The sequence below is a fragment of the Streptomyces sp. NPDC030143 genome, from assembly GCF_055573695.1.
Genome location: NZ_JBVIAY010000030.1, coordinates 1 through 51,750 on the forward strand (window position 1 = coordinate 1; position 51,750 = coordinate 51,750).

Sequence of the window (51,750 nt, forward strand, 5' to 3'; positions counted from 1 at the left end):
GCTCGATGAGCGACCAGAGTTCGTCCGAGACGATCCACGGCCGCGACTCCCTCTTCCCCACGGCAAGACCAACGAGCAACCACGCGGACAGTCACATGATCAACAACTTCTGTTAGGAGCTCTTAGGGGTCCTCAGTCCTCCGGCAGCTCCACCGGGGCGATCTCGTCGTACAGGTCGCCCGGGCCCGGGTTGGACGCGTCCGTCGAACCGCCGAAGTGGCGCATGACGCCCCAGACCGCGTTCAGCGCGGTCTGCACTGCGCCCTCGGCCCAGCCGGCCGTCCAGGAGATGTCGTCACCGGCGAGGAAGATGCCCCGCTTGTCCTCGGGCAGGCGGTCCTGCATGAAGTGCGTGAACAGCCGCCGCTGGTAACGGTAGTGGCCGGGCAGGTTGGCCTTGAACGCGCCCATGAAATAGGGCTCGTTCTCCCAGGAGACGGTCACCGGGTTGCCGATGATGTGCTTCCGGATGTCGACGTCGGGGTAGATCTCGCCGAGCGACTTCAGCATGACCTCCATCCGCTCGTTCGCGGACAGCGGCAGCCACTTCAGGCTGTCGTCGCACCAGGTGTAGGAGAGGCAGATGACGGCGGGCCTGTCCGGGCCGTCGTCGAGGAGGTAGGTCCCGCGGGTCATGCGGTCGGTGAGCGTCATCGACATGACGTCCCGGCCCGTCGGGTTCCCCTTGTCGTCGACGGCCTTGTCCAGCCAGAACGGCCGGTCGACCGGCACGAACAGCTTGGAGCTCTCCATGTAGTGGGTGCGCTCGATCGCGGTCCAGTGGTCGATCGGGAAGAGCGAGTCGTCGCAGGCGATCTTCGACAGCAGCATCCAGGACTGGGCGGTGAAGATCGCCGCCCGGTAGGTGCGGATGTCGCCGTGCGCGTCGGTCACCGTGATGCGGTTGCCGGCGGTGCGGTGCAGCCGGGTCACGGCCGGGCGGGGCTCGCCGCCTTCGTGCAGGCTCGCCAGCGAGGTGCCGTACGGCCAGTGCACGATCTTCTCGGGCTCGCGCTCCCACAGGCGCAGCGGCAGTTGCTGGGAGCCGCCGACGATACCGCGGTGGTGGTCGTCGGCCTCGGTGTAGACGACGCGCAGGATCTCCAGGATGGAGTTGGGGAAGTCGGTGTCCCAGCCGCCGGTGCCGAAGCCGACCTGGCCGAAGATCTCGCGGTGCCGGAAGGACTTGAAGGCCTCGGAGTCGCAGAGGAAGCCGTAGAAGGTCTGGTTGTCGAGCTTCTCGACGAGCCGCGCCCAGATCTCCCGGATGCGCGGCACGTCGCGCTCGCGCATCGCCCGGTTCATGTCGGAGAAGTCGGCGCCCTCCTCCAGACAGCGGTTCCAGGCCTGGGCGACGTCGCGGTAGACCTGCGGCAGGTCGTCGATCGTCTCCGCGTAGTGGCTCTCCCCCTTGAGGTCGACGACGGTCGACGGGGTCGCCTCCGCGAGGGGGTTGGGGAACGGACGCGTCCGCAGACCCACCAGGTCGATGTAGTGCTGGAGGGCCGTGGAGGACGGCGGGAACCGCATGGCGCCCATCTCGGCCGTGAGGTCGGGGTCGCAGCCGTCGAAGCCGACGGTCCGCAGGCGCCCGCCGATCCGGTCGGCCTCGTAGACGACCGGCTTGAGGCCCATCTTCATCAGCTCGTAGGCGGCCACGATCCCGGAGAGCCCGCCGCCGATGACGGCGACCTCGGTGCCGTGCTCGGTCGCGGGTATCTGACCGAGCCCCGCCGGGTGGGCGAGGAAGTCGTCGTACGCGTAGGGGAAGTCCGGGCCGAACATGGTGATCGGCGGCTGCTGCTCGTCGGCGTGCTCGACGGCGTTGGGCACCGTGGACGTCATGGGGTACGGACTCCTTGCGCGAAAACTCGGGGCGTGGGGCGGGGGGGGGAGGTCAGACGAGGGACCCGTACAGACCGGGGCGGCGGTCCTTCAGGTACGGGTTCGCCTCGCGGGAGGCGGCGAGGGTGACGGGGTCGGCGTCGGCGAACACCAGCTCCTCGGCGCGGCCGGCCCGGGCGCGGGCGACTCCGTCGGGGCCGGCGAGGGTGGAGAGCCCGACGAACTCGAACTCCCCCTCCCGGCCGACCCGGTTGACGTACGCGACGTACATCTGGTTCTCGAAGGCGCGCACCGGGATCATCGACTCGGCGACGAACTGGAAGGGGTGCATCTGCGCCGTCGGGACGACCAGGAGGTCGGTGCCGGCCAGGGCGTGGGCGCGGACGTTCTCCGGGAACTCGACGTCGTAGCAGATCAGCAGGCCGACGGTGAGACCGCCCAGCTCGGCCTGGACGACGGGCTGGTCGCCGGGTGTGAAGTGGTCCCGCTCGAAGCAGCCGAAGAGGTGGGTCTTGCGGTGGTTCGCCAGACGGGTGCCGTCGGCGGAGATCAGCTGGGCGGAGTTGTACACGGTGGCGCCGTCCCGCTCGGGATACCCGTACACGACGGCGACCCCGTGGCGCCCGGCGATCTCGGCGACCGCGTCCGCGGACTCGCCGTCGGCGGGCTCGGCGAGCCGGCCGATGTCGTCGCCGATCGCGTACCCGGTGAGGAACAGCTCCGGCACGACCACCAGCCCGGCCCCCGCCTCGGCGGCCCGCCCCGCCGCCGCCTCGAGGACCTTCAGGTTCTCGGCGATCGATCCGGGGCGACCGGAGCTCTGGAGCAGGGCGGTACGCATGCGTGTTCCTCATCGGGCGGAGGGGGGTTCGGGGGGTCACGTAGACGGTACGGTCGCCCGCCCGCGCCGAACAAGGAGAAGCCGTTGCGCGCTGGTGAGCGGTTCGTTGCGTGCGCGCCACCGTCCGCGGCGATTCGTTGCGCGGGGCGAGCGGGCGGCGAGGAGGCGGTCGGCTCGCGGCAGGCACGACCCCGTGACCCACGCCGGGGAGCCGCCAGGACCGGCGATCAGGCGATCAGGCGATCAGGCGATCAGGCGATCAGGCACAGCACACCCGACCCCGTGAGGCGCCGCACCGTGGAGCCGCCAGGACCGGTGAAGAGGCACCGCGCCAGGGAGCCGCGACGGCCGGCGAAGGGCCGTCGGCTCGCGGCAGGCACCACCCCGTGACCCACGCCGGGGAGCCGCCAGGACCAGCGAGCAGGCGATCAGGCACAGCACGCCCGGCCCCGTGAGGCACCGCGCCGGAGTGCCGCCCCGGCCCGCCGCAGCGCGCCGAAGCCCTCGTCCGCGCTGAGCGGCCGGGCCCGTTCAGCGGGCCCGAGCCCTCCCGTCAGCCACCGCGACGTGCCGCGCGCACCCGGCCGCCGCCCACCAGGGCCGCCCCGACGACCGCGTAGGGCACCGCGAACAGCGCGAACACCGGGCCGTGCGGGGTCGATGACGCCAGGACGCCGTACGCGGCGTACACGGCGATGGTCGCCAGCTCCGTGCCCAGTCCCGCGACCGAGGTGAGCGTGGCCCGAGCCGTGTCCGCGATGTGGTGCTGGAGGCGGGCGTCGGCGAGGACGGTCGCCAGTTGGAAGCCGCCGAAGGCGAGCGCGACGCCCGCGAGGGCGAGCGGGGTGCCCGCCGCCGCGCCGGCGGCCAGCGCGAGGGCCGAACCCCCCAGGAGCACGGCGAGTCCCCGTCCCTGAAGCCGCTCAGCCCGCCCGGCCAGCAGGCTGCCGACCGTGGGTCCGGCCCAGATCAGCAGCAGCCACCAGGGGACGGTCGGGTCGGCGACGCCCGTGTCGCGCACGAGCAGGGGGGTGTACTCGTCCAGCGCGCCCCAGACGGCCGTGACGGCGGGCACCAACAGCAGGGCGCCGCGCACCGAGCGGTCACGGCGGGCTTCGGCGAGGCCGGCGCGGAGCGTCACCGTCCAGCCCGGTCCGTCGGGGTCCCCGCCCGGGGCGCGGTGTTCCGGGAAGGCCGCGGCGACCGCGGCGGTCAGCACACCGGCCAGCACGCTGGCCAGCCCCACCGCCGGGTAGCCGCCGAAGTCGAGCACCGGTCCCGCCAGCGCCATCGCCGTCACGACGCCGAGGAGCCCGGCCGCGTGGGCCCGGCCCATGATGCGGGCGTAGGAGTCACCGGCGCCGAGCCGGTCGAGTTCCTCGTACACCAGCGCCTCCAGGGCGCCGGAGCCGAGGGCGCCCCGCACCCCCCACAGCACGAAGCCGAGGGCGAACGCCGGGTAGGAGGGCACCAGCACCCACAGCGCGAAGCCGGCGGAGCCGAGCAGCGGGCCCAGCCACAGCAGGGTCCGCCGGGACACCGCGTCGGCCCAGGCGCCGGACGGGACCTCGACGAGGACACCGGTGAGCGACCAGAGCACGAACAGCGAGGAGATCTGCCAGACCGACAGGCCGGTGTCGCTGAACAGCAGCGCGTACACCGGGTAGAGCAGGACGAGGTCGTCCAGGAACGAGTAGCCGTACAGCGTGGCCGTGATCCGCCGCACACCGAGGGCGGGGACACGCGCAGGTGAGAGAGTCATGAGGCCTTCCCGCAGGGACAGTTCGGACACCGTGGGTACGGCGTCCGAGGCGGCCCTCGGGAGGCACGGCCGGTGGATCAATGTCGCCAGGTCATGACACCGAGCGTAGCCCCGCGCGGCGGCGGCTCACCAGCGCTTCGGGGAACCGCACAAAAGGGGAGGCCGATCAGCTCGCGGCGTCCGGTGCGTGCGATCGCCAGGCGCCGGAAGCCTCCCGTAGCGGAGCTATCAGGGGCTCGGCAACGCGGCGAGCGTGCGTGCCGGGCGTCGCGAGCCGGGCTTCCCTGCTGTTCGGAGCTCTCAGGGGTCCTTGCACTGTGAGCGCCTGATCAGGCCGCGTGGTCCGGTGCCGTGCATCGCAAGGCGCCGGAGAGTCCTCGTAGCGGAGCCACCAGGGCTTTCCGGCGACGCGACGGGGTGCGGTGCCAGGCCGCGCGGACCAGGCGGGCACGGTGCACGGACCCCTTACGCGGGCGAGCCGGAGGAGAACCGCCGCAGCAGTGGCGACAGCACGAGCACCGACTTGGTCCGCTCGACGAACGGCTCCCCCGCGATCCGCTCCAGCACCCGCTCGAAGTGGCGCATGTCGGCGGCGAAGACCTGGGCGACCGCGTCCGCCTCCCCGGTGACGGTGGAGGCGGCGACGACCTCCTGGTAGCGCTCCAGGCCCCGCTGGATGGTCTCCGGGGAGGTGTTGCGCCGGCAGTAGATCTCGACGAACCCCTCGGTCTCCCAGCCGAGGGCCGCCGGGTCGACGCGGACGGTGAAGCCGGTGATGGCTCCGGTGGCCCGCAGCCGGTCCACGCGCCGTTTCACGGCGGGCGCGGACAGGCCGACCATCTGCCCGATGTCGGCGTAGGAGCGGCGGGCGTCCTCGGCGAGGGCGTGCACGATGCGTTCGTCGAGATCGTTCAGCACGGCGGTCGGTTCACTTCACTTCTGATGCTGCGGGCGGTGCGAGTCGGGAGCGGCGGTGGCCGTAGAGGAAGTAGAACACGAGCCCGACGGCCATCCAGACACCGAAGACCACCCAGGTGACGGCGGACAGGCTGCCCATCATCCAGAGGCAGAAGCCGAGGCCGAGGGCGGGCAGCACCGGCGAGAGCGGGACACGGAACGTCCGCGGCATCTCCGGACGGGTCCGGCGGAGCACCACGACGGCCACGTTGACCAGCGCGAAGGCGAACAGCGTGCCGATGCTGGTGGCGTCGGCGAGCTGACCGAGCGGGATCGCGGCGGCCAGCACACCGCAGAACAGGGACACGATCAGCGTGTTGGCGCGGGGCGCGCCGGTCTCGGGGTGGACGCGGGCGAACACCTTGGGCACGAGCCCGTCCCGGGACATCGCGAAGAGGATGCGGGTCTGGCCGTAGAGCACGGTGAGCACGACGCTGGCGATGGCGATGACCGCGCAGAAGGCCAGCAGCGTGCCCCAGAACGTCTGCCCGGTGACCTCCCGCATGATCTGGGCGAGCGCGGCCTCGGAGTCGGTGAAGTTCTGCCACGGCTTGGCGCCCACGGCGACGGCCGCGACGAGGACGTACAGCGCCGTCACGACGACCAGGGACAGCATGATCGCGCGGGGCAGGTCGCGCTGCGCGTTCCGGGCCTCCTCACCGGCGGTGGAGGCGGCGTCGAACCCGATGTACGAGAAGAACAGGGTCGCCCCGGCGGCGCTGACGCCGGCCATGCCGAGCGGCATGAAGTTCTGGTAGTTGCCGGAGCGGAAGCCCTGGACGCCGATGGCGCAGAACAGCACCAGCGCGGCGATCTTCACGACCACCATGATCGTGTTGGCGCGGGCGGACTCGCGGGCCCCGCCGAGCAGGAACGCCATCGCCAGCAGGACGACGATCAGGGCGGGCAGGTTGAAGACGCCGCCGTCGCCGGGCGGAGCGGACAGCGCGGCCGGGATGGTGACGCCGACCGTCCCGTCGAGCAGCTCGTTGAGGTACTCGCCCCAGCCGACGGCCACGGCGGCCACCGACACGCCGTACTCCAGGACCAGGCACCAGCCGCAGATCCAGGCGATCAGCTCACCCATCGTTGCGTATGCGTACGAGTAGGAGGACCCGGCGACGGGGATGGTGCCGGCCAGTTCCGCGTACGACAGGGCAGAGAAGAGCGCCGTGAGTCCGGCGATCACGAAGGAGAGCGTGACGGCGGGGCCGGCCTTGGGAACGGCCTCGCCGAGGACGACGAAGATGCCCGTGCCGAGCGTCGCGCCGATGCTGATCATGGTGAGCTGCCACAGTCCGAGAGAGCGCCGCAGGGACCCTCCCTCGCCCTGGCCACCTTCGGCGACCAGGCGTTCCACGGGCTTGCGCCGCATGAGGCGGGCGAGCGGCCCCGGGGAGGCGGGGGCGGTTGGACCGCCCTGTTGCGGGGGTGCGCCTTGGTCGAGCACGCGCTGACTCCTTCGTCGCTGCCGGTCCGGCCGGCGGGGACCTCTGGCACCCCCGCGCGAGCAGGGACCCACCGAGCGGGGTCCCCGCCACGCCACGTACAGCGCATGACCCTACGAGCCAGGGCGTCGCGGTCGTAATGCAGCAACCTTGCGCGCACACGCAAGATCATTGCGTTGATGGAGCCGGGGTGCACTTTCGTTGCAGGCGGACCGAACGCCTTCCGTCGGGGACGCGGGAACCACGCGACGGGCCGGCGGCACCGCACCGAGCGACCGGCGGACCGCACCGCGCCCGAGCGACCGGGCCACCGCACCGCAGCGACCGAGCAGCGCGTCACACCCGAGCGACCGGCCTGCGCGACGCACCCGAGCGGGGCCAGTCGGCCACAACGCACCCGAGTGACCGTGCCGGCCGTGACGCACCCGTGCGACCCAGGTACCGCACCGCCTCCGCAGCCTTCGGTCCGCCTCAGGGCGGCCGGTGGCGGCGACGGGCCGGCCCTGGCTCTCCCGTGCGGCTACCAGCTGGCGTGCAGCGGCTTGCCCTCGGCGTAGCCGGCCGCGCTCTGGACGCCGACGATGGCCTTCTCGGCGAACTCCTCCAGGGAGGCGGCGCCGGCGTAGGTGCAGGAGGAGCGGAGGCCCGCGATGATCGAGTCGATCAGGTCCTCGACGCCCGGGCGGGCCGGGTCGAGGAACATCCGGGAGGTGGAGATGCCCTCCTCGAACAGCGCCTTGCGGGCGCGGTCGTACGCCGACTCCTCCGCCGTGCGGTTGCGCACCGCCCGCGCGGACGCCATGCCGAACGACTCCTTGTAGAGGCGCCCGCTCGCGTCCTGCTGGAGGTCGCCCGGGGACTCGTAGGTGCCGGCGAGCCAGGAGCCGATCATGACGTTGGACGCGCCGGCCGCCAGCGCCATGGCGACGTCGCGCGGGTGGCGGACGCCGCCGTCGGCCCACACGTGCTTGCCGTACTTCTTCGCCTCGGCCGCGCACTCCAGGACCGCCGAGAACTGCGGGCGGCCCACGCCGGTCATCATGCGGGTGGTGCACATCGCGCCGGGGCCGACGCCGACCTTGATGATGTCGGCACCCGCCTCGATCAGGTCCTTCACGCCCTCGGCCGAGACGATGTTGCCCGCGACGATCGGGACCCGCGGGTCGAGGTCGCGGACCAGCCGGATCGCGTTGATCATCGACTCCTGGTGGCCGTGCGCCGTGTCGATGACGAGCGTGTCGACGCCCGCGTCCAGCAGCAGCTTGGCCTTCTCCGCGAAGTCGCCGTTGATGCCGACCGCGGCGGCGATGCGCAGCCGGCCGTGGGCGTCGGTGGCCGGCGTGTACAGGGTGGCGCGCAGGGCGCCCCGGCGGGTGAGGATGCCGGCCAGCCTGCCGTCCGCGCCGACCGCGGGGGCGTAGCGCCGGTTCGCGGCGTCCAGGGTGTTGAAGGCCTCACGCGGGTCGATGTCCGCGTCGAGCAGCAGCAGGTCCTTGGACATGACCTCGCTGAGCTGCGTGAACCGGTCGACGCCGGTCAGGTCCTCGTCGGTGACGACACCGACGGGCCGGTGGTCCTCGTCGACGACGACGCCCGCGTTGTGCGCCCGCTTGGGCAGCAGGGCCAGCGCGTCGGCGACGGTCTGGTGCGGGGCGAGCACGATCGGGGTGTCGAGCACCAGGTGGCGGCTCTTCACCCAGGAGATGACGTCGGTGACGACATCGATCGGGATGTCCTGCGGGATCACCACGAGTCCGCCGCGGCGGGCCACGGTCTCGGCCATGCGCCGGCCGGCGACGGCGGTCATGTTGGCGACGACCAGCGGGATGGTCGTGCCCGTGCCGTCCGGGGAGGTGAGGTCCACGCCCTGACGCGACCCGACCGCGCTGCGGCTCGGCACCATGAAGACGTCGTCGTAGGTCAGGTCGTAGGCGGGCTGGATGTCGTTGAGGAAACGCACGTGCTGCACATCCCAGTCGATCAGAGGTGGCCCCCGGGCAGGTCAGCCGGGGGAAGAGCACGTACTTCAGTGTCCCATGCCGCCCGGAATGCGATGCCCGGTCACATCCTCCAGGCTGTCCCCGCCGGCCCTAGGAGGAACCTCCGAGAGCGAGCACCATGGAGAGCGCCGGCGCCTGGTCGACGGCCGCGGAGAAGACCTCCTGCGCGATCTCCCACTCCTCCGGCCGCTCCTTCGCGTAGGGCCGCCAGTTCCGTACGACGACGAGCAGCCCGCCGACCTCGGGCAGGGCCGGGAGGTGGGTGAGGCTGTCGGCGAGCGCGTCCCAGTTGCGGCCGAACCGGTCGGTCAGCTCCAGGTCCCGGACGCAGCGGTCCATCAGACTCGCCTTGTCCTTGACCCCGTCGAGGTCCAGCGTGAGTACCTGGTCCGTCATTCTCGGCACCGCCTGTACGAGTCGTGGTTCGTGCTCGGAGGGGGGCGGCCGGGTGGGCCGCCCCGCTCTGACCGTTCGTCAGTTACCGTCCGGGTCCGACCGGTTGAGCGCCGGCTTCGGCGTCGGCCCCGCCGTCATCAGGTAGTCCGCGGCCGAGGTGTCCGTCACCAGGCTGGTGACGAGCCCGGACCGCAGCACCGCGTCGATCGCGGCCGCCTTGCGCTGCCCGCCCGCGATCGCGACGACCTCGGGGATACGGCGGAGCTGGTCGGCCTTGACCGTGATGCACCGCTCGCCGAGGTCGCGCCCGACCCGGCGGCCGTCGGCGTCGAAGAGGTGCGCCGACATCTCGGCGGCGACGCCGAGCGAGGCGTAGTGCCCGCGCTCCTCGTCGCTGAGCATGTCGTGCACCGTCGAGATGCCCGGCTCCCAGGAGCCGATGGAGACACAGGCGACCGTGACCTTGTCGAAGTACTCGAAGGCCCGGGCGATCCCGGTCTGGTGGCGCAGCGCCGCCGCGGTGGCCGCGTCCGGCAGCAGCATCGGCGCGTAGATGGGGTGCGCGTCGCCCCCGGACACCTGGGCGGCACGGCGGACGGCCTCCACCGAGCCGCGCTCGGCGGTCCCCGCGTCGTACACGCCCGTCAGCTGCACCACCGTGCACGGCGGCAGCCGGTCCAGCGCCGCCGCCATGTGGATCGTGGAGCGGCCCCAGGCCAGCCCCAGGACGTCCCCCTCGGTGAGCAGCTCGGCGAGCAGGTCGGCGGCCACTTCACCCAGGTTCTCGGGGTCGGGCGACTCCTCGACGTCGGCCGGGGACTCGACCACGACGGCGTGCCTGAGGCCGTAGCGGGCACGGAGCGCGTCGGAGCGCTCCGCGTCCAGCTCGGCCGGCACGCGGATCTCGATGCGCACCAGATCCCGTTCGAGGGCGGTCTCCAGGACCCGGGCCACCTTGAAGCGGCTGACGCCGAACTCCTCCGCGATCTGGATCTTGGACTTGCCCTCGAGGTAGAAGCGGCGGGCCATGGCCGCCGCCTGCACCAGCTCAGCGGGTCCCATCCGCATGGCTGACCGGCCCGCCGACATACCCGACACGGCGATCTCCTCACTGCTGTTCACACTCTGGACTCGCCGTTCATCCTCGCAGATCCGGCGTACTCGATCAGCCCTGATGGGCGCCGTTCACGTTGTCTTGGCTCAGTGGTCGCACGCCCAGGACGCCTTGGCGGTCGCCGCCTCCGCCTGAGCGCGCAGCGAGCGGACCGCTTCGGCCGGGTCCGCGGCCCCGTACACCGCCGAACCGGCGACGAAGACGTCCGCGCCGGCGTCGGCGCACCGCTCGATCGTGGAGGCCGACACGCCGCCGTCGACCTGGAGCCACAGCTGAAGGCCGTGCTTGCTGATCAACTCGCGGGTCCGGCGGATCTTCGGGAGCATGATGTCGAGGAAGGCCTGGCCTCCGAAACCCGGCTCGACGGTCATGACCAGCAGCATGTCGAGCTCGGGGAGCAGGTCCTCGAACGGCTCGATCGGCGTCGCGGGCTTGAGCGCCATTGCGGCCCGGGCGCCCTTCGCCCGGATCTCCCGGGCGAGCCGTACGGGTGCGGCGGCGGCCTCGACGTGGAAGGTGACGGACGAGGCGCCCGCCTCGACGTACTGCGGGGCCCAGCGATCGGGGGTCTCGATCATCAGATGGCAGTCCAGCGGGGTGTCCGTCGCACGGGCCAGGGACTCTACGACCGGCACACCGAGCGTGAGGTTCGGGACGAAATGGTTGTCCATGACGTCGACGTGGAGCCAGTCGGCTCCCGCGACCGCCTTGGCCTCGTCCGCGAGGCGGGCGAAGTCGGCGGACAGGATGCTGGGGTTGATCTGCGCGGCCATGACCCAAGCCTGCCATGCCCCGCGGGGGTTGCGGACATCGGTGTCGGGTGGCGACGGTGGTACGTCGGCCGCGGGCCGGCTGCGGCCGATCGCGCGGTCCCGCGTGCCCCGGTGAGGCGGAGGTCGGTATGACGGGTGGTCGCGGCATCGGACATCTGGTGTGCGGGCGGCGGGCGAAGTGGCTCGTGCTGGCGCTGTGGCTCGTGCTGCTGTTCCTGACGGCGCCGTTCGCGCAGAAGCTCACCGACGCCCAGGACAACGACGCTGCCTCCTGGCTGCCGGGCTCCGCGGAGTCCACGCAGGTCCTGGAGATCTCGCAGGACTTCCGGCCGGAGCAGATCCCGGCGGTCGTCGTCTACGCCCGCGACGACGGGCTGACGGCCCGGGACCGGGCGCAGATCGCCGAGGACGCCGCCGGGCTGGGGCAGCTGACCGACCACGGCATCCGGGGCGCGGAGACCCGCGGCCCGGTGTACGACCGGCCGGCCGACCCCCGGGCCGCGCAGATCTACGTGCCGATCACGATGGACGAGAAGGGCTGGGAGCGGATCGGGCCGGCGGTCGACTCGATGCGTGAGGTCGTCGGCGAGGGCGGTTCCGGCCTGGCCGTGCACATCACCGGCCCCGGCGGCACCTCCGCGGACTTCGCCGAGGCCTTCGAGGGCATCGACTCGACCCTGCTGCTGTCGGCGATGGCGGTCGTCGTCGTTATGCTGCTGATCACCTACCGCAGCCCGACCCTGCTGGTGGTGCCGCTGCTGGCCGTGATCGCCGCGCTGTTCACCTCGCAGGCGGTGGTCTACTTCCTGGCGGAACACGCGGGTCTGACGGTCAACGGGCAGAGCGCCGGCATCCTCACCGTGCTGGTCTTCGGCGCGGGCACGGACTACGCGCTGCTCCTGGTCGCCCGTTACCGCGAGGAGCTGCGCCGCCACGAGGACCGGCACGAGGCGATGGCCCTGGCCCTGCACCGGGCGGGCCCGGCGGTGCTGGCCTCCGGAGCGACCGTCGTGCTGAGCATGCTGGTGCTGATGGCCGCGGAGATGAACTCCACCAGGGGCCTGGGCCCGGTCGCCGCGATCGGCGTCGCCGTGGCCCTGCTGGCGATGACGACTCTCTTCCCCGCGTTGCTGGTGATCTTCGGGCGCTGGATCTTCTGGCCGGTGATCCCGCACCACGGCACGCCCGATCCGACGGAACGCGGGCTGTGGGCGCGCATGGGCCACCGCATCGCCGGTCGGCCCCGCATGACCTGGGCGGTGACCGCGCTGGTGCTGGCGGTCTGCTCGCTGGGCCTGATCCAGTTGCGCGCCGAGGGCATCGGCAACGCGGACGCGTTCACCGGGAAACCGGACTCGATCACCGGCCAGGAGGTGTCCGAGCGGTACTTCCCGGCGGGCAGCGGAGATCCCCTCGTGATCGTCTCCGGTCAGGCGCAGGCCCGGCAGGTGGGCGAGGCGGTCGCCGCGGCCGAGGGCGTCGTGCCGACCTCCCTCGGCCTGCCCCCGGGTGCGAAACCCGTGCACGACGGACAGGTGCTGTTCGAGGCGACCCTGAGCGACCCGGCGGACAGCGAGGCCGCGAAGGAGACCGTGGACCGGGTCCGCGACGCCGTCCACGCGGTGCCGGACGCCGACGCCAAAGTGGGCGGCGGTACAGCGGCCCTGCTGGACATGGACCGGGCGACCACGCACGACAACGTGCTGATCATTCCGCTGGTCCTGCTCGTCGTCCTGATGATCCTGTGCGTGCTGCTGCGGGCGCTGATCGCGCCCCTGCTGCTGATCGGAACGGTGATCCTGTCGTTCACGGCCGCCCTGGGGATCAGCGCCCTGGCCTTCCGCCACCTCTTCGACTACGCGGGCGAGTCGACGGACTTCCCGCTGTTCGTCTTCGTCTTCCTGGTGGCCCTGGGCATCGACTACAACATCTTCCTGACCACCCGCATCCGCGAGGAGGCGGCCCGCCGGGGCACCCGCCCGGGCGTGGTGACGGGCCTGGCGGCCACGGGCGCGGTCATCACCTCGGCGGGCCTGGTCCTGGCCGGGACGTTCGCCGCCCTCGGCACCCTGCCCATGGTGGCCTTCGCCGAGATCGGCTTCGCGGTCGCCCTCGGTGTCCTCCTGGACACCTTCGTGGTGCGGTCGGTGCTGGTCACGGCGTTGTTCCTGGACGTGGGCCCGAAGGTGTGGTGGCCGCACCGGCTGGCCCGCGGGGACGGCGGGCCGACGGCGCGTGCGCAGGAGCGGCCGGAGGTCAGCCGGTCCGTCGAATGACCGCCAGATACATCGCGTCGGTCCCGTGCAGATGCGGCCACAGCTGCACGTCGGGTCCCTCGCCGAGAGCCGGGACGCCCGGGAGCAGGGGCCTGGCGTCGACCAGCTCGGTCTCCGGGTGCTGCTTGAGCACGTCGGCGACGACGGCCCGGGTCTCGGCGAGGTGCGGCGAGCAGGTGGCGTATCCGACGACGCCCCCGACCCGCACGGACTCCAGCGCGGTCCGCAGCAGCCCGCGCTGCAACGGCGCGAACCCCTCCAGGTCCTCCGGACGGCGCCGCCAGCGCGCCTCGGGCCGCCGCCGCAACGCGCCCAGCCCGGTGCAGGGCACGTCCATCAGGACGCGGTCGAAGACCCCGGGCCGCCACGGCGGACGGGTGCCGTCGGCGGCGATGACCTGGTAGGGCCCGGGGTTGCCGTCCAGGGCCCTGGCGACCAGCCCCGCCCGGTGCGGCTGCTTCTCGGAGGCGAGGAGGGACGCCCCGCGCTCGGCGGCCAGGGCGGCGAGCAGCGCGGCCTTGCCGCCGGGCCCGGCGCACCCGTCGAGCCACTTCTCGTCCGGCCCCTCCAGCGGTGCGTTGGCGAGAGCGAGCGCGACGAGCTGACTCCCCTCGTCCTGCACGCCGGCGCGCCCCTCCCGCACGGCGTCGACGGCCCCGGGCTCCCCGCCCTCGGTGAGCCGCACGGCGTACGGCGACCAGCGCCCGGGGACGGCGGCCTCCTCGCGCAGCAGCTCGTCGGTCGTGGCCCGCCCGGGCCGGGCGACCAGGGTCACCTCGGGCCGCTCGTTGTCGGCCTCCAGCAGGTCCTCGATACCGGCCCGTCCGCCGCCGAGCGAGTCCCACAGGGCGGAGACGACCCAGCGCGGATGCGAGTGGACGACGGCGAGATGGTCCTCGGGATCGTCGTCGTAGGGCGGCGCGACCTGCTCCAGCCAGCCGTCGAGATCGTGCCGGGCGACCTTGCGCAGCACGGCGTTGACGAACTTGGCGCGTCCGTCGCCGAGCACCACGCGCGCCAGCTCGACGGAGGCGGAGACGGCGGCGTGCGTCGGGATGCGCGTCCCGAGCAGTTGGTGCGCACCGAGGCTCAGCACATCCAGCACCGGCGGGTCGACCTCCCGCAGCGGCCGGTCGACACAGGCGGCGATGACGGCGTCGTACGTCCCCTGCCGCCGCAGCGTCCCGTACACCAGCTCGGTGGCGAGCGCGGCGTCCCGTGCGTCGAAGTCCCCGCCCTCACGGGCCTTGCGCAGCAGCGGCGGCAGCACGAGGTTCGCGTACGCGTCCCGCTCGTCCACGGCCCGCAACGCCTCGAAGGCGAGGATGCGGACGGGGTCCTTCTTGGGCCGACGGTAGGGCTTGCCGGTGCTGCGGGGCTGGTCGCTCACGAAAAAGGTGCTCCGGATTGCGGGAAGGGGGAATCCCGTGAAGGGGACGACGCACCCAGCCTACGTCGCGGGCGCGGGCCCCCGTGCAGGACCGTTAGGCCCCGACGCGCTCGCCGTCCGCGATGCGCACCCCGCGCGCCCAGTCCGCCGCCCGCATCGGCTTCTTGCCCTGCGCCTGCACCCACAGCAGCTCGACGGCGTAGGACCCGGTGCCGACGTGGACGCTGTTCTTGCCGACGGCGAGCGTGCCCGGGGCGAGGTCGTCCCGCCCGGGCACGGCCTGCACCTGGATGAGCTTGAGCCGCTCGCCCCGGAAGGTGGTCCAGGCGCCGGGCGCGGGCGTGCAGCCGCGCACCACGCGGTCGACGCGCAGCGCCGGAGCGCTCCAGTCGACGTGCGCGTGCTCGGCGGTGATCTTCGGCGCGAGGGTGATGCCCTCGGCCGGCTGCGGCACGGCCTTCAGCGCGCCGTCCTCGATCCCGTCCATGGTCGCCGAGAGCAGCCCGGCGCCCGCGAGGGCGAGCCGGGTCAGCAGGTCCCCGCTGGTGTCGGTGGGCCGGATCTCCTCGGTGACCGTCCCGTAGACCGGGCCGGAGTCGAGCCCCTCCTCGATGAGGAAGGTGGAGGCTCCCGTGATCTCGTCCCCCGCCATGATCGAGTGCTGCACGGGCGCCGCCCCCCGCCAGGCGGGCAGCAGCGAGAAGTGCAGGTTGACCCAGCCGTGGGCCGGGATGTCGAGGGCGGCCCTGGGCAGCAGGGCCCCGTAGGCGACGACGGGGCAGCAGTCCGGGGCGATCTCCTCGAGCCGCTCGAGGAACTCCGGGTCGCGCGGCCGGGCCGGCTTCAGCACCTCGATGCCCGCCTCCTCGGCCCGCTGGCCCACGGGAGACGCGACGAGCCTGCGCCCCCGCCCCGCCGGCGCGTCGGGCCGCGTGACGACAGCGGCCACCTCGTGCCGCCCGGAGGCGATCAGGACGTCCAGAGCGGGAACGGCGACCTCGGGGGTACCGGCGAAGACGAGCTTCATGGGTGGGTGCGGCCTCTCGGACGGGACGGACGACGAGCGACGCACAAGTCTATGACCTCGCGTGCTCCCCGCCGACGGCACGCACACGGGGGGGGGCGGGACGTCCGTCTCCGCCCGACCGGAGCGGGCGGTGCGCGGGGACGGGACGAACACGGCGAGGGCCGGAGGGCGAGCCGCGCGCACCCACCCGCCGGGGGCGTACGCATATGCCCATACGCCCCCACACCGTGACCCCCGGAGAGAACCCGCGTTGGTCAAGAACGAGTTGACTTTCCCACTCTTCAACGCCGGTTCGAGAGGCTTGTTCATGGCCGACCACGCAACCCACGACGCCCAGGCCCGGGCCAGCCTGCACTTGCTGGTGCGGGACATCGAGCGGGTCCGCCGGCAGGTGGACGCGCTGCGCACCCTCACCGCCCAGTTGGGCAACGTCTACCGCCCGCGCCACTCCGGCCCGTCCACGGGCTTCGTCGTCTACGGACGCGCCCCCGCCCCCACGGTCCGCCTCGCCCAGGAACTGCGGGACAGCGTCGAGACCCTGGTCACCGCGGCGGTGGACTTCGACCGCTCGCTCGGTTTCTCGTGGGACGCGGTGGGTTCCGCCCTCGGTGTCACCAAGCAGGCCGTCCACCGCCGTTACGGCGCCCGCCGCGCCGCTCCGCAGACGGCCGCGGAGCCCGAGCGGGCGCAGGAACCGTCGGGCACCCGGACCGTCAACGTGGGCACCCTCCCGGCCGTGCCGACCGTGCCCGCCGCCCGCTCGATGCCCACCCAGCCGACGGCCGGCAGCACCTCCCTGCGCGACGAGGCCCGGCCGACGGCCTTCCCCGGCCCGCGCAACGGCTGACCCACCGCGCCACCCCCCACTCCTGTGCCCTCTCGGCCCCGTCTTCCCGGCACGCCCCGAGAGGGCAGCCGCAGGAGGCGAGCACCGGCGCCGCACCCCGTCGGGCCGCCCCCTCACCCGATGTCCGGCGGATCGATCCGCACCCACACCGCCGACGCCGCCCCTCCCCCGCCCGGCCCCCCGCCTCCGCGCGCCATCCGGGCGGCCTGCGCGGACTTGAGCGCGGAGGCCAGCGCGGCCCCCCTCCCCGGCGGCACGCGGACCAGTGCCCGCTCCCACTGCTCGCCCGGAGGCGGCGCCCCCGGCCTACGAGGCCGCCCCGCGGGGGTGACCGGCAGGGGAACGGGCCCCAGCACCTCGGCCTCCCGGGGCAGCTCCACGGCCGCCAGGAACACGGCCACCGCCTCGACGGGTCCGGTCACCGCGGCCATCCGCGACACGGGCGGAAAGCCCAGTTCCGCCCGCTCGGCGAGCTCCCGCACGGCATGCCCGACGGGGTCCCACCGCACCAGCGCCTGCACCGGGCGCAGGGTCGGTTCGGCGACGACGACCACCGTGCCGCCGTCGGCCTGCGGCCGGACCAGCGAGGAGGCCGCCATCCACCGCCGCAGCGCGTCCTCCCCGGCCCGCAGGTCGGGCCGGCCGAGCATCGCCCAGCCGTCCAGGAGCAGCGCCGCCGCGTACCCGCCCTCGGCGACGGGCTCGGCCCCCGGTGTGCTCACCACCAGCGCGGGCGCCCCCGGCACGGTGTCCAGCACATGCTCCCGCCCGGAGGTGCGCACGGGGACGGCGGGGAACGCCCGCCCCAGCTCCTCCGCGGTCCGCCGCGCACCGACCACCTGCGCCCGCAGCCGGAACGACCCGCACTCGGGGCAGTGCCAGGCGCCTTCCTCGCGCCCGCACCAGCCGCACGACAGCGCCCCGCCGTCCCGCGCCTCCAACGGCCCGGAACAGTGCCGGCACCGCGCCGGCGCCCGGCACTGGGCGCACGCCATCCGGGGCACGTAGCCCCGCCGGGGCACCTGCACGAGCACGGGTCCGTGGCGCAGGCCCTCACGGACCGCCTGCCAGGCGAGCGTGGGCAGCCGGGCGGCCCGGGCGGCCTCGTCCCGCGCGAGGTCCTGGTCTCCCACGGTCCGCACGAGCGGAGCCGTGCGCCGCACCTGTTCCCGCGCCGCGACCAGCGGCCGCGCCCATCCGCTCTCGACGAGCTGCGCGCCCTCCACGGTGCAGCTCCAACCGCCCATCAGGAAGCCGCACTTGTGCTGGGCGGCGCGCAACAGCAGTACATCCCGGGCATGGGGCTGCGGCGCGTGCTGCTCACTGTGGCTGTCGTCCCCGTCGTCCCACAGCGCGACCAGTCCGAGGTCGCGCACCGGTGCGAACATCGCGGCCCGTGTCCCGACCACGGCCCGCACCGAGCCCCGCCGCACTGCCAGCCACTCCCGGTACCGCTTCTCGGGTCCGGCGTCGGCGGTGAGCAGTGCGTGCCGCCCCTCCCCCAGCACGGCGGTCAGTGCCGCGTCGACCCGCGCGGCGGCCCGTCCGTCCGGTACGACGACGACGGCACCGCGCCCCGAGGCGAGCGCGGCGGCGACGGCCCGGGCGAGTTCGTCACTCCACCGAGGGCCGGGCAGCGCGTTCCACACGGCGCGCGGCGAGCCCCCCGAGGCCAGCGACTCCAGGAACGCGGCCCCCTGCTCGTACCGCGCCCAGGAGCCGGCCGCCGGTGCCTCCGGCGGGGGCAGCGGCGCAGGCGAGGGCCGCTGTTCGGCCCGTGCGTTGCGCGGCGGCACGGCCAGTTGCAGCACGTCCGCGAGGCTTCCCGCGTACCGGTCGGCGACGGCCCGGGCCAGCCCCAGCAGTTCCTCGCCGAGCACGGGCTCGGGGGACACCACCTGCGCCAGGGCGGCGAGCGGCCCGGAGTAGTCCGACTCGGCGAGCCGGGCGACGAGAAACCCGTCGATGAGCCCGCCGCCCTCGCGACGGCCCTCGCGCACCCGCCCGCGCCCGGCACCGAACCGGACGCGCACCCGCACCCCCGGCTGCGCGTCGGCGTCCAACTCGGCCGGCACCGCGTAGTCGAAGTACCGGTCGAGGTGCAGCACGCCCTTGTCGACGAGCACCCGCGCGACCGGCAACTCCTCGGCCAGCGCAGCCCCCCGCCAGGTCCGCGGCTTCGCCCGGGGCACCTTGGCCCGGCGCACGCTCTCCCGGATGAGCGCGAGCTGCTCCGGCGGCGCCCCGTCCCCGGCCGCGCCCCCGGTCCCCTGCCCGTTCTCGCTGCTCACGCTTGCATTCTTACCAAACCGCACTGACAACGACCCCACCGACGACGTTCCCCACCGCCGTCCTGTCCGGTCCGGCGCAGGACGGCGCGCGGAGCGCCCGCGCCCACCGGCTGGTCCGGCTCCCGGACAGCACCGAGGCCCGGCGCCCCCGAAGGGGTACCGGGCCTCGCCGGGTCCCCGGGGACCGTGGCCGTGGCGGACCGACGTCCGTGAGGGGCCGGCGTCCGTGGAGGACCTGTCGTGTGAGGGGCCTACAGCCCCGCCGCCTGCCGCAGCGCGTCCACGCGGTCCGTGCGCTCCCACGTGAAGTCGGGCAGCTCACGGCCGAAGTGGCCGTACGCGGCGGTCTGGGCGTAGATCGGGCGGAGCAGGTCGAGGTCGCGGATGATCGCGGCCGGACGCAGGTCGAAGACCTCGTCGATGGCCTTCTCGATCTTCTCGGGCTCGACCTTGTGGGTGCCGAAGGTCTCGACGAACAGACCCACCGGCTCGGCCTTGCCGATCGCGTACGCGACCTGGACCTCGCAGCGCGCGGCCAGGCCGGCGGCGACCACGTTCTTGGCGACCCAGCGCATCGCGTAGGCGGCGGAGCGGTCGACCTTGGACGGGTCCTTGCCCGAGAAGGCACCGCCGCCGTGGCGGGCGAAGCCGCCGTACGTGTCGATGATGATCTTGCGGCCGGTGAGGCCGGCGTCGCCCATCGGGCCGCCGATCTCGAAGCGGCCGGTCGGGTTGACCAGCAGGCGGTAGTTCTCGGTGTCGAGCTTGATGCCCTCGTCCAGGAGCGCCTTCAGCTCCGGCTCCACGACGAACTCGCGGATGTCGGGGGCGAGCAGGGACTCCAGGTCGATGTCGCTGGCGTGCTGCGAGGAGACGACGACCGTGTCCAGCCGGACCGCCTTGTCGCCGTCGTACTCGATGGTGACCTGGGTCTTGCCGTCGGGGCGCAGGTAGGGGATGGTCCCGTTCTTGCGGACGTCCGACAGGCGCTTGGACAGGCGGTGCGCCAGGAAGATGGGCAGCGGCATGAGGGTCGGCGTCTCGTCGGAGGCGTAGCCGAACATCAGGCCCTGGTCGCCGGCGCCCTGCCGGTCCAGCTCGTCGTCGTCGCCCTCGACCCGGGACTCGTAGGCCGTGTCCACACCCTGCGCGATGTCCGGGGACTGCGCGCCGATCGACACCGACACGCCGCAGGAGGCGCCGTCGAAGCCCTTCTTGGAGGAGTCGTAGCCGATCTCGAGGATCTTCTCCCGGACCAGCTGCGGGATCGGCGCGTAAGCCTTGGTCGTGACCTCACCGGCCACGTGCACCAGACCGGTCGTGATCAGGGTCTCGACGGCGACCCGGGACGTGGGGTCCTCGCGGAGCAACGCGTCGAGAATGGTGTCGCTGATCTGGTCAGCGATCTTGTCGGGGTGACCCTCGGTCACGGACTCCGAAGTGAACAGGCGACGGGACACAACGCTCCCTGGGGTTGCAGCGGCTGCTGGCTGATCATTGGCGGACGCGCCGGGGGCTGCGCCCGGAGTCGTCCGGGAACAGTTTATCGGTCGCGCTCGACCACCGGCCCACCTGTCTCGCCTCTCGGGAGCGCTGTGACCTGCGGCACAGGCATTCTGCCGAATGCCGAGCACCGTTGGCCAGGGGCGCCACGCCCCGATCGGGCGATGTTCAGGGGACGGCGAAGCGCATCAAACATTCACCGCAGGCGTCGCGTCACCAGGTCCCACACGGTTTCGGCCAGGGCTTCCTTGGGCCCGTACGGTACGGGGGTCTCGCTGCCGTCGGCGCCCAGGACGACGGCCTCGTTCTCCTCCGAGCCGAAGGTCTTGCGCTCCCCCACCTCGTTCACCACCAGCAGGTCGCAGCCCTTGCGCTCCAGTTTCGCGCGGCCGTTGGCCAGCACGTCGTCGGTCTCGGCGGCGAAGCCGACGACGACCTGGCCGGGGCGGGCGCGCTCGGTGGAAATCTCCGCGAGAATGTCCGGATTTCGCACGAGGACGACGGGCTCCGGCTCCTGCCCGTCCTTCTTCTTTATCTTGCCGGCCGCGTAGGCCGCCGGGCGGAAGTCGGCGACGGCGGCCGCCATGACGATCGCGTCGGCGTCGGCGGCGGCCTTCAGGACCGCCTCGCGGAGCTGCACGGCCGTACCGACCTGGACGACGTCGACGCTGGCCGGGTCGGGCAGGCCGGTGTTGGCCGCCACCAGGGTGACGCGGGCGCCGCGGGCGGCGGCGGTGCGGGCGAGGGCGTAGCCCTGCTTGCCGGAGGAACGGTTGCCGAGGAAGCGGACGGGGTCGAGGGGCTCGCGGGTGCCGCCGGCACTGACGACGACGTGCCGGCCGGTGAGGTCGGGCTCGCGCACGCCCCGGGCCAGGACGCGGCGGCAGACCTCGAAGATCTCGGCCGGGTCGGGCAGCCGTCCCTTGCCGGTGTCGACGCCGGTGAGACGGCCGACGGCCGGTTCGACGACGACGGCCCCGCGGCGCCGCAGCGTCGCCACGTTCTCCTGGGTGGCCGGGTGCTCCCACATCTCCGTGTGCATGGCGGGCGCGAAGACGACCGGGCAGCGGGCGGTGAGCAGGGTGTTGGTGAGGAGGTCGTCGGCGAGGCCGTGGGCGGCCTTGGCGAGCATGTCGGCGGTGGCGGGGGCGACGACGACCAGGTCGGCGTGCTGGCCGATGCGGACGTGCGGGACCTCGTGGACGTCGTCCCAGACCTGTGTGGAGACCGGGTTGCCGGAGAGGGCGGACCAGGTCGCGGCGCCGACGAAGTGCAGGGCGGAGGCGGTGGGCACCACCCGCACGTCGTGGCCGGACTCCGTCAGTCTGCGCAGCAGCTCACAGGCCTTGTAGGCGGCGATGCCGCCACTGACCCCCAGAACGACCTTCGGCTTGTCCACCGTCTCTCCCCGGACCTCGGCAGGCGTACGCCAGGGCTCCCGGCGTACGTTCCCATCACACACCACAGGCCCGGCAGTCGCGCTGCCGGGCCTGTGGAGAAACCAACTGCAAGCCGAAAATACTACTGAGCCGGGCCCTCGATGGCCTCGGACGTGAGCAGCCCCGCGTTGATCTCGCGGAGCGCGATCGAGAGCGGCTTCTCGTGGACGTGCGTGTCGACGAGCGGACCGACGTACTCGAGGAGGCCCTCGCCGAGCTGCGAGTAGTACGCGTTGATCTGGCGGGCCCGCTTGGCCGCGTAGATCACGAGGCTGTACTTCGAGTCGGTGGCCTCGAGGAGCTCGTCGATCGGCGGGTTGATGATGCCCTCGGGCGCGGAGATGGAAGAGGACACGCTCTACCTTCCGATGGATGGGAAAAGATCGGTCGTGATCACAACACGCGTGATCACACAACATCCATCAAGGCTAGCAGCTCACGCGCCACATCCTCGACGGAGGTGTTGACCAGGGTCTCGTCGAACTCCGGCTCGGCCGCGAGTTCGACCTTCGCCGCGTCCAGCCGGCGGGCGATCACCTCGGGCGGCTCTGTGCCGCGTCCGGTGAGTCTGCGCACGAGCTCCTCCCAGGAGGGAGGGGCCAGGAACACCAGCTGGGCCTCGGGCATCGACTCCCGGACCTGGCGCGCGCCCTGCAGGTCGATCTCCAGAAGCACGGGCTCGCCCGCCTCCAGTCGCTCCAGCACGGCGGCTCGGGGAGTGCCGTACCGGTTGCCGGCGAACTCGGCCCACTCCAGCAGCTCGCCGTTGGCGATCAGCTTGTCCATCTCGTCGTCGGTGACGAAGAAGTAGTGGACTCCGTGCTGCTCGCCCGGGCGGGGCTTGCGGGTCGTCGCCGACACCGAGAGCCAGACCTCGGGGTGTTCCTTGCGCATATGGGCGACGACCGTGCTCTTGCCGACCCCGGAGGGGCCGGAGAGCACGGTCAGCCGCGGACGTTCACTCATGCAGCGATTATTCCAGTTGTCCCGCAGTGCCCGGGACTCAGCGTCCGGAGCACCTGGGACTCACTTGGCGGTGTCGCCGAACTCACGCTCCAGAGAGGCGATCTGGTTGGAGCCGAGACCGCGCACACGACGGCTCTCGGAGATGCCGAGTCGCTCCATGATCTGCTTGGCGCGGACCTTGCCCACGCCCGGCAGCGACTCGAGCAGGGCGGAGACCTTCATCTTGCCGATGACGTCGTTTTCCTGACCCTGCTTGATGACCTCGTGAAGGGAGGCGCCGGAGTGCTTGAGTCGATTCTTGACCTCGGCCCGCTCCCGGCGAGCCGCGGCGGCCTTTTCGAGCGCGGCTGCGCGCTGTTCGGGGGTAAGGGGCGGAAGAGCCACGCCTACGTCACCTCGGATGTCGAACTGTCGGATACGGACCGGTGAGGAACCTAGTCGCCCCACACCTGAGGAGCCACGAGCAACACGCTTGCCCGTTCACTCTCCGTCGGAGACTAGCGGCCAACTCCGCCAGAGTCAGCGAGAACAGAGGAAAAGTCCTGGTCAGCCTCCGCCAGGACGGGCATTTAAGACATAATGCCCCGGATTTGAGGATGTATCCAGGCTCAAGTCGGCCCGGGGCCGTCCGCCGAAGCCCCCGGTCGGACGGCCGGGGCCACCTCAGACCGCCGCTACGGCGGTCCTGACCTCGTCTCCGAACCTGTTCGCGGCGTCACGCAGAGCGACCGCGTCGGGACCGTGGCGCAACACTCCGCGGCTGACGTTCGGCACGACGTTGCGCGCGGCCGACCCGAAGACCCGGGGCAGGTCCGCCGGGGTCGCCCCCTGAGCGCCGACGCCGGGCGCGAGAAGCGGCCCGTTGATGTCGAGGTCGTAGGTCGACAGGTCGCCCAGCGTGGCGCCGACGACCGCGCCGAAGGAGCCGAGCGGCTCCTCGCCGGTGTTCTCGGCGGCCAGGTGCGCCAGCATCGTCGCGCCGACGTCGCGCCCGTCCGCGCGCACGGCGTGCTGGACCTCACCGCCCTCCGGGTTGGAGGTCAGCGCCAGCACGAACAGCCCCGCGCCGCTCTCCCGCGCCAGCGCCACGGCCGGCGAGAGCGACCCGTAACCGAGGTACGGCGAGACGGTCAGCGCGTCGGAGAACAACGGGGCGTCCCTGTGGAGGAAGGACTCGGCGTACGCGGCCATGGTCGAGCCGATGTCGCCGCGCTTGGCGTCCATCACGACCAGCGCACCGGCCGCCCTCGCCTCCCGCACGGACCGCTCCAGGACGGCCACCCCGCGCGAGCCGAAGCGCTCGAAGAAGGCGCTCTGCGGCTTCAGCACGGCCACGTGCTCGGCCACCGCCTCGACGACCGTGCGGCTGAACCGCTCCAGACCGGCCACGTCGTCGTTCAGCCCCCACTCCAGGAGCAGGGAGGCGTGCGGGTCGATGCCGACGCACAGCGGGCCGCGTTCGTCCATGGCGCGGCGCAGACGGGCTCCGAAGGGCTCCAGGGTCATGCCGTCCTCCTCACGTCGGCGCCGACCGCCTCGGCCAGCGTGGCGTACGGGCTGGTGCGCAGGCGTGCCACGAGCCCCTTGTGGACGGCGCGGCCCCAGAAGGGCCCCCGGTAGATGAAGGCGCTGTAGCCCTGGACCAGCGTGGCACCGGCCAGAATGCGCTGCCAGACGTCCTCGGCGTCCTCGACGCCGCCCACGCCCACGAGGGTGATGCGGTCGCCCACGCGCGCGTAGAGGCGCCGCAGCACCTCCAGGGAGCGTGCCTTAAGCGGCGCGCCGGAGAGCCCGCCGGTCTCCTTCACCAGCGAGGGCGAGGAGGTCAGGCCGAGCCCGTCACGGGCGATCGTCGTGTTGGTGGCGATGATCCCGTCCAGGCCGAGCTCCACCGCCAGGTCGGCCACCGCGTCCACGTCCTCGTCGGCGAGGTCGGGGGCGATCTTCACCAGCAGCGGGACCCGGCGGTTGGTCACCGTGCGGTCGGCGGCCTCGCGCACGGCGGTCAGCAGCGGCCGCAGCGCCTCGGTCGCCTGCAGGTTGCGCAGGCCGGGGGTGTTCGGCGAGGAGACGTTCACGACGAGGTAGTCGGCGTACGGCGCGAGGCGCTCGGCCGACTTCACGTAGTCGAGGACGGCCGACTCCTCCGGTACGGCCTTGGTCTTGCCGATGTTCACGCCCACGACGGTCTTGAACACCGCCTCGCGGGAGGCCAGCCGCGCGGCGACCGCCAGCGAGCCCTCGTTGTTGAAGCCCATGCGGTTGATCAGCGCCCGGTCCCCGACCAGGCGGAACAGCCGCTTGCCGGGGTTGCCGGGCTGTGCCTCGCCGGTGACCGTGCCGATCTCGACGTGGTCGAAGCCCAGCATCGCCATGCCGTCGACGGCGACGGCGTTCTTGTCGAAGCCGGCGGCGAGCCCGAAGGGGCCGTGCATCCGCAGCCCGAAGGCCTCGGTGCGCAGTTCCTTGAAGCGGGGGGCGAGGGCCGCCGCGAGGAAGGTGCGCAGCACCGGGATGCGGGCGGCGAGACGGATCCAGCGGAAGGCGAGGTGGTGGGCCTTCTCGGGGTCCATCCGTCGGAAAACCAGACGGAAGAGGATTTCGTACATGTCCCAGGTCTTCTCATGAAGAGGGGGACACCGTTTCCGGTGTCCCCCTCGTCGGCTGCTAGTCGCGGGCCGCGGTCAGGTGTTCCGCGTGTTCCTGGAGCGAGCGGACGCCCACGTCACCGTGGTTGAGGGCGTCGATGCCCTGGACGGCGGCGGCGAGCGCCTGGACCGTCGTCAGGCAGGGCACGGACCGCGCCACGGCCGCCGTGCGGATGTCGTAGCCGTCGAGGCGGCCGCCGGTGCCGTACGGGGTGTTGACGATGAGGTCGACCTCGCCGTCGTGGATGAGCTGGACGATGGTCTTCTCGCCGTTCGGGCCGGTGCCCTCGGACTGCTTGCGCACGACGGTGGCGTTGATGCCGTTGCGCCGGAGCACCTCGGCCGTGCCCGAGGTGGCGAGCAGCTCGAAGCCGTGGCCGACCAGTTCACGCGCCGGGAAGATCATCGACCGCTTGTCGCGGTTGGCGACGGAGATGAACGCGCGGCCCTTGGTGGGCAGCGGGCCGTAGGCGCCGGCCTGCGACTTGGCGTACGCCGTGCCGAAGACGGAGTCGATGCCCATGACCTCGCCCGTGGAGCGCATCTCCGGGCCGAGGACGGTGTCGACGCCCCGTCCCGAGGTGTCCCGGAAGCGGCTCCAGGGCATCACGGCCTCCTTGACGGAGATCGGCGCGTCCAGCGGCAGCTCGCCGCCGTCGCCGGTGGCCGGGAGCAGCCCCTCGGCCCGCAGCTCGGCGACGGTCGCGCCCAGGGAGATCCGGGCGGCGGCCTTCGCCAGCGGCACCGCGGTCGCCTTCGACGTGAAGGGGACCGTGCGGGAGGCGCGCGGGTTGGCCTCCAGGACGTAGAGGATGTCGCCTGCCATCGCGAACTGGATGTTGATCAGGCCACGCACCCCGACGCCCTTGGCGATCGCCTCCGTGGAGGCCCGCAGGCGCTTGATGTCGAAGCCGCCGAGGGTGATCGGGGGCAGGGCGCACGCCGAGTCGCCGGAGTGGATGCCGGCCTCCTCGATGTGCTCCATGACACCGCCGAGGTACAGCTCCTCGCCGTCGTAGAGGGCGTCGACGTCGATCTCGATGGCGTCGTCGAGGAAGCGGTCGACGAGAACCGGCCGGGTGGGGCTGATCTCGGTCGATTCGGCGATGTAGGAGGACAGCCGCGCCTCGTCGTAGACGATCTCCATGCCGCGGCCGCCGAGGACGTACGACGGCCGCACCAGGACCGGGTAGCCGATCTCGTCGGCGATGGCCTTGGCCTCGGCGAAGGTGGTGGCCGTGCCGTGCTTGGGGGCCGGCAGTCCCGCCTCGGCGAGCACGCGCCCGAAGGCTCCCCGGTCCTCGGCCGCGTGGATGGCCTCGGGCGGGGTGCCGACGATCGGCACGCCGTTGTCCTTGAGCGCCTGCGCGAGCCCCAGCGGGGTCTGCCCGCCGAGCTGGACGACGACACCGGCGATCGGGCCGGCCTGCGCCTCGGCGTGGACGATCTCCAGCACGTCCTCGAGCGTCAGCGGCTCGAAGTACAGGCGGTCGGAGGTGTCGTAGTCGGTGGAGACGGTCTCCGGGTTGCAGTTGACCATCACGGTCTCGTACCCGGCGTCGGACAGCGCGAAGGAGGCGTGGACGCAGGAGTAGTCGAACTCGATGCCCTGGCCGATGCGGTTGGGGCCGGAGCCCAGGATGATGACGGCCGGCTTCTCGCGCGCGGCGACCTCGCTCTCCTCGTCGTAGGAGGAGTAGAAGTACGGCGTCTTCGCGGCGAACTCGGCGGCGCAGGTGTCGACCGTCTTGTAGACCGGGCGGACGCCGAGCGCGTGCCGCACCTCGCGGACGACCTCCTCGCGCATCCCGCGGATCTCGGCGATCTGCTGGTCGGAGAAGCCGTGCCGCTTGGCCTCGGCGAGCAGTTCGGCGGTCAGCTCCGGCGCCTCGGCCAGCTCGTCGGCGATCTCCTTGATCAGGAAGAGCTGGTCGACGAACCAGGGGTCGATCTTCGTGAACGCGAAGATTTCGTCGGGTGTGGCGCCCGCGCGGATGGCCTGCATGACGGTGTTGATCCGGCCGTCGGTGGGCCGCACGGACTCCGCGAGCAGCGCGTCCTTGTCACCGGGCTCGCCGACGAACGTGAACTGGCTGCCCTTCTTCTCCAGCGAGCGCAGCGCCTTCTGGAAGGCCTCGGTGAAGTTGCGGCCGATGGCCATGGCCTCGCCGACCGACTTCATGGTCGTCGTCAGCGTGGAGTCGGCGCTCGGGAACTTCTCGAAGGCGAACCGGGGCGCCTTCACGACCACGTAGTCGAGCGTGGGCTCGAAGGAGGCCGGGGTCTCCTGCGTGATGTCGTTGGGGATCTCGTCGAGGGTGTAGCCGACGGCGAGCTTGGCGGCGATCTTGGCGATCGGGAAGCCGGTCGCCTTGGAGGCCAGCGCCGAGGAACGCGACACACGCGGGTTCATCTCGATGACGATCACCCGACCGTCCTCGGGGTTCACCGCGAACTGGATGTTGCAGCCGCCGGTGTCCACGCCGACCTCGCGGATCACGGCGATGCCGACGTCCCGCAGGATCTGGTACTCGCGGTCGGTGAGCGTCATGGCCGGGGCGACGGTGATCGAGTCGCCGGTGTGGACGCCCATCGGGTCGAAGTTCTCGATGGAGCAGACGACCACGACGTTGTCGTGCTTGTCGCGCATCAGCTCCAGCTCGTACTCCTTCCAGCCGAGGATGGACTCCTCCAGGAGCACCTCGGTGGTCGGGGAGAGCGTGAGGCCCTGGCCGGCGATGCGGCGCAGTTCCTCCTCGTCGTGGGCGAAGCCGGAGCCTGCGCCGCCCATGGTGAAGGACGGGCGGACGACGACCGGGTAGCCGCCGAGTCCGTCGACGCCGGCGAGCACCTCGTCCATGGTGTGGCAGATGACCGAGCGGGCGGACTCGCCGTGCCCGATCTTGCGGCGGACCTCCTCCACGACCTCCTTGAACCGGTCGCGGTCCTCGCCCTTGTGAATGGCCTCGACGTTGGCGCCGATCAGCTCGACGCCGTACTTCTCCAGGGCGCCGTTCTCGTGCAGCGAGATGGCCGTGTTGAGGGCCGTCTGGCCGCCCAGGGTGGGCAGCAGCGCGTCGGGGCGCTCCTTGGCGATGATCTTCTCGACGAACTCCGGGGTGATCGGCTCGACGTAGGTGGCGTCGGCGATCTCCGGGTCGGTCATGATCGTGGCCGGGTTGGAGTTCACCAGCACGACCCGCAGCCCCTCGGACTTCAGGACGCGGCACGCCTGGGTGCCGGAGTAGTCGAACTCGGCGGCCTGGCCGATGACGATCGGGCCGGAGCCGATGACCAGGACGGACTGGATATCGGTGCGCTTAGGCACGCTGGCCCTCCATCAGGGATACGAAGCGGTCGAACAGGTAGGCGGCGTCGTGGGGGCCGGCGGCCGCTTCGGGGTGGTACTGGACGGAGAAGGCCGGCTGGTCGAGCAGCCGCAGCCCCTCCACGACGTCGTCGTTGAGGCAGACGTGGGAGACCTCGGCGCGGCCGAACTCGGTGTCGCTGACCTTGTCGAGCGGCGCGTCCACGGCGAACCCGTGGTTGTGCGCGGTGACCTCGACCTTGCCGGTCGTACGGTCCTGGACCGGCTGGTTGATGCCGCGGTGGCCGTACTTCAGCTTGTAGGTGCCGAAGCCGAGGGCGCGGCCGAGGATCTGGTTGCCGAAGCAGATGCCGAACAGGGGGGTCTTCCGCCGCAGCACCTCGGTCATCAGCGCGACGGGGCCGTCGGCGGTGGCCGGGTCGCCCGGGCCGTTGGAGAAGAACACGCCGTCGGGGTCCAGGGCGTACACCTCCTCGGCCGTGGCCGTGGCCGGAAGGACGTGCACCTCGATGCCGCGCTCGGCCATGCGGTGCGGGGTCATGCCCTTGATGCCGAGGTCGATCGCGGCGACGGTGAAGCGCTTCTCGCCGACCGCCGGGACGACGTACGCGTCCTGGGTGGCGACCTCCTCGTAGAGGCTCGCGCCCTTCATGTGCGGCTGGGCCTGCACGCGCGCGAGGAGCTCGGACTCGGCGGCGACGGCCTCGCCCGAGAAGATGCCGGCGCGCATGGAGCCGCGCTCGCGCAGGTGGCGGGTGAGGGCGCGGGTGTCGATGCCGCTGATGCCCACGACCTCCTGGGCGACCAGTTCGTCGTCGAGGGAGCGCTTGGCGCGCCAGTTGGAGGGCACGCGCGCGGGGTCGCGCACGACGTAGCCGGAGACCCAGATGCGGCGGGACTCGTCGTCCTCGTCGTTCCAGCCGGTGTTGCCGATCTGCGGGGCGGTCGCGACGACGATCTGGCGGTCGTACGACGGGTCGGTGAGGGTCTCCTGGTAGCCGGTCATTCCGGTGGAGAACACCGCTTCGCCGAAGGTCTCCCCCACGGCCCCGTAGGCGCGGCCGTGGAAGACCCGGCCGTCCTCCAGGACGAGTACGGCGGGAACCTTGGCGGTTCCCCTGGTGGAGGTGGTCATCGTGCGCCTTCCGTTTCCGTCTGAGATTGCGTCTTCTTGATCATGGAGTTGACGACGTCGACCCACTCGGCGTGCTCGGCCGCGGTGTCCGAGCGGAACCCGGAGTCGATCAGCTTGTCGCCGTGCGCCCAGGTGACCACGACCAGTCCGCCCTCGGTGAGGACCTTGCCGGCGATGCCCTTGTCGAGCCGGGCCTCGCGCAGTGCGTCGGCCGGGACGAAGAAGTCGCTCGCGCCGGGGCGTACGACGTCCAGTCCCGCGTCCGTCAGGGTGAGCTCGACCCGGCTGCGGGTGCCCAGGCCGTGCGCCACGATGCGGTCGAGCCACTGTCCGGCGGTGGTGGAGCCGTGGTAGCGGCCGCTCATCGTCAGTCTCGCCGCACCGGGCTCGGACGGCGCGGTGGGCAGCTCGGGCAGGTCGCCCTGGAGCGTGCCGCGCCACTTCCAGCCCTCGCGCATCAGCCAGTAGACGAACGTGACGAACAGGGCGAGGCCGACGACCCAGCCGATCCGGGCGGCCCAGTCGGTCACTTCGGCCGATTCCTTCTCGGCCGCCAGCAGGATTACAGGTGTCACGTGAGCTTCCCGTCGACGAGCGTGGCCGTGCCCCGCAGCCACGTGTGCGTCACACGGCCCGGCAGCTCACGCCCCTCGTACGGGGTGTTCCGGCTGCGCGAGGCGAAGCCCGCGGGGTCCACCGACCCACGGTATGCCGAGTCGACGAGCGTGAGGTTGGCGGGCTCACCTGCCGAGACGGGACGTCCATGGCCCCTGGCCCGCCCGATCCGCGCGGGCGTGAAGGACATGCGGTCGGCGACCCCGGCCCAGTCGAGGAGCCCGGTCTCCACCATCGTCTCCTGGACCACCGACAACGCGGTCTCCAGGCCAACCATGCCCATGGCGGCCGCGGCCCACTCGCAGTCCTTGTCCTCGTGCGGGTGCGGGGCGTGGTCGGTGGCCACGATGTCGATCGTGCCGTCGGCCAGCGCCTCGCGCAGGGCGCGCACGTCGCGCTCGGTGCGCAGCGGCGGGTTGACCTTGTAGACCGGGTTGTAGGTGCGCACCAGCTCGTCGGTGAGGAGCAGGTGGTGCGGGGTGACCTCGGCGGTGACCTGGATGCCGCGCGACTTGGCCCAGCGGACGATCTCGACCGAGCCGGCGGTCGACAGGTGGCAGATGTGGACGCGGGAGCCGACGTGCTCGGCGAGCAGGACGTCCCGGGCGATGATCGACTCCTCGGCCACCGCGGGCCAGCCGCCCAGGCCCAGCTGCGCCGAGACGATCCCCTCGTTCATCTGGGCACCCTCGGTCAGCCGCGGCTCCTGCGCGTGCTGGGCGACCACCCCGCCGAAGGCCTTCACGTACTCCAGGGCGCGCCGCATGATCACGGCGTCGTCGACGCACTTGCCGTCGTCGGAGAAGACGGTGACGCCGGCGGCCGACTCGTGCATGGCCCCCAGCTCGGCGAGCTTCCTGCCCTCCAGGCCGACGGTGACGGCGCCGATGGGCTGCACGTCGCAGTAGCCGTGCTCCCGGCCCAGTCGCCAGACCTGCTCGACGACTCCGGCCGTGTCGGCGACGGGGAAGGTGTTGGCCATGGCGAAGACGGCGGTGTAGCCGCCGGAGGCGGCCGCGCGGGTGCCCGTCAGGACGGTCTCGGAGTCCTCGCGGCCCGGCTCGCGCAGATGGGTGTGCAGGTCGACCAGGCCCGGCAGCAGCACCTTGCCGTCGGCCTCGACGACCTGGGCGCCGTCCTGCGGCAGGCCGGTCCCGACGGCCTCGATGATCTCGCCGTCGATCAGCACGTCCTGCGGCTCACCGCCGAGAACCTTCGCACCACGGATCAGGATCTTGCTCATGGTCGCTTACTTCTCCTCGGTGGTACCGCTGGTACGGGTATGGCGGCCGGCGGGTTCGTTCCCGCCCAGCAGCAGGTAGAGGACTGCCATTCGGATCGACACGCCGTTGGCGACCTGCTCGACGACGGTGCAGCGGTCGGAGTCGGCGACCTCGGCGGTGATCTCCATGCCGCGGACCATCGGCCCGGGGTGCATCACGAGGGCGTGCTCGGGCATCCGCGCCATGCGGTCGCCGTCCAGGCCGTAGCGGCGTGAGTACTCGCGCTCGGTCGGGAAGAACGCGGCGTTCATCCGCTCGCGCTGGACGCGCAGCATCATCACCGCGTCGGACTTCGGCAGCGTGCTGTCGAGGTCGTACGACACGGCGCAGGGCCAGGTCTCGACGCCGACCGGCACCAGCGTGGGCGGGGCGACGAGGGTGACCTCGGCGCCGAGGGTGTGGAGCAGGTCGACGTTGGAGCGGGCGACCCGGCTGTGCAGCACGTCCCCGACAATGGTGATGCGCCGGCCGGACAGGTCCTGGCCGATCCCGGCGTCGCGGCCGACGAGCCGGCGGCGCATGGTGAAGGCGTCGAGCAGGGCCTGGGTGGGGTGCTGGTGGGTGCCGTCGCCGGCGTTGATGACGGCGGCGTCGATCCAGCCGGAGTTGGCCAGCCGGTAGGGCGCTCCGGAGGCGCCGTGCCGGATGACGACGGCGTCGACGCCCATGGCCTCCAGCGTCTGGGCGGTGTCCTTCAGGGACTCGCCCTTGGAGACGCTGGAGCCCTTGGCGGAGAAGTTGATGACGTCGGCGGACAGGCGCTTCTCGGCGGCTTCGAAGGAGATCCGGGTCCGCGTCGAGTCCTCGAAGAACAGGTTGACGATGGTGCGGCCGCGCAGGGTCGGCAGTTTCTTGATGGGCCGGTCGGCGACCCGGGCCATCTCCTCGGCGGTGTCGAGGATGTGGACGGCGTCGTCGCGGGTGAGGTCGGCGGCCGAGATGAGATGACGCTGCATCTGTCAGGCTCCGTAGGGCATTCGGGAGTTTTCGGGCATGCGGGCGCACGGGGGCACGCACGCGTGGGCGTACGCCGGAGTGCTACTGCTGCGCGCCCGGGGCGGTCCGCTTCGCACCGAGCAGCACGGTGTCGCGACCGTCCTCCTCGGCGAGCTGGACCTTGACCGTCTCCCGCAGCGACGTGGGGAGGTTCTTGCCGACGTAGTCGGCGCGGATGGGCAGTTCCCGGTGGCCGCGGTCGACCAGGACAGCCAGCTGCACCGCGCGCGGGCGCCCGATGTCGTTCAGGGCGTCGAGGGCGGCGCGGATGGTGCGGCCCGAGAACAGCACGTCGTCGACGAGGACGACCAGCTTGCCGTCGATGCCGTCACCGGGGATCTCGGTGCGGGCCAGCGCACGCGGCGGGTGCATGCGCAGGTCGTCGCGGTACATGGTGATGTCCAGCGAGCCGACCGGGATCGTGCGGTCGGTGACCTGCTCCAGCTTGGCGGCGAGTCGCTGGGCGAGGAAGACGCCCCGGGTGGGAATGCCGAGGAGCACCACGTCGTCGGCGCCCTTGGCGCGTTCGACGATCTCGTGGGCGATGCGGGTGAGTACCCGCGCGATGTCGGGGCCTTCGAGAACGGGCCGCGCATCGGACTGCTGCGGCTCGAGCCGCGTGTCCTGCGTGTCCTGCGTGTCCATACGAAACGGACCTCCTTCTCCGCCTCACGGGACGGACCTTAAAGGACGTCGGAATTGCGCCATCCACGGTACCAGGCCGGGACGACACCCCTGATCACCCCCTTGGCGTAATCGGCCACCGATACCACGGAAGAGTCGGTGTGGACCATTCGGCTTGACGCAGAAGAATCACGCTGCGTAACCTCACAGTGAGTTACCAACCGCGCGGCATGGAACCAGAGCCAGTCGCGTCGACCCAGTGCCGGGGAGCTATATGTCCAGCGAATACGCCAAACAGCTCGGGGCCAAGCTCCGGGCGATCCGCACCCAGCAGGGCCTTTCCCTCCACGGTGTCGAGGAGAAGTCCCAGGGACGCTGGAAGGCGGTCGTGGTCGGTTCCTACGAGCGCGGCGACCGCGCCGTGACCGTTCAGCGGCTTGCGGAACTGGCCGATTTCTACGGCGTGCCGGTGCAGGAACTGCTGCCGGGCACCACCCCGGGCGGCGCGGCGGAGCCCCCGCCGAAGCTTGTCCTGGACCTGGAGCGACTGGCCCACGTCCCGGTCGAGAAGGCGGGTCCCCTGCAGCGCTACGCGGCGACGATCCAGTCGCAGCGCGGCGACTACAACGGCAAGGTGCTCTCGATCCGCCAGGACGACCTGCGCACCCTCGCCGTCATCTACGACCAGTCGCCGTCGGTCCTGACCGAGCAGCTGATCAGCTGGGGCGTGCTGGACGCGGACGCGCGTCGCGCGGTCTCCCACGAGGAGGGCTGACCGGCTCCCCAGTCTCAGCAGAAACGTGCCGCCGGGGTGGCCGGAACCTTGGGGTTCCGGCCACCCCGGCGATTTCGTGCGGTCCCGGCTGGTCGAGGACAGGGAACGCCGGAGGGCCCGCGGCGCGTGCCGCGGGCCCTCCGGCGTCGAGTCGAGTCGAGTCGTACCGCCTACGCCTCGTCCCGGCGCAGCGACGGCTTGAGTTCCTTCAGCCGGCCGAGCAGGCCGTTGACGAACGAGGGCGACTCGTCCGTGGAGAACTCCTTGGCCAGCTGCACCATCTCGTCGAGGACGACGGCGTCCGGGGTCTCGTCCATCCAGATCAGCTCGTATGCGCCGAGCCGAAGGATGTTGCGGTCGACGACGGGCATCCGGTCGAGCGTCCAGCCGACCGCGTACTGGGCGAGGAGTTCGTCGATGCGCCGGGTGTGCTCGGCGTACCCCTCGACGAGTTGCATGGTGTACTCGCTCACCGGCGGCTGCCGGGTGTCGGCCCGGGAGAGCCGGATCCAGTCGGCGAGGACCGTCAGGACGTCGGCGCCGCGCTGGTCGCCCTCGAAGAGGATCTGGAAGGCGCGCTTGCGGGCCGTGTTGCGGGCGGCCACGGTTAGCTGTTCACCCGGCCGAGGTAGTCGCTCGTGCGGGTGTCGACCTTGATCTTCTCACCGGTGGTGATGAAGAGCGGGACCTGGATCTGGTGACCGGTCTCCAGGGTGGCGGGCTTGGTGCCGCCGGTGGAGCGGTCTCCCTGCAGGCCCGGCTCGGTCTCCTGGACGACGAGCTCGACGGCGGCCGGCAGCTCGACGAAGAGCACCTCGCCCTCGTGCTGCGCGACGGTGGCCGTGAAGCCCTCGATGAGGAAGTTGGCGGCGTCGCCGACGGCCTTGCGGTCGACCATCAGCTGGTCGTAGGTCTCCATGTCCATGAAGACGAAGTACTCGCCGTCCATGTAGGAGAACTGCATGTCGCGCTTGTCGACAGTGGCCGTCTCGACCTTGATGCCGGCGTTGAAGGTCTTGTCGACGACCTTCCCGGAGAGCACGTTCTTGAGCTTGGTGCGCACGAAGGCCGGGCCCTTGCCGGGCTTGACGTGCTGGAACTCGACGACGGACCAGAGCTGGCCGCCTTCGAGCTTGAGCACCATGCCGTTCTTGAGGTCGTTCGTGGAAGCCACGGTTGCGGAATCTCCTGGACTGACGTGGACGACCCCGGGGCCCGCACCTTGCCTAGAGTGCGAGCAGTTCCTTGGTCGTGATGGTGAGTAGCTCGGGTCCGCCGTCCGCCTCGGGGCGTACGACGAGCGTGTCATCGATCCGGACACCGCCCCGGCCCGGGAGGTGGACCCCCGGTTCGACGGTGACCGGCACGCAAGCGTCCAGTTTACCCATGGCCGCGGGGGCCAACTGAGGGTCCTCGTCGATTTCGAGTCCGACACCGTGCCCGGTCAGTGCCGGCAGGCGTTCCGCGTAGCCGGCCGAGTCCAGCACCTGGCGTGCGGCGCGGTCGACGTCCCGGCAGGCCGCGCCGGGTGCCAGGCTCTCGCGTCCGGCGCGCTGGGCGGCGAAGACCAGGTCGAACAGCTCGATCTGCCAGTCCGCGGGAGCGGTGCCGATGACGAAGGTACGGCCGATCTCACAGCGGTAGCCGCGGTACGTCGCACCCAGACAGACGGAGAGGAAGTCGCCCTCCTCCACCCGTCGGTCGGTGGGCCGGTGCCCGCGCCGGCCCGAGTTCGGGCCGGTGCCGACGGAGGTGGGGAAGGCGGGGCCGTCGGCGCCGTGGTCGATGAGCCGCCGCTCGAGTTCCAGGGCGAGGTGGCGTTCGGTGCGGCCGACGAGGATGGACTCCAGCAGCTCGCCGAGGGCCTGGTCGGCGATCTCGGCGCCGACGCGCAGACAGGAGATCTCCTCCTCGTCCTTGACCACCCTGAGCTGTTCGACCGCGCCGCCCAGGTCGGCGAGGCGCAGCCGGGGGGCGACGGAGCGCAGCTCGCGGTGACGGGCCACGGTGATGTGGTGCTCCTCGACCGCGAGGGAGTCGGCGCCCTGGTCCGCGACGACGCCCGCGGCGGCCACGGCCGGGTCGCCGCCCGCGCGGGGCAGGGCGTGCACTCTCAGGTTCTCGTCCGGCCGCCCTTCACCGGGGCGTTCGTCGGACGAGCCGGGGCAGACGAGCAGGTCCTCGTGGCTGCCCAGCAGGAGGACGGCACCCCGGGGCGCCGCGCCCGCGAGGTACCTCACGTTGGCGGGACGGGAGACCAGCGCTGCCGCGTTGCCGGACGCCTGGCACCGTTCCCTCAGCCTCATGCGGCGGGCCGCGTACACCTCTGACATGTGTCGAGCCTAGAAGCGGTGGCCGGATCGCGCCGGTCGGGCTCCGCCGAGCGGGGTGCGGCCCCACCGGGGCGCCGGCCGGCCGGGGGGTTCGCGCGGCACCCGCGTCCGTGGTCGCCCGGCCCTGGCCCTGCCGTCTACCGGCCCTGGCTCTGGCCCTGCCCTGGGGCCCGGCCGCAGGACAGGGCCCTGAGAGCTCCGAACAAAAAGGGAGGCCGATCAGCTCGCGGCGTCCCCTTTTCGTTCGGACCTCTCAGGGGTCCTTGCACTATGAGCGCCTGATCAGGCCGCGTGATCCGGCGCCTTGCGATGCACGGCACCAGGCCGCGCGGCCCACGCGGGCACAGTGCAAGGACCCCTCAGGCCGCCCGGATGTCCTCTACCACTTCGGAGGGCTGGCGATCGCCCTGGCCAGCACGTCGTCCAGGAGCCTCGCCGTCGTCGGTACGTCGAGTTGAGAGTTGTCGATGATCGGGAGGCCGGAGCCGTACCAGCCGGCCATCCGGCCGTGGATGCGGGCGACCTCCTCGTCGGTGAGACGGCGGTTGCCGCTGCGTTCCGCGTTGCGTTCCAGGACGACCTCCAGGCCGGGGAGGAGGACGACCGGGAGGAGCCCGGGGCCCACATGCCGCTTCCAGCCGCCGAGGCCGACGGCCGGGCGGTCGGGGAAGATCGCGTCGTCGAGGATGCAGGAGATGCCGTTGGCGAGGAAGTTGCGCGCGGCGAATCCGCAGGTGCGGCGGGCCAGGCGGTACTGGGCCTCGGAGTGGTCGTTCCACCCGCTCTGCGGGTCTGCGAAGCCCGAGCGGACCCATTCGCGGACGTCGTCGAGGCTGATGTGGGCGGTGGGCACCCGGCGGTGGTCGGCCCAGAACTTGGCGACGCTGGTCTTCCCGGCGCCCGCGGGACCGATGAGCAGCACCGCGAGCGTGGTGGACGCGGGGTCGGGCGCGGACGCGGCCGGCGGCGGGCTGGGCATGCCGACGGGGCCGCCGGGGGGCAGCGGAACGTGCCCGGTGGTCTCGCTGCCCTGCGGGCCGGTGGTGTGCCGCGGGGCCGGGGGGTGGGGCACGGGCGGGACCGGGGGCTGGGGCGCCGGTGGGACGGGCCCCGAGGGCGGTGCTCCGGGGAAGCCCGGTGCCGGGTGCGGCGGCACGGGGGCGGTCTGCTGGGGGGTGCTGCCCGGCTGGTGCGGGCCCGGGTGTTGTGCGGCCGGCGACCAGCCGGCGGCCGGACCGTGCCCCGGCTGGTGGGGCGGCGGCAGCGGAGAACCCACTGCGTGCTGCATCCGGTGCCACTCCGTCTCGTACAGGCAATGGGCGCTGGCTGTGGGGGGCGCGCGGCCCCCGCTCTCGCTACCGAACGGTACCGCCCCCGGCCGTCGTTTGGTGAAACGGCCGGGGGCGGTCCGAAGTGCCCGGTGGGGAAAGCGAATCGGGCGGAAGGGAACTGCGGGGACCTACTGGCCCACTTCGCCGTAGGCGGCGAGCAGCACCGCCGGGTCGGGTCCCTCCAGGACGGTCGGCTTGGCCAGCCCGTCGAGGACGATGAAGCGCAGCAGGTCGCCGCGCGACTTCTTGTCGACCCGCATGGCCTCCAGCAGCTTGGGCCACTGGTCGTGGCGGTAGTGCAGCGGCAGCCCGACCGATTCCAGGACCGTGCGGTGCCGGTCGGCGGTGGCGTCGTCCAGCCGGCCGGCCAGGCGGCCCAGTTCGGCCGCGAAGTGCATGCCGACGGCGACGGCGGCGCCGTGCCGCCACTTGTAGCGCTCGTTCTTCTCGATGGCGTGGGCGAGCGTGTGACCGTAGTTGAGGATCTCCCGCAGCCCCGACTCCTTCAGGTCGGAGGAGACGACGTCCGCCTTGACCTTGATGGAGCGTTCGATCAGCTCGGCGGTGTGCGGGCCCGCCGGGGTGCGGGCGGCCTGGGGGTCGGCCTCGATGAGGTCGAGGATCACCGGGTCGGCGATGAAGCCGGCCTTGATGATCTCGGCGAGTCCGGAGACGTAGTCGTTGACCGGGAGCGAGTCCAGCGCGGCCAGGTCGCACAGCACGCCCGCGGGCGGGTGGAAGGCGCCGACGAGGTTCTTGCCCTCGGCGGTGTTGATACCCGTCTTGCCGCCCACGGCCGCGTCCACCATGGCCAGCACCGTCGTGGGGACGGCGATCCAGCGCACCCCGCGCAGCCAGGTCGCGGCCACGAAGCCGGCCAGATCGGTGGTGGCGCCGCCGCCCACGCCGACGACGACGTCGGTGCGGGTGAACCCGGACTGGCCGAGCGCCTTCCAGCAGTAGGCGGCGACCTCGGCGGTCTTGGCCTCCTCCGCGTTGGGCACCTGGATGGCGACGGCCTCGTAGCCCTGGTCGGCCAGGTCGGCGCGGAGGGCGTCACCGGTGTCGGCGAGCGCCTCGGGGTGGATGACGGCGACCCGCTTGGCCCGGTCGCCGATGAGGGCGCCGAGCTCGCCGAGGAGTTGCCGGCCGACCAGCACCTCGTACGGGTCGGAGCCCGCGCTGCCGACGCGGATCCGCGTCACTGCCTCGTCGCTCATGCTTCCTTCAACTCCAGTGCGTCCAGGGCGGCCCGGGTGACCTGTTCGGGGGTGCGGTCGTCGGTGGCCACGACGGCGGTCGCCACCTCCTCGTAGAGGTGCCTGCGGGCCTCCATCAGTTCGCGCCACTGCCTGCGCGGGTTGACGGCGAGCAGCGGGCGGGCCACGTTCAGTCCGGTGCGCCTGACCGCTTCCTCGACCTCCATCGAGAGGTAGACCACGCGCTGTCCGGCCAGCAGCGCGCGGGTGTCCGCGTCGAGGATCGCGCCGCCGCCGAGCGCGAGCACACCGCGGTGCTCGGCGAGCGCGCGGTGCACGGCCCGCTTCTCGATGGCGCGGAAGGCGGGCTCGCCCTCCTCGACGAAGATGTCGGCGATGGTGCGGCCCTGTTCGGCGACGATGTCGTCGTCGGTGTCGCGGTAGCCGACACCGAGCCGTTCGGCCAGCTGCTGCCCGACGGTGGACTTGCCGACGCCCATCGGCCCGACCAGGACGACCAGCGGCGCGCTCATCGGATGTGCAGGTTGTCGAGGTACGACCGCACGTTGCGGCGGGTCTCGACGACGCTGTCGCCGCCGAACTTCTCCGCCACCGCGTCGGCCAGCACGAGCGCGACCATCGCCTCGGCGACGATCCCGGCGGCCGGGACCGCGCACACGTCGGAGCGCTGGTGGTGGGCCTGCGTGGCCTCGCCGGTGGCCACGTCGACCGTCTGCAGGGCGCGCGGCACGGTCGCGATGGGCTTCATCGCCGCCCTCACGCGCAGCAGCTCGCCGGTGGTCAGACCGCCCTCGGTGCCGCCGGAGCGGCCGGTGGCGCGGCGGATGCCGTCGGGGGTGGTGACGATCTCGTCGTGCGCCTTGGAGCCCGGCACCCGCGCCAGATCGAAGCCGTCGCCGACCTCGACGCCCTTGATGGCCTGAATGCCCATGAGCGCGGCCGCCAGCCGGGCGTCGAGGCGCCGGTCCCAGTGCACGTGCGAGCCGAGGCCCACCGGCACGTCGTAGGCCAGGACCTCGACGACGCCGCCGAGGGTGTCACCGTCCTTGTGGGCCTGGTCGATCTCCGCGACCATCGCCTTCGAGGCGTCCTGGTCCAGGCAGCGCACCGGGTCGGCGTCGAGCTTCTCGACGTCGGCGGCGGTCGGGTACACGCCGTAGGGCGCCTTCGCGGCGGCCAGCTCCACGACGTGGGAGACGATCTCGATGCCGGCCGTCTCCTTGAGGTACGACCGGGCGACGGCGCCGAGCGCGACCCGGGCGGCCGTCTCGCGGGCGGAGGCGCGCTCCAGGATCGGGCGGGCCTCGTCGAAGCCGTACTTCTGCATGCCGGCGAGGTCGGCGTGGCCGGGGCGCGGACGGGTCAGCGGCGCGTTGCGCGCGGAGCCCGCCAGCTCGGCCGGGTCGACCGGGTCGGCCGCCATGACCTTCTCCCACTTGGGCCACTCGGTGTTGCCCACCATGACCGCGACCGGCGAGCCGAGGGTGAGGCCGTGCCGGACGCCGCCGAGGAAGGTGACCTCGTCGCGTTCGAACTTCATCCGCGCACCGCGCCCATAGCCGAGCCGGCGCCTCGCCAGATGGTCCGCCACCATCTCCGTGGTGATCGGCACGCCGGCGGGAAGGCCCTCCAGCGTCGCCACGAGTGCGGGACCGTGGGACTCCCCCGCGGTCAGCCAGCGCAACCTGCTCAACGGTGCTCCTCAGTGCTCGCGCCTGGTACTGCCCTGCGTACGCGCGTCCTCGCGTACGGCAACGGCGCGACCGGGTGCGCGACCCAGGCCCGCCACCTACGATCCTCCCACGTCCGCGGCCGGGCACCGGCCGCCGGTCCATCAGGCGGACGGGCGGTACCGGGTCCGGGCTCAGCGCGTGCCGTCGGTCCGCTGCTGCGGGGCGTAGGCGCCCAGGAAATCAGCACCGCTCGGACCGGACGGCACCGACCGACCCTGCGCAGCCGCCTGATTCGCCTGCGGCGCGTAAGCACCCAGGAAATCAGCACCGCTCGGACCGGACGGCACCGACTGACCCTGCGCGGCCGCCTGATTCGCCTGCGGCGCGTAGGCGCCGAGGTGGTCCGCGCCGCTCCCCTGCCCGAACTGCGCCGCCGCGTGCACGGGCACGCCCGCCCGCACGGCCCGCCGGTGGGCGATCTTGCGCTTCAGCTTCAGGATCCACGAGACGACGACGGCGAGCACGATCAGCGCGAGCACCGTGATCTGCACCCACTCGGGCAGGAACCGCAGGAAGAACTCGAATATCTCGCTCTTGCCCCCGGCCAGCGACACCTCTGCGGACACGTTGGACATGTACCTGACTCCCCCTTGTACGGGCTCCGCCCCCTGCGGAACTCAGCGGATCCTAGCGGTGCGCGAGCGCGTGCTCCCCCGCTTTTCGCATGGCCTCGACGGGCGCCGGCGCGCGCCCGGTCATCTGCTCCACCTGGAGCACCGCCTGGTGCACGAGCAGGTCCAGCCCGCTGACGACCGCCCCGCCGAACATCGACCAGCGCGCGGCCAACCGGGTCGGCCAGGGGTCGTAGAGCACGTCGAAGAGGGTGGCGGGCCGCTCCGGCACCGAGGCGGCGAGGGCGTCGGTCGCCCCGGTCGGCGTGGTCGCGACGACCAGCGGGGAGCGCAGCGCCTCGGCCGCGTCCGACCAGTCCGCCGTGCGCACCTCGACGTCGAGGCGCTCGCCCCACTGCCGCATCTCGGCGGCGCGGACCTCGCTGCGCACGTACACGACGACCTCGCCGGTGCAGACCATGCCCAGGGCGGCCAGCGCGGAGGAGGCGGTGGCACCGGCGCCGAGGATCGCGGCCGAGTCCACCCGCACGATGCCCCGCTCGCGCAGGGCGGCGACCATGCCGGGGATGTCGGTGTTGTCGCCGACGCGCCGGCCGTCCTCGGTGAACACGAGTGTGTTGACCGTCTCGACGGAGGCGGCCGAGTCGCTGATCTCGTCGAGCAGCGGGATGACCGCCCGCTTGAGCGGCATGGTCAGCGACAGCCCGGCCCAGTCGTCGCCGAGTCCGTCGACGAAGGCGGACAGCGCCCCCTCGTCGATGTCGAAACGGTCGTACGTCCACTCCGTGAGGCCCAGCGCCTCGTACGCGGCGCGATGCAGCACCGGGGAGAGGGAGTGGGCGATGGGGCTGCCGAGCACGGCCGCCCGGTGACGGCGGGCGTGCTCGGTCCGTGCGGTGGTGCTCATGTCCTCAGTTACCGGTGCTCTCGTTGAACTTGTCCCTGAGCCGTTCGAATTCCGCGTAGGTCTTCGCGAATTCCGTCTTGCTCTGCCCGTCGGTCGCCACGAAGTAGATCCAGCCCTCACGGGTGGGATTCAACGTCGCGCTGAGCGCGTCGACACCCGGATTTCCGATCGGCCCCGGCGGAAGACCCTTCTGCGTGTACGTGTTGTACGGGTCCTTGTTACTGTTGATCTCGGTCTCGCTGATGTGGATGTTGCTCTCGTTCTTCAGATAGTTGAACGTCGAGTCGAACTGGAGCAACTGGTTGGTCTCGGTGTTCGTCGGCTTGAGACGGTTGTAGACCACCTCGGCCATCTTGCGGAAGTCGTCGACCGTCTTGCCTTCGGCCTGCACCAGGCTCGCGACCGTGACGACCTGCAACGGGCTCTTCAGTGCGAGCGCCTTGGTCTTGGCCTCCAGGTCGTACTTGCCGTACGCCTCGTCGGCCCGCTCGACCATCTGCTTGAGCACCGTCGCGGGCTTCATCCCCTTGGCCGCGGGATAGGTACCGGGGTAGAGGAAGCCTTCCAGCGGGTCCATGATGTCGCTGTCGTCGTTCGCCCAGTCGGGCAGCCCGAGACTTTCGTACTCCTTCTCGGCGACCTTCTTGGTGGTTCCGGAAGCGAGGCCGAGTTTCGTGTCGATCGTCTTGTAGACCTGGATGTTGCGCTGGCCCGGCGTGACCATCACGTTCGCCTGGCTCTTCGGGTCGAGCATCATGTCGATGGCGCTCTTCGCGGACATCTGCTTCTTCAGAATGTACGCGCCCGCCTGGATGTTCGCGTCGGGGTCCTGCGTCAGCGCGGAGACGAACGCGTCGACGCTCTTGACGACGCCCGCGGCCTTCAGCAGACGACCGATCTCGGCACCGCCCGCGCCCTTGGGCACCTCGACGCTGACGGTCTGGCCGGTGCCCTCGCCCGCGTAGTCCGGAGCCGTGCCGTAACGATTCTGGTAGAACTGGTAACCGAAGTAGCCGACGCCGCCGAGACCGCCGGCGAACACGAGCACGACGACCAGGCAGGCGCAGCCGTTGCGGCGCTTCTTCCCCTTGGCCTTGGTGTCCTTGCCGCCGCGCCCCCGCCGGTCACCGCGGCCCCCGCGCTCTCCCGGCTCGTCTGCGTCCTCGTCGTCCTCGTCGTCCGCTCCGCCCCCGGCGAAGAAGGCGTGCTCACCCTGGTCGGGCCCCGGGTCCCAGTCGGTCCGCTCCCCCGCGTCGGGGTCGGCGGTCTCCGGCGCGGTCACCGGCTCCGGTCCGGGGCGCCGACGGGCGGGCGGTTCGGGCGGCGGATAGGCGTCCGGGGTGCCGTAGAGGTCGGGCTGCTCGGCACCGTAAGCGGTTGCTTGCTGCCCGTAGGGATCCCCCGGGTCGGCCGCGTACGGGATGTGGGCGTGCGTGCCGGTGCCGTCCCAGCCGCCCTCCTGGTAGGCCTGCTGCTGCCCCGGATGGGGGTACTGCTGCTGATCGTAGGACTGCTGCGGGTCGTAGGACTCCTGCGGGTACTGCTGCTGCGCGTACTGCTCCTGGTACGCCTGCTGGTCGTACTGCTGCGCCTGTCCCTGGCCCCAGTCGCCGTACTGCGGCTGCTCCGGCTGCTGCGGGTAGTGGTGGTGCTGCGGCTGGCCGCCGTAGGCAGGCTGATGGCCGGCCTGGGCCTGCTGCCCTTCCCATCCGCCGTCCCCGTACAACGGGTCCTCCGGATGCCACGGTTCGGAGCCTGGGCCCCGGCCATACTCAGTCATCGATCCCCTAGAGCCGCGAGGCGGCGGTCGCGCGGCTTCCCGGCCCCGGTTCCCGTCCCGCCTCTCTTTGTGCGGCGGCTGTTCGAACACCACCGCATCGCGCGGAACGTTACCGTATCGCGATCAGATGACCACTTCGACGCCCTCGCCCGGTGGCCGCCCTGACACCCGTTCGGATTCGAGTGCCTGCTGGAGGATGATCACAGCGGCGGCCTGGTCGATGACCGAGCGTCCCTTCTTGGATCTCACCCCCGAGGCACGCAGTCCCTGACTGGCCGTCACGGTCGTCATCCGCTCGTCCACCAGCCGTACGGCGACGGGTGCGATGCCCCGGGCCAACTCCCGGGCGAAGCCGCGGACCTTGACGGCGGCCGGGCCCTCGCCCCCCTTGAGGGAGCGGGGAAGCCCGACCACGACCTCGATCGGCTCGTACTCCTCGACCAGTTGCCGCAGCCGCCGGTGCGCCGCCGGGACGTCCCGGCCGGGGACCGTCTCCACCGGGGTGGCGAGGATCCCGTCGGGGTCGCACGAGGCGACCCCGATCCGGGCGTCACCGACATCGATCGCGAGGCGACGGCCGCGGCGCATGCCCCGGCCGTCCCCTCGCGGCTCTCCCTCGACGCTCACTTGGCCGTTTCCGCCACGAGCCGCTCGACGGCGTCCACGGCCTCGCCGACGGCGGCCGGGTTCTGACCGCCGCCCTGGGCGACGTCCGGCTTTCCGCCACCGCCGCCGCCGAGGGTCTTGGCGGCCGTACGGACGAGGTCGCCGGCCTTGAGACCGCGCTCACGGGCGGCCTCGTTGGTGGCGATGACCGTCAGCGGCTTGCCGTTGCTGACCGTGAACAGGGCGACCACGGCGGCCCGGCCGCCCTGGATGCGGCCACGCACGTCGAGGACCAGCTTGCGCAGGTCGTCCGGCGTGGTGCCGTCCGGGACCCGTCCGGTGACGAGGGCGATGCCGCGGACGTCCCTGGCGGACTCGGCGAGACCGGTGGCGGCCTGCAGCACCTTCTCGGCGCGGAACTTCTCGATCTCCTTCTCGGCGTCCTTCAGCTTGCCGAGCATGGCGGAGACCTTCTCCGGGAGCTCCTCCGGACGGCCCTTGATCAACTCCTGGAGCTGGGCGACGACCGTGTGCTCACGGGCGAGGAAGTGGTAGGCGTCCACACCGACGAGGGCCTCGATACGACGCACGCCCGAGCCGATCGAGGACTCGCCGAGCAGCTTCACCAGACCCAGCTGGGCGGTGTTGTGCACGTGCGTACCGCCGCACAGCTCCTTGGAGAAGTCGCCGATGGTCACGACACGGACGCGCTCGCCGTACTTCTCGCCGAACTCGGCGATGGCACCCTGCTTCTTGGCCTCGTCGATGCCCATGACCTCGGCGTGCACCGAGAGGTCGCGGGCGAGCACCTCGTTGATCTTCTGCTCGACGTCGGTCATCACGGCCGTCGGCACGGCCGACGGGGAGCCGAAGTCGAAACGGAAGCGGCCGGGCTGGTTCTCGGAGCCCGCCTGGGCGGCCGTCGGGCCGAGGGCGTCGCGCAGGGCCTGGTGGGTGAGGTGCGTGGCCGAGTGGGCGCGGGCGATGGCCGTGCGGCGGCGCGAGTCGATCGAGGCGTGGGCGGTGGCGCCGACCGTCACCTCGCCGACCTGGACGACGCCCTTGTGGACGTACACGCCCGGGACGGGCTTCTGGCAGTCTCGGACCTCGATGACGGCACCGGAGTCGACCCTGATGCGGCCGGTGTCGCCGATCTGACCGCCGCCCTCGGCGTAGAAGGGGGTGCGGTCGAGGACGATCTCCACCTCGTCGCCCTCGGCGGCGGCCGGGGAGGAGACGCCGTCGACGAGGATGCCGACGATCCGGGACTCGCCCTCGGTGTGCGAGTAGCCGATGAAGTCGGTCTCGCCGGCCTGGTCGGCGATCTCACGGTAGGCGCCGGCACCGGCGTGCCCGGTCTTCTTGGCCTGGGCGTCGGCCTTGGCGCGCTCCCGCTGCTCCTTCATCAGACGGCGGAAGCCGTCCTCGTCCACGGAGAGGCCCTGCTCGGCGGCCATCTCGAGAGTGAGGTCGATCGGGAAGCCCCAGGTGTCGTGGAGCAGGAACGCCTTGTCGCCGGCGAGGACGGTGCCACCGGCCTGCTTGGTCTCGGTGACGGCGGTGTCGAGGATGTTGGTGCCGGCCTTCAGCGTCTTGAGGAAGGCGTTCTCCTCGGCGAGGGCGACCTTCTCGATGCGCTCGCGGTCGGTGACCAGCTCCGGGTACTGCTGGCCCATCATCTCGATGACCGTGTCGATGAGGTCCTTGACGACCGGGCCGGTGGCGCCGAGCAGGCGCATGTTGCGGATGGCGCGGCGCATGATGCGGCGCAGGACGTAACCGCGGCCCTCGTTGCCGGGGGTGACGCCGTCACCGATGAGCATGACGGAGGTCCGCATGTGGTCGGTGACCACGCGCAGGGAGACGTCCGAGTCGTGGGCGTCGCCGTAGGCCACACCGGTCAGCTCGGTGGCCTTCTTGATGACGGCCATGGAGGTGTCGATCTCGTACATGTTCTGCACGCCCTGCAGAATCATGGCGAGCCGCTCCAGACCGAGGCCCGTGTCGATGTTCTTGCTCGGCAGCTCGCCGAGGATCTCGAAGTTGTCCTTGCCGATGCCCTCGCCGCGCTCGTACTGCATGAAGACGAGGTTCCAGATCTCCACGTACCGCTCGTCGTTGACGGCGGGGCCGCCCTCGACGCCGAACTCGGGGCCGCGGTCGTAGTTGATCTCGGAACAGGGGCCGCAGGGACCCGGGACGCCCATGGACCAGTAGTTGTCCTTCATGCCGAGGCGCTGGATGCGCTCCTTCGGCACGCCGACGACCTCGTGCCAGATGCGCTCGGCCTCGTCGTCGTCCTTGTAGACGGTGATCCAGAGCTTCTCCGGCTCCAGGCCGTAACCACCCTTGTCCCGGGGGCTGGTGAGCAGCTCCCAGGCGTACTTGATGGCGCCTTCCTTGAAGTAGTCGCCGAAGGAGAAGTTGCCGCACATCTGGAAGAACGTGCCGTGCCGGGTGGTCTTGCCGACCTCTTCGATGTCCGGCGTGCGCACGCACTTCTGCACGCTGGTGGCACGCGAGAAGGACGGCTTGACCTCGCCCAGGAAGTAGGGCTTGAAGGGAACCATGCCGGCCGGGACGAGGAGCAGAGTCGGGTCGTCCGCGATGAGCGACGCCGAAGGCACGACGGTGTGCCCGCGCTCCTCGAAGAAGCTCAGCCAGCGGCGGCGGATCTCAGCCGACTCCATCAGTGGTCCTCATTCCGGTTGTACGAGTACGTCGTGGTGTCGATGCACTTCGGGTGGGTGCGGTGCGGGGCGTCGCGGTTCTCGAGGGCGGCGCGGCGGGGAGCGGCGAGTTCTGGGTCCTCGTGGATGCCCAGCGCCTCGCCCAGCTCGGCCTCGCGCCGGGCCATGTTCTCGCGGACGTCGAGCGCGAAACCCACCGCGCGGTCCTTCAGACGCGCTCCCGTCTCGAGGGCCTTGTTGGCCGCGGTCGCGGCGAGGCTCTCGGGGGTGAGCTGCTTCAGTTTGCGGTTGACCTTGGTGGTGGCCCACACACCGGCGGCGACGCCCGTGCTGAACCAGAACGTACGGCGGAACATCGCTGGGTCTCAGTCCCTCTTTTTTCCACGGGCGTTGCGCTTCCGCCGCGAGACCGTGCGGCCCACGATCACGGTGCGCCGGGGCGCCTCGGCGGGCATGTCGTCCTTGCGGCCGCCGAGGGCCCGGCGCACGCCGTAGCCGAAGGCGGCGACCTTCACCAGGGGGCCGCCGAACGTGGAGGCGACGGTGGTGGACAGCGCGGAGGCGTTCGACGTGACCTCTTGGACGTCCGAGGCGATCGCGTCGACCCGGTCGATCTGGGTCTGCGCGGAGCGCACCGCCGCGGAGGCGTCGGCCAGCAACGGGACGGCCTGGTCGGTCACGTCCGCGACCAACTTGGTGGTCGCCCTGAGCGTCTGGGCCAGCCTCGCCAGCGCGACGGCCAGGAAGGAGACCAGGATCGCCCAGAAGACGGCCACCAGGATTCCGGCCACCTCTCCACCGGACACTGCGCACCCGCTCCCTGTCGTGTGAGACGTCGTGTGACACGTCGTGCGAGACGTGTGCGACGTCATGGTCGACGTCTGGTGAGACGTCTGTCTCTGAGGGCGAGCCTATCGCGCCGACGCAACCGTTCCGTACCGGTCAAGAGGCCCTGCGCCGTGGCTCGCCCGGGAAGCGCGAAGGCCCGCCGCCCCGCCCGCCCGGAGGGGCGGGGGGACGACGGGCCGAGGCGCGGGGGTACCGCGTCCGCCGAGGGATCAGCGGGCGTAGTACTCGACGACGAGCTGCTCGTCGCAGATCACCGGGATCTCCTTGCGGTTCGGCTCACGGTCCAGGCGGAAGGCCAGGGCGCGGAGGTTCACCTGGAGGTAGCGCGGGGTCTCGCCGTCGGGGGCGAAGCCGCCCTCACGGGCGATCGAGAAGAGGGTCTTCTCGCGGCTGCGCTCGCGGACCATCACGACGTCGTCGGGACGGACGCGGAACGAGGGCTTGTCGACCTTCTGGCCGTTGACCTCGATGTGGCCGTGAACGACCATCTGACGGGCCTGGTAGATGGTGCGGGCGATGCCCGAACGCAGCACCAGGGCGTCGAGACGACGCTCGAGCTCGATGATCAGGGCCTCGCCGGTCTTGCCCTGAACCTTGGAGGCACGCTCGTAGGCGCGGACGAGCTGACGCTCGGACACGTCGTACTGCGCGCGCAGACGCTGCTTCTCGAGCAGACGGACCTTGTAGTCCGAGTTCTGCTTGCGGCCGCGGCCGTGCTCACCCGGCGGGTAGGGGCGGGCCTCGAAGTACTTGACGGCCTTCGGGGTCAGCGCGATGCCGAGGGCACGCGACTTCTTGACCTTGGGGCGGGACTGGTTCGCCACTTCTTTTCCTTTTCCTTTTCGGCTGCCTCAGGGTTACGGGAGGTCGCATCCGCAGCCGGGGAATCCCGCCGGGTCCACGAGGAACCTGTCGGGTAGCCGCTCCCCTGGTCTGGGCACATACGTGCAGCACACGAACGGCCCACCGACCGGTCCCGGAAGTGCGGGTGGTGGTGGGCTGCCCGCGACACCTACGACGGTGCGCGACGCTCCTGGATCAACAGATCCGGCTGGATGTCCCGCCTGAGGCGCCGACCGGAGTCGGACACGGGACGCAGCACTTCGGGCGATTCTACAGGGTGGTCAGGACTCCTTGCGACCGAGGTGCCTCCTGGTCCACTCCACGGCGTCGGCGTACCGCGCCTCCGCGCCGTGCCGCGTGGGGGTGTAGTACTCGCGCTCCTTGAGGGCGTCCGGCGCGTACTGCTGGGCGGCGATGCCCTCCGGCAGGTCGTGCGGGTACACGTACCCCCGGGCGTGCCCGAGCTTGGCGGCGCCCTGGTAGTGGCCGTCCCGCAGATGCGGCGGCACCGGTCCGGCCAGCCCCTTGCGCACGTCGTCCAGGGCGGCGCCGATCGCGGTGGTCGCCGCGTTGGACTTCGGCGCCAGGGCGAGCGCGATGGTGGCGTGGCTGAGGGTGAGGGCGGCCTCGGGGAAGCCGATCATGGCGACGGCCTGGGCGGCGGCGACGGCGGTCGGCAGCGCGTGGGGATCGGCCAGGCCGATGTCCTCGCTGGCGGAGATCATCAGACGGCGGGCGATGAAGCGGGGGTCCTCGCCGGCCTCGATCATGCGGGCCAGATAGTGCAGGGCGGCGTCGACGTCGGAGCCGCGGATCGACTTGATGAGGGCGCTGGCCACGTCGTAGTGCTGGTCGCCGTCCCGGTCGTACTTCACGGCGGCCCGGTCGACGGTCTCCTCGAGGGTCGTCAGGGCGACCTCGCTCTCGCCCTTGTCGAGGGCGGCCCCCGCGGCGGCCTCCAGCGCGGTCAGCGCGCGACGGGCGTCGCCGCCGGCGATGCGCAGGAGGTGGTCCTCGGTGTCCTCGGGAAGGGTGACGGCGCCCTTGAGTCCGCGCTCGGCGGTGAGGGCGCGGCGGAGCAGGCCGCGCAGGTCGTCGTCGGTGAGGGGTTCGAGGGTGAGCAGGAGCGAGCGGGACAGCAGCGGGGAGATGACCGAGAAGTAGGGGTTCTCGGTGGTCGCCGCGATGAGGGTCACCCAGCGGTTCTCGACGGCCGGGAGCAGGGAGTCCTGCTGGGCCTTGCTGAAGCGGTGGATCTCGTCCAGGAAGAGGACGGTCTCCTTGCCGAAGCCTCCGGTGGCGCGGCGGGCGCCGTCGATGACCGCGCGGACCTCCTTGACGCCGGCCGTGATGGCGGACAGCTCCACGAAGCGCTTGTTGGTGGCCTTGGAGACGACGTACGCGAGGGTGGTCTTGCCGGTGCCGGGCGGGCCCCAGAGGATCACCGAGGACGGGCCGGCCGGGCCCCCGGAGCCCTCGCCGACCAGGCGGCGCAGGGGGGAGCCCGGCTTCAGCAGGTGTTGCTGGCCCACGACCTCGTCGAGGGTGCGCGGGCGCATCCGGACCGCCAGGGGGCTCCCTGCCGGGTCCTTCTCCTGGCGTTCTTCTGCTGCGGCGGTGAACAGGTCGGGCTCCACGGTGAAACCCTAGAACACCGCACTGACAACGCGGCCCGGGATCAGCTGGTCCAGAACTCCCACCAGCGGGTCAGGATCAGCATGCCGATGATCCCGATGTGCAGCACGGGCATGACCCAGGTGAACTCGCCGAAGAAGCCCTTCAGCCAGCCCGGGGCGGGCAGGAGGCCGTTGCGGATGTTGAACGAGGTCACGTACCAGAACATGACGATCGTCGCGACCCAGGCCAGGCAGCACCACAGGCACAGGGCGTTGATCCGGTACAGGGACTGGAACATCAGCCAGGCGCAGAAGACGACCCCGAACAGGGTGCCGGCGTTGAAGGTGAGCCAGTACCAGCGCGGGAAGCGGGCGCGGGCCAGCAGGCTCATGCCGACGCAGACGACGATGCCGTAGGCGACCAGGCCGAGCATCGGGTTGGGGAAGCCGAAGGCGGCGGCCTGCTTGCTCTCCATGACGCTGCCGCAGGAGACGATGGGGTTCAGGCTGCAGCCGGGTGTGAACGTCTTGCCCTCGACCTTGGCCTCGAGCAGCTTGAACTTGTCGATCGTGATGACCCACGCGGCGAGCAGACCGGCCGCGCCGGTGATCACCAGCAGCAGGGCCAACGCACGGCTGCCACCCACCGCCCGCGGCGCGTCGGCCGCGGCGCGCTCCGGTTCGGGCTCGGTGGAGACGTCTTTGACTGTGGTCTTGCTCATCACGCCGATTCCGTCACTTGAGAGTTGGACCATCTTCGGGCAGGGCCATTGTGCCGCACCCGCGCGGGTGTGCACCGTTCGCTTCACATAAGGATGGGTGGACACGGCGGGCGGGTGTTCGGTTCCGGACATCCGCGTGAGCGACGGGGCGCCGGTGCCGTACGGCACCAGGGCCCCCACACGAGTTTTCGCCCCACCGAGTGCCAGCGCGGCCGTGTGTCCACCCAACCGTTCCTCCAGCTCCTCGACGACCTCGTTGCCCCCCCCAG

Annotated in this window: 45 protein-coding genes; 3 read left to right on the forward strand and 42 right to left on the reverse strand. The window is 71.7% G+C overall.

From position 1 onward, the window contains the following. Nucleotides 1-132: 132 nt before the first annotated feature. The 9 genes from ACZ4YY_RS33130 to rpe all read right to left on the reverse strand — a co-directional run bounded on the left by ACZ4YY_RS33130 (nt 133) and on the right by rpe (nt 11,136). Entirely contained in the window at nt 133-1,845 is a 1,713-nt protein-coding gene (locus ACZ4YY_RS33130) for a flavin monoamine oxidase family protein (RefSeq protein ID WP_468298668.1), read from the reverse strand. Between the two features lie 52 nt (nt 1,846-1,897). Then, nucleotides 1,898-2,686 carry a carbon-nitrogen hydrolase family protein gene (locus ACZ4YY_RS33135; protein ID WP_468298670.1) on the reverse strand — a complete coding sequence of 263 codons (789 nt, stop codon included), beginning with the start codon at nt 2,684-2,686 and terminating at the stop codon, nt 1,898-1,900. Between the two features lie 553 nt (nt 2,687-3,239). Then, nucleotides 3,240-4,448, reverse strand: coding sequence for an MFS transporter (locus ACZ4YY_RS33140; protein WP_468298672.1), 1,209 nt, complete (start codon nt 4,446-4,448; stop codon nt 3,240-3,242). Between the two features lie 465 nt (nt 4,449-4,913). Next, entirely contained in the window at nt 4,914-5,366 is a 453-nt protein-coding gene (locus ACZ4YY_RS33145; RefSeq protein WP_468298674.1) for an Lrp/AsnC family transcriptional regulator, read from the reverse strand. Between the two features lie 10 nt (nt 5,367-5,376). Beyond that, nucleotides 5,377-6,855: an amino acid permease gene (locus ACZ4YY_RS33150; protein ID WP_468298676.1), complete on the reverse strand. Its 1,479-nt coding sequence runs from the start codon at nt 6,853-6,855 to the stop codon at nt 5,377-5,379. A 518-nt stretch (nt 6,856-7,373) separates the two neighbouring features. Next, nucleotides 7,374-8,813 (reverse strand): GuaB1 family IMP dehydrogenase-related protein, encoded by a 1,440-nt coding sequence (locus ACZ4YY_RS33155; RefSeq protein WP_468298730.1) that lies wholly within the window; start codon nt 8,811-8,813, stop codon nt 7,374-7,376. A gap of 130 nt (nt 8,814-8,943) precedes the next feature. Further along, on the reverse strand, nt 8,944-9,249 hold the full coding sequence (locus ACZ4YY_RS33160) for a barstar family protein (protein WP_468298678.1): 306 nt from the start codon (nt 9,247-9,249) through the stop codon (nt 8,944-8,946). Nucleotides 9,250-9,327: 78 nt separating this feature from the next. Then, nucleotides 9,328-10,371, reverse strand: coding sequence for a sugar-binding transcriptional regulator (locus ACZ4YY_RS33165; protein WP_468298680.1), 1,044 nt, complete (start codon nt 10,369-10,371; stop codon nt 9,328-9,330). Nucleotides 10,372-10,449: 78 nt separating this feature from the next. After that, nucleotides 10,450-11,136: a ribulose-phosphate 3-epimerase gene (rpe, locus tag ACZ4YY_RS33170; protein ID WP_468298682.1), complete on the reverse strand. Its 687-nt coding sequence runs from the start codon at nt 11,134-11,136 to the stop codon at nt 10,450-10,452. A gap of 128 nt (nt 11,137-11,264) precedes the next feature. Between rpe and ACZ4YY_RS33175 the strand changes: the two genes are divergently transcribed. Beyond that, nucleotides 11,265-13,412 carry an MMPL family transporter gene (locus ACZ4YY_RS33175; RefSeq protein ID WP_468298684.1) on the forward strand — a complete coding sequence of 716 codons (2,148 nt, stop codon included), beginning with the start codon at nt 11,265-11,267 and terminating at the stop codon, nt 13,410-13,412. Here the strand turns inward: ACZ4YY_RS33175 and ACZ4YY_RS33180 are convergent. Both ACZ4YY_RS33180 and fmt read right to left on the reverse strand, forming a co-directional pair. Then, entirely contained in the window at nt 13,393-14,802 is a 1,410-nt protein-coding gene (locus tag ACZ4YY_RS33180; protein ID WP_468298686.1) for an RsmB/NOP family class I SAM-dependent RNA methyltransferase, read from the reverse strand. The genes ACZ4YY_RS33175 and ACZ4YY_RS33180 overlap by 20 nt on opposite strands. A 94-nt stretch (nt 14,803-14,896) precedes the next feature. Then, nucleotides 14,897-15,829 (reverse strand): methionyl-tRNA formyltransferase, encoded by a 933-nt coding sequence (gene fmt, locus ACZ4YY_RS33185; RefSeq protein WP_468298687.1) that lies wholly within the window; start codon nt 15,827-15,829, stop codon nt 14,897-14,899. A gap of 307 nt (nt 15,830-16,136) precedes the next feature. Here fmt and ACZ4YY_RS33190 point away from each other — a divergent pair, with 307 nt between their 5' ends. Then, nucleotides 16,137-16,676: a hypothetical protein gene (locus ACZ4YY_RS33190; RefSeq protein WP_468298688.1), complete on the forward strand. Its 540-nt coding sequence runs from the start codon at nt 16,137-16,139 to the stop codon at nt 16,674-16,676. A 113-nt stretch (nt 16,677-16,789) separates the two neighbouring features. On the opposite strand, the gene ACZ4YY_RS33195 is transcribed toward ACZ4YY_RS33190, so the two are convergent. The 14 genes from ACZ4YY_RS33195 to pyrR form a co-directional block, all read right to left on the reverse strand. Beyond that, nucleotides 16,790-18,967 (reverse strand): primosomal protein N', encoded by a 2,178-nt coding sequence (locus ACZ4YY_RS33195; protein WP_468298689.1) that lies wholly within the window; start codon nt 18,965-18,967, stop codon nt 16,790-16,792. Between the two features lie 251 nt (nt 18,968-19,218). Further along, nucleotides 19,219-20,427, reverse strand: a complete 1,209-nt coding sequence (gene metK, locus ACZ4YY_RS33200) for a methionine adenosyltransferase (protein WP_468298690.1) — start codon at nt 20,425-20,427, stop codon at nt 19,219-19,221. 239 nt (nt 20,428-20,666) lie between these two features. Then, nucleotides 20,667-21,869 carry a bifunctional phosphopantothenoylcysteine decarboxylase/phosphopantothenate--cysteine ligase CoaBC gene (gene coaBC, locus ACZ4YY_RS33205; RefSeq protein ID WP_468298691.1) on the reverse strand — a complete coding sequence of 401 codons (1,203 nt, stop codon included), beginning with the start codon at nt 21,867-21,869 and terminating at the stop codon, nt 20,667-20,669. 122 nt (nt 21,870-21,991) lie between these two features. Further along, entirely contained in the window at nt 21,992-22,264 is a 273-nt protein-coding gene (gene rpoZ, locus ACZ4YY_RS33210) for a DNA-directed RNA polymerase subunit omega (RefSeq protein WP_003977348.1), read from the reverse strand. Nucleotides 22,265-22,317: 53 nt separating this feature from the next. Next, a complete protein-coding gene (gmk, locus tag ACZ4YY_RS33215) occupies nt 22,318-22,875 on the reverse strand; it encodes a guanylate kinase (RefSeq protein ID WP_391647024.1) in 558 nt (185 codons plus the stop codon). A gap of 60 nt (nt 22,876-22,935) precedes the next feature. Continuing rightward, the gene (locus ACZ4YY_RS33220; RefSeq protein WP_189936491.1) at nt 22,936-23,259 is read right to left on the reverse strand and encodes an integration host factor; all 324 of its coding nucleotides are present in this window, start codon (nt 23,257-23,259) and stop codon (nt 22,936-22,938) included. Between the two features lie 279 nt (nt 23,260-23,538). Next, a complete protein-coding gene (gene pyrF / locus ACZ4YY_RS33225) occupies nt 23,539-24,381 on the reverse strand; it encodes an orotidine-5'-phosphate decarboxylase (protein WP_468298692.1) in 843 nt (280 codons plus the stop codon). Next, nucleotides 24,378-25,484, reverse strand: coding sequence for a quinone-dependent dihydroorotate dehydrogenase (locus tag ACZ4YY_RS33230; protein ID WP_468298693.1), 1,107 nt, complete (start codon nt 25,482-25,484; stop codon nt 24,378-24,380). Before ACZ4YY_RS33230 ends, pyrF begins: the two co-directional genes overlap by 4 nt. Before the next feature lie 58 nt (nt 25,485-25,542). After that, complete coding sequence (carB, locus tag ACZ4YY_RS33235; protein ID WP_468298694.1) at nt 25,543-28,851, reverse strand: carbamoyl-phosphate synthase large subunit; 3,309 nt, start codon at nt 28,849-28,851, stop codon at nt 25,543-25,545. Further along, a complete protein-coding gene (carA, locus tag ACZ4YY_RS33240) occupies nt 28,844-29,986 on the reverse strand; it encodes a glutamine-hydrolyzing carbamoyl-phosphate synthase small subunit (protein WP_468298695.1) in 1,143 nt (380 codons plus the stop codon). Before carA ends, carB begins: the two co-directional genes overlap by 8 nt. Then, the gene (locus ACZ4YY_RS33245) at nt 29,983-30,561 is read right to left on the reverse strand and encodes a PH-like domain-containing protein (protein WP_468298696.1); all 579 of its coding nucleotides are present in this window, start codon (nt 30,559-30,561) and stop codon (nt 29,983-29,985) included. Before ACZ4YY_RS33245 ends, carA begins: the two co-directional genes overlap by 4 nt. Continuing rightward, complete coding sequence (locus ACZ4YY_RS33250) at nt 30,558-31,844, reverse strand: dihydroorotase (RefSeq protein WP_468298697.1); 1,287 nt, start codon at nt 31,842-31,844, stop codon at nt 30,558-30,560. Before ACZ4YY_RS33250 ends, ACZ4YY_RS33245 begins: the two co-directional genes overlap by 4 nt. A 6-nt stretch (nt 31,845-31,850) precedes the next feature. Further along, nucleotides 31,851-32,840 carry an aspartate carbamoyltransferase catalytic subunit gene (locus ACZ4YY_RS33255; protein WP_468298698.1) on the reverse strand — a complete coding sequence of 330 codons (990 nt, stop codon included), beginning with the start codon at nt 32,838-32,840 and terminating at the stop codon, nt 31,851-31,853. Nucleotides 32,841-32,922: 82 nt separating this feature from the next. After that, nucleotides 32,923-33,525 (reverse strand): bifunctional pyr operon transcriptional regulator/uracil phosphoribosyltransferase PyrR, encoded by a 603-nt coding sequence (gene pyrR, locus ACZ4YY_RS33260; protein ID WP_468298699.1) that lies wholly within the window; start codon nt 33,523-33,525, stop codon nt 32,923-32,925. A gap of 253 nt (nt 33,526-33,778) precedes the next feature. Here pyrR and bldD point away from each other — a divergent pair, with 253 nt between their 5' ends. After that, a complete protein-coding gene (gene bldD, locus ACZ4YY_RS33265; protein ID WP_020128858.1) occupies nt 33,779-34,279 on the forward strand; it encodes a transcriptional regulator BldD in 501 nt (166 codons plus the stop codon). A gap of 170 nt (nt 34,280-34,449) precedes the next feature. Here the strand turns inward: bldD and nusB are convergent, their stop codons facing one another. From nusB to ACZ4YY_RS33350, 17 genes are all read right to left on the reverse strand, one after another. Then, nucleotides 34,450-34,884 carry a transcription antitermination factor NusB gene (gene nusB / locus ACZ4YY_RS33270; protein ID WP_468298700.1) on the reverse strand — a complete coding sequence of 145 codons (435 nt, stop codon included), beginning with the start codon at nt 34,882-34,884 and terminating at the stop codon, nt 34,450-34,452. Between the two features lie 2 nt (nt 34,885-34,886). Beyond that, nucleotides 34,887-35,453: an elongation factor P gene (gene efp / locus ACZ4YY_RS33275; RefSeq protein WP_468298701.1), complete on the reverse strand. Its 567-nt coding sequence runs from the start codon at nt 35,451-35,453 to the stop codon at nt 34,887-34,889. Nucleotides 35,454-35,505: 52 nt separating this feature from the next. Continuing rightward, nucleotides 35,506-36,612, reverse strand: coding sequence for an aminopeptidase P family protein (locus ACZ4YY_RS33280; protein WP_468298702.1), 1,107 nt, complete (start codon nt 36,610-36,612; stop codon nt 35,506-35,508). Between the two features lie 379 nt (nt 36,613-36,991). Further along, complete coding sequence (locus tag ACZ4YY_RS33285) at nt 36,992-37,900, reverse strand: Pro-rich N-terminal domain-containing protein (RefSeq protein ID WP_468298703.1); 909 nt, start codon at nt 37,898-37,900, stop codon at nt 36,992-36,994. Nucleotides 37,901-38,071: 171 nt separating this feature from the next. Beyond that, nucleotides 38,072-39,163, reverse strand: a complete 1,092-nt coding sequence (aroB, locus tag ACZ4YY_RS33290; protein WP_468298704.1) for a 3-dehydroquinate synthase — start codon at nt 39,161-39,163, stop codon at nt 38,072-38,074. Continuing rightward, nucleotides 39,160-39,675, reverse strand: coding sequence for a shikimate kinase (locus tag ACZ4YY_RS33295; protein ID WP_468298705.1), 516 nt, complete (start codon nt 39,673-39,675; stop codon nt 39,160-39,162). The genes aroB and ACZ4YY_RS33295 overlap by 4 nt, the downstream gene beginning before the upstream one ends. Then, entirely contained in the window at nt 39,672-40,856 is a 1,185-nt protein-coding gene (gene aroC / locus ACZ4YY_RS33300; RefSeq protein WP_468298706.1) for a chorismate synthase, read from the reverse strand. The genes ACZ4YY_RS33295 and aroC overlap by 4 nt, the downstream gene beginning before the upstream one ends. 171 nt (nt 40,857-41,027) lie before the next feature. Beyond that, on the reverse strand, nt 41,028-41,471 hold the full coding sequence (locus ACZ4YY_RS33305; protein WP_468298707.1) for a hypothetical protein: 444 nt from the start codon (nt 41,469-41,471) through the stop codon (nt 41,028-41,030). 52 nt (nt 41,472-41,523) lie between these two features. Next, entirely contained in the window at nt 41,524-42,375 is an 852-nt protein-coding gene (locus ACZ4YY_RS33310; protein ID WP_468298708.1) for a shikimate dehydrogenase, read from the reverse strand. Nucleotides 42,376-42,379: 4 nt separating this feature from the next. Further along, complete coding sequence (mltG, locus tag ACZ4YY_RS33315) at nt 42,380-44,155, reverse strand: endolytic transglycosylase MltG (protein ID WP_468298709.1); 1,776 nt, start codon at nt 44,153-44,155, stop codon at nt 42,380-42,382. Nucleotides 44,156-44,278: 123 nt separating this feature from the next. After that, nucleotides 44,279-44,743, reverse strand: a complete 465-nt coding sequence (ruvX, locus tag ACZ4YY_RS33320; RefSeq protein ID WP_468298710.1) for a Holliday junction resolvase RuvX — start codon at nt 44,741-44,743, stop codon at nt 44,279-44,281. A gap of 35 nt (nt 44,744-44,778) precedes the next feature. Then, nucleotides 44,779-47,451 (reverse strand): alanine--tRNA ligase, encoded by a 2,673-nt coding sequence (gene alaS, locus ACZ4YY_RS33325; RefSeq protein WP_468298711.1) that lies wholly within the window; start codon nt 47,449-47,451, stop codon nt 44,779-44,781. Beyond that, nucleotides 47,451-47,807, reverse strand: a complete 357-nt coding sequence (locus ACZ4YY_RS33330) for a hypothetical protein (RefSeq protein ID WP_468298712.1) — start codon at nt 47,805-47,807, stop codon at nt 47,451-47,453. The genes alaS and ACZ4YY_RS33330 overlap by 1 nt, the downstream gene beginning before the upstream one ends. 9 nt (nt 47,808-47,816) lie before the next feature. Next, on the reverse strand, nt 47,817-48,257 hold the full coding sequence (locus ACZ4YY_RS33335; protein WP_468298713.1) for a DUF948 domain-containing protein: 441 nt from the start codon (nt 48,255-48,257) through the stop codon (nt 47,817-47,819). Nucleotides 48,258-48,509: 252 nt separating this feature from the next. Next, nucleotides 48,510-49,124, reverse strand: coding sequence for a 30S ribosomal protein S4 (gene rpsD / locus ACZ4YY_RS33340; RefSeq protein WP_123987943.1), 615 nt, complete (start codon nt 49,122-49,124; stop codon nt 48,510-48,512). A gap of 300 nt (nt 49,125-49,424) precedes the next feature. Further along, the gene (locus tag ACZ4YY_RS33345) at nt 49,425-50,780 is read right to left on the reverse strand and encodes a replication-associated recombination protein A (protein WP_468298714.1); all 1,356 of its coding nucleotides are present in this window, start codon (nt 50,778-50,780) and stop codon (nt 49,425-49,427) included. Between the two features lie 41 nt (nt 50,781-50,821). Continuing rightward, a complete protein-coding gene (locus tag ACZ4YY_RS33350; RefSeq protein ID WP_468298715.1) occupies nt 50,822-51,481 on the reverse strand; it encodes a vitamin K epoxide reductase family protein in 660 nt (219 codons plus the stop codon). Nucleotides 51,482-51,750: the final 269 nt, after the last annotated feature.

Excerpts from the sequence above, each read along its gene's own strand:
- ACZ4YY_RS33130 (WP_468298668.1), bottom strand. The coding sequence starts at position 1,845 with ATGACGTCCACGGTGCCCAACGCCGTCGAGCACGCCGACGAGCAGCAG.
- ACZ4YY_RS33135 (WP_468298670.1), bottom strand. The coding sequence starts at position 2,686 with ATGCGTACCGCCCTGCTCCAGAGCTCCGGTCGCCCCGGATCGATCGCC.
- ACZ4YY_RS33140 (WP_468298672.1), bottom strand. The coding sequence starts at position 4,448 with ATGACTCTCTCACCTGCGCGTGTCCCCGCCCTCGGTGTGCGGCGGATC.
- ACZ4YY_RS33160 (WP_468298678.1), bottom strand. The coding sequence starts at position 9,249 with ATGACGGACCAGGTACTCACGCTGGACCTCGACGGGGTCAAGGACAAG.
- rpe (WP_468298682.1), bottom strand. The coding sequence starts at position 11,136 with ATGGCCGCGCAGATCAACCCCAGCATCCTGTCCGCCGACTTCGCCCGC.
- ACZ4YY_RS33175 (WP_468298684.1), top strand. The coding sequence starts at position 11,265 with ATGACGGGTGGTCGCGGCATCGGACATCTGGTGTGCGGGCGGCGGGCG.
- fmt (WP_468298687.1), bottom strand. The coding sequence starts at position 15,829 with ATGAAGCTCGTCTTCGCCGGTACCCCCGAGGTCGCCGTTCCCGCTCTG.
- ACZ4YY_RS33190 (WP_468298688.1), top strand. The coding sequence starts at position 16,137 with ATGGCCGACCACGCAACCCACGACGCCCAGGCCCGGGCCAGCCTGCAC.
- gmk (WP_391647024.1), bottom strand. The coding sequence starts at position 22,875 with ATGAGTGAACGTCCGCGGCTGACCGTGCTCTCCGGCCCCTCCGGGGTC.
- pyrF (WP_468298692.1), bottom strand. The coding sequence starts at position 24,381 with ATGACCCTGGAGCCCTTCGGAGCCCGTCTGCGCCGCGCCATGGACGAA.
- ACZ4YY_RS33230 (WP_468298693.1), bottom strand. The coding sequence starts at position 25,484 with ATGTACGAAATCCTCTTCCGTCTGGTTTTCCGACGGATGGACCCCGAG.
- carA (WP_468298695.1), bottom strand. The coding sequence starts at position 29,986 with ATGACCACCTCCACCAGGGGAACCGCCAAGGTTCCCGCCGTACTCGTC.
- ACZ4YY_RS33250 (WP_468298697.1), bottom strand. The coding sequence starts at position 31,844 with ATGAGCAAGATCCTGATCCGTGGTGCGAAGGTTCTCGGCGGTGAGCCG.
- ACZ4YY_RS33255 (WP_468298698.1), bottom strand. The coding sequence starts at position 32,840 with ATGCAGCGTCATCTCATCTCGGCCGCCGACCTCACCCGCGACGACGCC.
- pyrR (WP_468298699.1), bottom strand. The coding sequence starts at position 33,525 with ATGGACACGCAGGACACGCAGGACACGCGGCTCGAGCCGCAGCAGTCC.
- bldD (WP_020128858.1), top strand. The coding sequence starts at position 33,779 with ATGTCCAGCGAATACGCCAAACAGCTCGGGGCCAAGCTCCGGGCGATC.
- ACZ4YY_RS33280 (WP_468298702.1), bottom strand. The coding sequence starts at position 36,612 with ATGTCAGAGGTGTACGCGGCCCGCCGCATGAGGCTGAGGGAACGGTGC.
- ACZ4YY_RS33285 (WP_468298703.1), bottom strand. The coding sequence starts at position 37,900 with ATGCAGCACGCAGTGGGTTCTCCGCTGCCGCCGCCCCACCAGCCGGGG.
- aroB (WP_468298704.1), bottom strand. The coding sequence starts at position 39,163 with ATGAGCGACGAGGCAGTGACGCGGATCCGCGTCGGCAGCGCGGGCTCC.
- ACZ4YY_RS33295 (WP_468298705.1), bottom strand. The coding sequence starts at position 39,675 with ATGAGCGCGCCGCTGGTCGTCCTGGTCGGGCCGATGGGCGTCGGCAAG.
- ACZ4YY_RS33305 (WP_468298707.1), bottom strand. The coding sequence starts at position 41,471 with ATGTCCAACGTGTCCGCAGAGGTGTCGCTGGCCGGGGGCAAGAGCGAG.
- ACZ4YY_RS33310 (WP_468298708.1), bottom strand. The coding sequence starts at position 42,375 with ATGAGCACCACCGCACGGACCGAGCACGCCCGCCGTCACCGGGCGGCC.
- mltG (WP_468298709.1), bottom strand. The coding sequence starts at position 44,155 with ATGACTGAGTATGGCCGGGGCCCAGGCTCCGAACCGTGGCATCCGGAG.
- ruvX (WP_468298710.1), bottom strand. The coding sequence starts at position 44,743 with ATGCGCCGCGGCCGTCGCCTCGCGATCGATGTCGGTGACGCCCGGATC.
- alaS (WP_468298711.1), bottom strand. The coding sequence starts at position 47,451 with ATGGAGTCGGCTGAGATCCGCCGCCGCTGGCTGAGCTTCTTCGAGGAG.
- ACZ4YY_RS33330 (WP_468298712.1), bottom strand. The coding sequence starts at position 47,807 with ATGTTCCGCCGTACGTTCTGGTTCAGCACGGGCGTCGCCGCCGGTGTG.
- ACZ4YY_RS33350 (WP_468298715.1), bottom strand. The coding sequence starts at position 51,481 with ATGAGCAAGACCACAGTCAAAGACGTCTCCACCGAGCCCGAACCGGAG.